The 57,550-nt window shown below is 65.5% G+C and carries 51 protein-coding genes and 1 pseudogene; 8 read left to right on the plus strand and 44 right to left on the minus strand.

What is annotated here, in order from left to right:
- Positions 1-348: 348 nt before the first annotated feature.
- Together JKL46_RS35370 and cobT are read right to left on the minus strand one after the other, a co-directional pair.
- Positions 349-861 carry a thermonuclease family protein gene (locus JKL46_RS35370; protein WP_201830281.1) on the minus strand — a complete coding sequence of 171 codons (513 nt, stop codon included), beginning with the start codon at positions 859-861 and terminating at the stop codon, positions 349-351.
- Positions 858-1,883: a nicotinate-nucleotide--dimethylbenzimidazole phosphoribosyltransferase gene (gene cobT / locus JKL46_RS04690; protein WP_201830282.1), complete on the minus strand. Its 1,026-nt coding sequence runs from the start codon at positions 1,881-1,883 to the stop codon at positions 858-860. Before cobT ends, JKL46_RS35370 begins: the two co-directional genes overlap by 4 nt.
- A 91-nt stretch (positions 1,884-1,974) precedes the next feature.
- Between cobT and cobS the strand changes: the two genes are divergently transcribed.
- The 3 genes from cobS to JKL46_RS04705 are packed head-to-tail and all read left to right on the plus strand — an operon-like array spanning position 1,975 to position 3,746.
- A complete protein-coding gene (cobS, locus tag JKL46_RS04695; RefSeq protein WP_201830284.1) occupies positions 1,975-2,811 on the plus strand; it encodes an adenosylcobinamide-GDP ribazoletransferase in 837 nt (278 codons plus the stop codon).
- 15 nt (positions 2,812-2,826) lie between these two features.
- Positions 2,827-3,042 (plus strand): DUF1289 domain-containing protein, encoded by a 216-nt coding sequence (locus JKL46_RS04700; RefSeq protein WP_201830286.1) that lies wholly within the window; start codon positions 2,827-2,829, stop codon positions 3,040-3,042.
- Positions 3,042-3,746, plus strand: coding sequence for a retropepsin-like aspartic protease family protein (locus JKL46_RS04705; RefSeq protein WP_201830288.1), 705 nt, complete (start codon positions 3,042-3,044; stop codon positions 3,744-3,746). The genes JKL46_RS04700 and JKL46_RS04705 overlap by 1 nt, the downstream gene beginning before the upstream one ends.
- A gap of 237 nt (positions 3,747-3,983) precedes the next feature.
- Here JKL46_RS04705 and dusA read toward each other — a convergent pair whose 3' ends face one another.
- From dusA to JKL46_RS04745, 8 genes are all read right to left on the minus strand, one after another.
- Positions 3,984-4,982, minus strand: a complete 999-nt coding sequence (gene dusA / locus JKL46_RS04710; protein WP_201830290.1) for a tRNA dihydrouridine(20/20a) synthase DusA — start codon at positions 4,980-4,982, stop codon at positions 3,984-3,986.
- A gap of 252 nt (positions 4,983-5,234) precedes the next feature.
- A complete protein-coding gene (gene ybaK, locus JKL46_RS04715; protein WP_201830293.1) occupies positions 5,235-5,705 on the minus strand; it encodes a Cys-tRNA(Pro) deacylase in 471 nt (156 codons plus the stop codon).
- A gap of 16 nt (positions 5,706-5,721) precedes the next feature.
- Positions 5,722-6,378 carry an urease accessory protein UreE gene (locus JKL46_RS04720; protein ID WP_201830294.1) on the minus strand — a complete coding sequence of 219 codons (657 nt, stop codon included), beginning with the start codon at positions 6,376-6,378 and terminating at the stop codon, positions 5,722-5,724.
- Between the two features lie 55 nt (positions 6,379-6,433).
- The gene (locus JKL46_RS04725) at positions 6,434-6,913 is read right to left on the minus strand and encodes a nucleoside deaminase (RefSeq protein ID WP_201830295.1); all 480 of its coding nucleotides are present in this window, start codon (positions 6,911-6,913) and stop codon (positions 6,434-6,436) included.
- Between the two features lie 213 nt (positions 6,914-7,126).
- A complete protein-coding gene (gene xdhC / locus JKL46_RS04730) occupies positions 7,127-8,056 on the minus strand; it encodes a xanthine dehydrogenase accessory protein XdhC (protein WP_201830297.1) in 930 nt (309 codons plus the stop codon).
- On the minus strand, positions 8,053-10,497 hold the full coding sequence (gene xdhB, locus JKL46_RS04735; RefSeq protein WP_246529156.1) for a xanthine dehydrogenase molybdopterin binding subunit: 2,445 nt from the start codon (positions 10,495-10,497) through the stop codon (positions 8,053-8,055). The genes xdhC and xdhB overlap by 4 nt, the downstream gene beginning before the upstream one ends.
- Before the next feature lie 4 nt (positions 10,498-10,501).
- Positions 10,502-11,983: a xanthine dehydrogenase small subunit gene (gene xdhA, locus JKL46_RS04740; protein WP_201830298.1), complete on the minus strand. Its 1,482-nt coding sequence runs from the start codon at positions 11,981-11,983 to the stop codon at positions 10,502-10,504.
- Positions 11,984-12,278: 295 nt separating this feature from the next.
- Positions 12,279-12,719, minus strand: coding sequence for a VOC family protein (locus JKL46_RS04745; protein WP_201830622.1), 441 nt, complete (start codon positions 12,717-12,719; stop codon positions 12,279-12,281).
- A 193-nt stretch (positions 12,720-12,912) separates the two neighbouring features.
- Between JKL46_RS04745 and pepN the strand changes: the two genes are divergently transcribed.
- The gene (gene pepN, locus JKL46_RS04750; protein WP_201830299.1) at positions 12,913-15,564 is read left to right on the plus strand and encodes an aminopeptidase N; all 2,652 of its coding nucleotides are present in this window, start codon (positions 12,913-12,915) and stop codon (positions 15,562-15,564) included.
- Between the two features lie 245 nt (positions 15,565-15,809).
- On the plus strand, positions 15,810-18,083 hold the full coding sequence (locus JKL46_RS04755) for a sensor histidine kinase (RefSeq protein WP_343074016.1): 2,274 nt from the start codon (positions 15,810-15,812) through the stop codon (positions 18,081-18,083).
- Positions 18,084-18,174: 91 nt separating this feature from the next.
- Here JKL46_RS04755 and JKL46_RS04760 read toward each other — a convergent pair whose 3' ends face one another.
- From JKL46_RS04760 to JKL46_RS04860, 21 genes are all read right to left on the minus strand, one after another.
- Entirely contained in the window at positions 18,175-19,236 is a 1,062-nt protein-coding gene (locus JKL46_RS04760; protein WP_201830302.1) for a calcium-binding protein, read from the minus strand.
- Positions 19,237-19,699: 463 nt separating this feature from the next.
- Positions 19,700-22,969 carry a calcium-binding protein gene (locus JKL46_RS04765; protein ID WP_201830303.1) on the minus strand — a complete coding sequence of 1,090 codons (3,270 nt, stop codon included), beginning with the start codon at positions 22,967-22,969 and terminating at the stop codon, positions 19,700-19,702.
- Between the two features lie 210 nt (positions 22,970-23,179).
- Positions 23,180-26,137, minus strand: coding sequence for a bifunctional [glutamine synthetase] adenylyltransferase/[glutamine synthetase]-adenylyl-L-tyrosine phosphorylase (locus tag JKL46_RS04770; protein ID WP_201830305.1), 2,958 nt, complete (start codon positions 26,135-26,137; stop codon positions 23,180-23,182).
- Positions 26,138-26,549: 412 nt separating this feature from the next.
- A complete protein-coding gene (locus tag JKL46_RS04775) occupies positions 26,550-27,974 on the minus strand; it encodes an ATP-binding protein (RefSeq protein WP_201830307.1) in 1,425 nt (474 codons plus the stop codon).
- Positions 27,975-28,140: 166 nt separating this feature from the next.
- The gene (locus JKL46_RS04780; protein WP_201830311.1) at positions 28,141-28,839 is read right to left on the minus strand and encodes a winged helix-turn-helix domain-containing protein; all 699 of its coding nucleotides are present in this window, start codon (positions 28,837-28,839) and stop codon (positions 28,141-28,143) included.
- Positions 28,840-28,975: 136 nt separating this feature from the next.
- Positions 28,976-30,187: a S1C family serine protease gene (locus JKL46_RS04785; RefSeq protein WP_201830315.1), complete on the minus strand. Its 1,212-nt coding sequence runs from the start codon at positions 30,185-30,187 to the stop codon at positions 28,976-28,978.
- Positions 30,188-30,329: 142 nt separating this feature from the next.
- A complete protein-coding gene (locus tag JKL46_RS04790) occupies positions 30,330-30,758 on the minus strand; it encodes a hypothetical protein (RefSeq protein WP_210381253.1) in 429 nt (142 codons plus the stop codon).
- Positions 30,759-30,916: 158 nt separating this feature from the next.
- A complete protein-coding gene (locus JKL46_RS04795; RefSeq protein WP_201830317.1) occupies positions 30,917-31,375 on the minus strand; it encodes a cytochrome c-type biogenesis protein in 459 nt (152 codons plus the stop codon).
- Between the two features lie 3 nt (positions 31,376-31,378).
- On the minus strand, positions 31,379-33,361 hold the full coding sequence (locus JKL46_RS04800; protein WP_201830318.1) for a heme lyase CcmF/NrfE family subunit: 1,983 nt from the start codon (positions 33,359-33,361) through the stop codon (positions 31,379-31,381).
- 29 nt (positions 33,362-33,390) lie between these two features.
- Complete coding sequence (gene ccmE / locus JKL46_RS04805) at positions 33,391-33,849, minus strand: cytochrome c maturation protein CcmE (protein WP_201830319.1); 459 nt, start codon at positions 33,847-33,849, stop codon at positions 33,391-33,393.
- Complete coding sequence (gene ccmI, locus JKL46_RS04810) at positions 33,846-34,937, minus strand: c-type cytochrome biogenesis protein CcmI (RefSeq protein ID WP_201830320.1); 1,092 nt, start codon at positions 34,935-34,937, stop codon at positions 33,846-33,848. Before ccmI ends, ccmE begins: the two co-directional genes overlap by 4 nt.
- 220 nt (positions 34,938-35,157) lie before the next feature.
- On the minus strand, positions 35,158-36,555 hold the full coding sequence (locus JKL46_RS04815) for an ATP-binding protein (protein WP_201830321.1): 1,398 nt from the start codon (positions 36,553-36,555) through the stop codon (positions 35,158-35,160).
- The gene (locus JKL46_RS04820; protein ID WP_201830322.1) at positions 36,552-37,223 is read right to left on the minus strand and encodes a response regulator; all 672 of its coding nucleotides are present in this window, start codon (positions 37,221-37,223) and stop codon (positions 36,552-36,554) included. Before JKL46_RS04820 ends, JKL46_RS04815 begins: the two co-directional genes overlap by 4 nt.
- Positions 37,224-37,237: 14 nt before the next feature.
- Positions 37,238-37,561: a PepSY domain-containing protein gene (locus JKL46_RS04825; RefSeq protein WP_201830324.1), complete on the minus strand. Its 324-nt coding sequence runs from the start codon at positions 37,559-37,561 to the stop codon at positions 37,238-37,240.
- Between the two features lie 82 nt (positions 37,562-37,643).
- Complete coding sequence (locus JKL46_RS04830) at positions 37,644-37,853, minus strand: hypothetical protein (RefSeq protein ID WP_201830326.1); 210 nt, start codon at positions 37,851-37,853, stop codon at positions 37,644-37,646.
- A 12-nt stretch (positions 37,854-37,865) separates the two neighbouring features.
- Positions 37,866-38,402 (minus strand): glycoside hydrolase family 108 protein, encoded by a 537-nt coding sequence (locus JKL46_RS04835; protein ID WP_201830327.1) that lies wholly within the window; start codon positions 38,400-38,402, stop codon positions 37,866-37,868.
- A gap of 9 nt (positions 38,403-38,411) precedes the next feature.
- A complete protein-coding gene (locus tag JKL46_RS04840) occupies positions 38,412-39,950 on the minus strand; it encodes a DUF2793 domain-containing protein (protein ID WP_201830328.1) in 1,539 nt (512 codons plus the stop codon).
- A gap of 87 nt (positions 39,951-40,037) precedes the next feature.
- Complete coding sequence (locus JKL46_RS04845; protein WP_201830332.1) at positions 40,038-43,898, minus strand: baseplate multidomain protein megatron; 3,861 nt, start codon at positions 43,896-43,898, stop codon at positions 40,038-40,040.
- Positions 43,898-44,326 (minus strand): NlpC/P60 family protein, encoded by a 429-nt coding sequence (locus JKL46_RS04850; protein WP_201830335.1) that lies wholly within the window; start codon positions 44,324-44,326, stop codon positions 43,898-43,900. The genes JKL46_RS04845 and JKL46_RS04850 overlap by 1 nt, the downstream gene beginning before the upstream one ends.
- 179 nt (positions 44,327-44,505) lie before the next feature.
- Positions 44,506-45,396, minus strand: a complete 891-nt coding sequence (locus tag JKL46_RS04855; RefSeq protein ID WP_201830337.1) for a DUF2163 domain-containing protein — start codon at positions 45,394-45,396, stop codon at positions 44,506-44,508.
- Positions 45,397-45,584: 188 nt separating this feature from the next.
- Positions 45,585-46,223, minus strand: a complete 639-nt coding sequence (locus JKL46_RS04860) for a DUF2460 domain-containing protein (protein WP_201830338.1) — start codon at positions 46,221-46,223, stop codon at positions 45,585-45,587.
- Between the two features lie 79 nt (positions 46,224-46,302).
- Between JKL46_RS04860 and JKL46_RS04865 the strand changes: the two genes are divergently transcribed.
- Entirely contained in the window at positions 46,303-46,545 is a 243-nt protein-coding gene (locus tag JKL46_RS04865) for an HP1242/YdcH family protein (RefSeq protein ID WP_201830340.1), read from the plus strand.
- A gap of 236 nt (positions 46,546-46,781) precedes the next feature.
- On the opposite strand, the gene JKL46_RS04870 is transcribed toward JKL46_RS04865, so the two are convergent.
- The 7 genes and pseudogenes from JKL46_RS04870 to JKL46_RS04900 all read right to left on the minus strand — a co-directional run bounded on the left by JKL46_RS04870 (position 46,782) and on the right by JKL46_RS04900 (position 50,732).
- The gene (locus JKL46_RS04870) at positions 46,782-47,459 is read right to left on the minus strand and encodes a phage tail tape measure protein (protein ID WP_210381254.1); all 678 of its coding nucleotides are present in this window, start codon (positions 47,457-47,459) and stop codon (positions 46,782-46,784) included.
- 441 nt (positions 47,460-47,900) lie between these two features.
- Positions 47,901-48,071, minus strand: a pseudogene (locus tag JKL46_RS04875) (phage tail assembly chaperone); the annotation flags it as partial.
- Between the two features lie 56 nt (positions 48,072-48,127).
- Entirely contained in the window at positions 48,128-48,460 is a 333-nt protein-coding gene (locus JKL46_RS04880) for a gene transfer agent family protein (protein WP_201830342.1), read from the minus strand.
- A gap of 161 nt (positions 48,461-48,621) precedes the next feature.
- Positions 48,622-49,032, minus strand: a complete 411-nt coding sequence (locus tag JKL46_RS04885; protein WP_201830344.1) for a phage major tail protein, TP901-1 family — start codon at positions 49,030-49,032, stop codon at positions 48,622-48,624.
- Between the two features lie 202 nt (positions 49,033-49,234).
- Positions 49,235-49,645, minus strand: coding sequence for a DUF3168 domain-containing protein (locus JKL46_RS04890; RefSeq protein WP_201830346.1), 411 nt, complete (start codon positions 49,643-49,645; stop codon positions 49,235-49,237).
- Positions 49,642-49,977, minus strand: coding sequence for a phage head closure protein (locus tag JKL46_RS04895; RefSeq protein ID WP_201830348.1), 336 nt, complete (start codon positions 49,975-49,977; stop codon positions 49,642-49,644). The genes JKL46_RS04890 and JKL46_RS04895 overlap by 4 nt, the downstream gene beginning before the upstream one ends.
- 188 nt (positions 49,978-50,165) lie before the next feature.
- Positions 50,166-50,732, minus strand: a complete 567-nt coding sequence (locus JKL46_RS04900; RefSeq protein ID WP_201830351.1) for a head-tail connector protein — start codon at positions 50,730-50,732, stop codon at positions 50,166-50,168.
- A gap of 24 nt (positions 50,733-50,756) precedes the next feature.
- On the opposite strand from JKL46_RS04900, the gene JKL46_RS04905 reads away from it, so the two are divergent.
- A complete protein-coding gene (locus tag JKL46_RS04905; protein ID WP_201830629.1) occupies positions 50,757-51,500 on the plus strand; it encodes a S1 family peptidase in 744 nt (247 codons plus the stop codon).
- A gap of 345 nt (positions 51,501-51,845) precedes the next feature.
- Complete coding sequence (locus tag JKL46_RS04910) at positions 51,846-52,643, plus strand: S1 family peptidase (protein WP_201830354.1); 798 nt, start codon at positions 51,846-51,848, stop codon at positions 52,641-52,643.
- Positions 52,644-52,876: 233 nt separating this feature from the next.
- On the opposite strand, the gene JKL46_RS04915 is transcribed toward JKL46_RS04910, so the two are convergent.
- The 6 genes from JKL46_RS04915 to JKL46_RS04940 form a co-directional block, all read right to left on the minus strand.
- Positions 52,877-54,115: a phage major capsid protein gene (locus JKL46_RS04915; RefSeq protein WP_201830356.1), complete on the minus strand. Its 1,239-nt coding sequence runs from the start codon at positions 54,113-54,115 to the stop codon at positions 52,877-52,879.
- A gap of 84 nt (positions 54,116-54,199) precedes the next feature.
- A complete protein-coding gene (locus tag JKL46_RS04920; RefSeq protein ID WP_201830358.1) occupies positions 54,200-54,403 on the minus strand; it encodes a hypothetical protein in 204 nt (67 codons plus the stop codon).
- Positions 54,404-54,511: 108 nt separating this feature from the next.
- Positions 54,512-55,045, minus strand: a complete 534-nt coding sequence (locus JKL46_RS04925) for an HK97 family phage prohead protease (RefSeq protein ID WP_201830360.1) — start codon at positions 55,043-55,045, stop codon at positions 54,512-54,514.
- On the minus strand, positions 55,042-55,191 hold the full coding sequence (locus JKL46_RS04930; protein ID WP_201830362.1) for a hypothetical protein: 150 nt from the start codon (positions 55,189-55,191) through the stop codon (positions 55,042-55,044). Before JKL46_RS04930 ends, JKL46_RS04925 begins: the two co-directional genes overlap by 4 nt.
- Positions 55,188-55,388 carry a hypothetical protein gene (locus JKL46_RS04935; protein ID WP_201830364.1) on the minus strand — a complete coding sequence of 67 codons (201 nt, stop codon included), beginning with the start codon at positions 55,386-55,388 and terminating at the stop codon, positions 55,188-55,190. Before JKL46_RS04935 ends, JKL46_RS04930 begins: the two co-directional genes overlap by 4 nt.
- A 471-nt stretch (positions 55,389-55,859) precedes the next feature.
- Positions 55,860-57,035, minus strand: coding sequence for a phage portal protein (locus JKL46_RS04940; RefSeq protein ID WP_201830366.1), 1,176 nt, complete (start codon positions 57,033-57,035; stop codon positions 55,860-55,862).
- Positions 57,036-57,550 lie beyond the last annotated feature (515 nt).

Genomic DNA, 57,550 nt, shown 5'->3' on the forward strand with positions numbered 1-57,550 from the left:
CCCCCCCCCCCCCCCCCCCCCGGGGCGCCCCCCCCCCCCCCCCCCGGGGGGGGGCCCCCCCCCCCCCCCCGGCCGCGCCGGCGGGCCCCTCACAGGTCTATCCGGAAAGCGCGTCCCCCCTCACCCTCGCTGCGCTCGACCTCTCCCCGCCGGGGAGAGGTGAATGCGGTGGCAGCGTCGGCGCTAAATCTCCATAGGCTATCGCCCACACCCCCACCTCCAACTCCTCCCCAGCGCAAGTCGGGTGTTCCCGACTTACGGCAGACCAAAGACAAGTCTCGGGCAAGCCCGAGGCTTGTGGGGGAGGAGAGAAAAGGCGCCCTATGAGCCAGCCTCTGAGGATTGATCTCAGCCCCGGTGCGAATGTTCCCGGCGCCAGTCCTGCGGGCGCTCGAATTCGCCCTCCCACAGGCCGACCGAGCGGCTGCGGGCGCGGATTTCCTCGGGGTCGTAGTCGCGCCCGTAGGACACGGCCCAGCCGTCCTCGACCATGCGCGCGCCGATGTCCTTAGCGTTCACGGAGCAGCGGGCCAGGATGCGCTGGTAGCGGTCGCGGCCTGCGGCGCGGCAGCGGACGATCTCGCCCGAGACGAGATCGATCAGCGCGCGGCGGGAGGCTTCGCCGCAGGCGTAAGCGCGGCCGGCGCGGGAGCATCTCTGCTCCATCTCGGGCGCATCGATGCCCTTGATGCGGATGCGCGCCTCGCCGATGCGGATCGTGTCCCCGTCCGTCACCTGGGCCCGGCCCTCGAGCGACCGGTCGGACGGCTTCAGCATGAGCCCTGCCCCGCCGGCGAGGCCGAGCGCGACGATGAGCGAGGTGATGCCGCTCGACCGGGAGCGGCGGGATAACCGCCTCACGACAGGCGCTCGGACACTCCCGCCTGACCGAAGGTGGCCATATCCCGATGGACCGCAGCCGCGGCCTTCACCAGACCTGCGGCCAGAGCCGCGCCCGATCCCTCGCCGAGCCGCATGCCGAGCGCGAGAAGCGGGATCTTGCCGAGGCGCCCTAGCACGTCCTGATGCGCTCCCTCGGCGCTGAGATGGCCCGCGATGCAGTGATCGATGGTGGATGGGTGGATGGCGTGGAGAATCGCGGCGGCGGCGGTCGCCACATAGCCGTCGAGCACCACCGGGATGTGCTGAAGGCGCGCGGCGAGGATCGCGCCGGCCATGGCGGCGATCTCGCGTCCGCCGAGGCGGCGCAGCACTTCGAGCGGGTCCTTCAGGTGGCCATCGTGATGGGCGATGGCCGCCTCGACCGCCGCCACCTTGCGCCGGAGGCCCTCGTCGTCGATGCCCGTGCCGCGCCCGACCCAGTGCTCCGCCGGCCCGCCGTAAAGCGCCGTGTAGATCGCCGCCGCGATCGTGGTGTTGCCGATCCCCATCTCTCCTATTGCGAGAAGATCCGTGCCGCCGGCAATCGCCTCCATGCCGAAGGCCATGGTGGCGACGCAGGCCTTCTCGTCCATGGCATCGGCCTCGGTGATGTCGCCGGTGGGCATGTCGATGGCGAGATCGAAGACCTTGAAGCCGAGGCCATAGGCGGCGCAGATCTGGTTGATGGCCGCTCCGCCGGCCGCGAAGTTCTCCAGCATCTGGCGGTTCACGTCCGAGGGGAAGGCCGAGACGCCCTTGGCCGTGACGCCATGGCTCGCCGCGAAGACGCAGACCAGCGGGCGGTCGACGCTGGGCGTGGACTTGGCCTGCCAGGCGGCAAGCCATTCAGCGATCCATTCCAGGCGGCCGAGGCTTCCGGCGGGCTTGGTGAGTTGCCGGTCGCGCATCCGCACGGCCTCGACGGCGGCCTCGTCCGGACCGGGCACGGTCGTGATCAGGCGGCGGATATCGTCGAAAGGCGAGGAAACGGCATCGGACATGGAGGGCTCCGGCCCAGGGGGCATTGTAGATGGGGCATTGCAGAACGCGACGAGGCGTGACCTATAACGACCCAAGCAGGCGGGGTGAAGCATGTCGGAGCAATTTGAGAGGGGCGAGGCCGTGGCGGCCGGCGGCTGGCAGGCGGTCGCGGGCGACCTAGCCCATTGCGTTCGCTTCTATTCCCGCCTTCCGGTGCCCGCTCTGCCATTCGAGCAGGACGCCCATGCGCTGCCGAGCTTTTCGCGCCTGGTGCGGGTCGTTCCGCTGGCGGGCCTCATCATCGGGCTCGTGCCGGCGGTAGCGATGACAGTCGCCCTCCTCCTCGATCTCGGTCCCTGGCTCGCAGCGACCCTTGCCGTCGCGGCCCTGGTGCTGGCGACCGGGGCCCTGCACGAGGACGGGCTCGCCGATACCGCCGACAGCATCGGCGGCACAACCCGCGACAAGCGCCTCGAAATCATGCGCGACAGCCGGATCGGCTCCTTCGGCGCCGCTGCCCTGTTTCTGGCTCTCGCCCTCAGAATCGGCGCGCTTGCGGAAATCCTCTCGCGCGCCGATGCGACGATGGCCTTCGCCGCGATCCTGATCACCGCCTCCCTGTCCCGCACCGCCGGCCTGATGCCTCTCGTCTTCCTACCCCCGGCAAGGCGGGACGGCCTGTCCCACGCGGTCGGGCAGCCGGCACGGGAGACATTCTGGCTCGCGGTCGGGATCGCGGGCGCCGTCGCCGTCATCCTGGGGGCGCTTGCCGGCCTGCCGCCTCTCGGGATCGCCCTGATGATCGTTCTGTCGGGCCTCTCGGGTCTCGCCCTCACCGGCTTTGCCACCCGCCATCTCGGTGGGCAGACGGGCGACATCGTCGGCGCCGCTCAGCAGGTTGCGGAAATCGCTGCGCTGATCGGCCTCTTGACCGTTCTCGCACCGTAACGACATGAAGGTGAAATGACCCGCGTCTCCAGCCCCTGCATCCGCGTCTGCACCCTCGATCCCGAGACGGGGCTCTGCGAAGGCTGCGGCCGCACCCGCGACGAGATCACCCGCTGGTATCGCATCACGGAAGAGGAGCGCCAGACCATCATGGCGGAGCTGCCGGAGCGCATGCGTCTCGCCTTCGCGCTCGAATCGCCGTTTGCACCCGAAACCGACAAGGCGGAGTGATGCCAGGCATTCGCGGCGCCGGTTTCCTGCTTCTCATCGCCTCCCTCGTGGTGGGGCTCTTCACCGACGATTCCATCGGCGCGTTCTCGGCCCTCGAGGTGTCAGGCCTCCTGGCGCTCGGCGGCCTTGCCCTGCTCATGGCTGCCTCGATCGTCGAGGGCTTCGTGCGCCACTGGACTTACGGCGTGCAGGCGATTGCGGTGAGCGGCGGCATCCTCGTCGCGCTCATCGTCACCTACGCTTCCCGCAGCGAGTTGCAGGCCGTGCTCGACCGCGCCATCGGCGACATCGCCATCGGCCGCACGATCATCACGCCCGAGGGCGAGGTGGTGGCCGCGCGGCGCACGGATGGAAGCTTCCTGGTGCGCGGCGAGGTCAACGGCCACGAGACCCGCTTCATCTTCGACACCGGCGCCAGCACCGTCGTCCTGCGCGCGGAAAACGCCGCAGAACTCGGCTTCAAGCCGGAGAACCTCGATTATTCGATCCCCGTCTCCACCGCCAACGGTGCGGCGATGGCCGCTCCCGTCATCGTCGAGCGCCTGACGATCGGGGCCATCACCGAGCGCAACGTGCGCGCGCTGATCGCGCGTTCGGGAGTGCTGCATGCGAACCTGCTCGGCATGAGCTTTCTGGAGCGGCTTGGATCGTATGAGGTGCGGGGCAACCGGTTGATCTTGCGGGGCAAGGAGAGCGACGGCTGACGTCGGTCATCCGGGATGGCGAAGCCGATCCGGGATCGGGTGCAGGATGTGGCGCGAGAGTCCCCTCCCTCCTTGTGGGCGAGGGCTAGGGAGGGGGGTGTGAGCGATAGCCCATCAAGGTGAGGCGCCAGTACCCCCTCTCCAACTCTCCCCCACAAGAGGGGAGAGGGTTCCAGCGCCTCGTTCTGAAAGCGATCCCGGATCCCCGCTTCGCGTCGTCTGGGATGACCGCGAATTTTATTCAGCGGCGTTCAGAGCAGGCTCGGTCGTCGCGCGGGAGACATGCGCCACCGCATCGCGCAAGGTCTGCAGGTTCGCGCCCGGCTTCACCGCCTCCGTCGCCAGATGCCGGCGATAGGCGCGCGCGCCGGGACGTCCCGTGAACAGGCCGAGCATGTGACGGGTGATGTTGTGCAGGCGCTCGCCCTTCGCAAGCCATTCCGCCACATAAGGCTCGTAGGCTTCCACCGCTTCGAAACCGTCGGCAACCGGCGCGGTCTCGCCGTAGATTTCGGGATCGACCGCAAGCAGAATCTCGGGGTCGTGATAGGCCACGCGGCCGAGCATCGCGCCGTCCACGTGCTTGAGGTGCTCGTGCACCTCGGTCATCGTCTTGATGCCGCCGTTGATGGCGATGGGAAGATCCGGACGCGCCTGCTTCAGCCGATAGACCCGGGGATAGTCGAGCGGTGGAATGTCCCGGTTTTCCTTCGGCGACAGGCCCTGGAGCCAGGCCTTGCGGGCATGGACCGTCAGCTCGTCGCAGCCGGCCGCCACCACGCAATCGGTCAGGCGGTTCAAGGCCTCTTCCGTATCCTGATCGTCGACGCCGATGCGGCACTTCACCGTCACCGGCAGGGAGACGGCCGCCTTCATCGCCGCCACGCACTCGCCGACCAGCACCGGCTCCTGCATCAGGCAGGCGCCGAAGCGGCCGTTCTGCACCCGGTCGGAGGGGCAGCCCACATTGAGGTTGATCTCGTCATAGCCGAAATCGGCACAGATCCGGGCGGCCTCGGCCAAGTCCTTCGGATCCGACCCGCCGAGCTGCACCGCCACGGGATGCTCCGGCCCGCTGAAGCCCAGAAGCCGCTCCCGCGGCCCATGAATGACCGCCCCCGTCGTGACCATCTCCGTATAAAGCCGCGCCCGGCGCGACAGGACGCGATGGAACGCCCGGCAATGCCGGTCGGTCCAGTCCATCATGGGGGCCACGGTGAGGAATTTTGGGGTCATTTTCGGCAAAAACAGAGGATTCCGCGAGTTGGGAGCGGCTCTTTCATATGGGGATGGCGGTTCCAAGGCAAATAGGCTTGCAGAGGAGCCAATTTCGACGCCCCAATGTCATTCCGGGGCCGCGCAGCGGAGCCCGGAATCCATAACCGCTGACAATGCAGAAAGAGGCACGAGACTGAACGCCTTTTCTGGCGCTGTCGTGTTTATGGATTCCGGGCGCGCCTGCGGCGCCCCGGAATGACAGTGTAGCGCCTAAACCACCCCCGCCACCTTCGCCTCCAGCACCTCGACCGCCGCCCGCGGGGCGAGCTTGACCTGCAATCCCCTCTGGCCGCCGTTGATGAACACTTCGGCGTGCTCGAAGGCCGATTGCTCCAGAACCGTCGGCACTCGCTTCTTCTGGCCGAAGGGGCTGATGCCGCCGACGTGGTAGCCGGTGATGCGCTCGGCCTCCGCCGGCTTCATCATCTGGGCCGCCTTGCCGCCGAGCGCTGCGGCGAGCTTCTTCAGGTTGACCTCCTGATCGGAGGGCAGGATCACGCAGGCGGGCCTGTTGTCCACCAGCACCATCAGGGTCTTGAGCACGCTCGCGGGATCGGCCCCCATGGCCTCGGCCGCTTGCAGGCCGATGCGTTCCGCGTTCGAGTCGTACTCGTAGGCGTGGATCGTGAAGGCGATTCCGGCCTGCTGCAGCGCCAGCGTCGCGCGGGTGGTCTTGGACATGGGTCTTCAGGCACGATCAGTGGTCGTGCTTGTGCCCGTGATGACCGCATCCGCAGCCTTCACCATGCTCATGATGGTGAGCGTGGTCGTGGTGGTGATGCTCGTGCTTGTGGCCATGATCATGATGCTCATGATCGTGGTCGCCATGGCCGTGCGAATGGCTGTGGGAATGCGCGTGGCTGTGGCTCTCGCTATGGCTGTGGCCATGGTGGTGGTGATGCCCGTGGTCGTGATCATGGTCGCAGACATGGGCGCTGCGCTCCGGCTTGAAGGGGCGCTCCACCGGCGTCGCCGTGCAGCCCTGGCCGCGCACCAGCTCCGCGATAGCCGGATCGTTCTCCACGTAGAGAGCGTCCGCCGTGACCTCGACGAGGCCGTGGCTGCTGCCGAGGTGCCAGGCGAGGCGCGTGAGGCGCAAGGGGTTCTCGGCCTTCACCTCGAGCAGCGGCTCGGCCGCCGCCTTCACCTGGACGAGCCGGCCGTCCTCGAGCCGCAGGGCATCGCCGTCGTTGATCGTGGTCTCCATGTCGAGGTCGAGATGGATCTCGGTTCCGCCCTCGGCCGTCAGCCTGCCATGTCGGCGGTTGCGGGCCTCGTGGTCGAGGGAGATCGTGTCGACGACGCGGTCGGCCTTCACGGCGGGCTTGCGGACGATGGTGGTGACGCGGGGCATGGGAGGATCTCGGTCTGTGATCGGGTGAGGCTCAGATAGGAAGCGCAGCCGGATATTAATAGGCGATCTTGTCCGGCTTGTCCGCCCAGGCGTCGAACACGGCCCTGGCCTCGAGGCTCGGCTGGTGGTCCATGGGGATCAGCCGCTCGGAAACCGGCTTGGGAATCTCGTCATAGATCAGGCTGTCGTCGAAGCCGATCTCGGCCGCATCCTGGCGGGTATTGGCATAGACGATGCGGCTGACCCGGGCCCAATAGGCGGAGGCGAGGCACATGGGGCACGGCTCGCAGCTGGTATAAAGGGTTGCGCCTTCCAGCGAGAAATCACCGACTGCCTCGCAGGCGCGGCGGATCGCGGTGACCTCCGCATGGGCCGTCGGATCGTTGGCCGAGGTGACCTGGTTCCAGCCCTCGGCCAGAACTCTTCCCTCGCGCACGACAACGGCGCCGAACGGGCCGCCGGCACCCTCGTCCATATGCTCGCGGGACAGCTCGATGGCGCGCGCGAGATGGCGCTGATCTTCAATCTTGCTCATGGGATTTATGTATCGGTTGAGGCGGCGGGACGCGAGCGATTTCCTCGCTCGCACCCGCTGTGTCATTCCCGGCCGGCGGCACCGGGGACGCCCCCACGACGTCATGGCCGCACTTGTTGCGGCCACCCACGTCTTGGAGCCACAGCGTCGCAATAGACGTGGGTCCCCGGGACAAGCCCGGGGATGACGTCGAGGGAAGGGATGACGTGCTGTTTAACTCGGCCCCACTCTCTCCCGAACCTGCAGCAGCTGCGCGGTCACGGAGGCAGCGATCACGGCCGGATCCTTGTCGACGATGCCGGGAAGGCCGATGGGGCAGACGAGCGAGCGGATCGTCTCCTCCGGCAAGCCGATCTCGCGGAAGCGCTTCTCGAAGCGCGCCCGCTTGGTGGCGCTGCCGATCAGGCCGACATAAGAGAAACCCCGCTGCAGGGCCGCCGCCGTGATCGCCATGTCGAGGGGGTGGTCGTGGGTCATGACGAGAATGAGGGAGGCGGGGTTCGCCTCGGCGATTTCGGCCTCCGGATCGCGCATGCGCACCGCCGTGGCGTTGGGCGGCATGTGGGACGGAAACGCATCCTCCCGGTCGTCGAGCCAGCGGACCGCAAACGGCAGCGGCGCGAGGGAGAGCACCAGGGCGCGGCCGACATGGCCGGCGCCGAAGATGAGAACCGGCGTGCGAATTTCGCCATGAACCTCACGCCAGCCGGTCCAAGAATCGTCGCCCACGGCTGAGGCGAATTCGCGCTTCACGCGGCCATCCTCCATCCGGCACTCGACCTCGAACCTCCCGCCGCCGGCTTCCGCTTCCACAAGCGGCGCGAGTTCCTCCAGATCGCTGCGGTCAAAAGTCTCGATCAGGATCTTGACCCGCCCGCCGCAGCACTGGCCGAGATCGGGCCCGAGCGCCTGATCGACGATCCGCGCGGACCTAAGCCCGGCAGCCAGCATCTCGCGGGCGATGTCGAGCATGCGGAATTCGAGCTGCCCGCCGCCGATCGTGCCGTGAAAGGCGCCGTCGGGGCGCACGACCATATGCGCGCCCGCCTCCCGGGGGGCGGAGCCTTTCACGTCATGCACGGTGATGAGGGCGGCGGCGCCGTGCCGCGCCACGAAATCGGAGAGCTGGCGCCAGACCCTCACCCCATCGGCCTCCCCCGCAGGCTCTCGCAGGCCCGCAGGATCGCCTCCGGCGTCGCGGGCGCATCGAGCGGCACGGGCTTTTCGGAATCGAGCGCGTGGACCGCGTCGGCGAGCGCGCAGAACACGCTGTTCGCCAGCATCAGCGGCGGCTCTCCCACCGCCTTGGAGCGGTAGACCGTCTCCTCGCGGTTGGCGTTGGGATAGAGCGCCACGTTGAAAGCGGCCGGCACATCGGAGGCGACCGGGATCTTGTAGGTCGAGGGCGCATGCGTGAGCAGATGCCCCTCCTTGCTGAAGACCAGCTCCTCGGTGGTCAGCCAGCCCATGCCCTGCACGAAGCCGCCCTCGATCTGCCCGATATCGATGGCGGGATTGAGCGAGCGCCCCACATCGTGCAGGATGTCGGCGCGCAGCAGGCGGTTCTCGCCGGTCAGCGTATCGACGATGACCTCGGAGCACGCCGCGCCGTAGGCAAAGTAGAAGAACGGCCGTCCCGTCGCCTTCGCGCGATCCCAGGTGATTTTCGGCGTCTTGTAATGGCCTGCCTCCGAGAGCTGCACGCGGGCGGCGATGCACTTCTTGGCGAGCTCGTCGAAGGCGAAACTTTGATTGCCGATGAAGACCCTGTCGTCGCGAAACTCGATCTGCTCCTCCGGAACGTCGTAGGCCTCGGAGGCGTAGGCGATCATGCGCCTCTTGATCGCGCCCGCCGCGATCTTCGCCGCCATGCCGTTGAGATCGGAGCCGGAGGACGCCGCCGTCGGCGAGGTGTTCGGCACCTTCGCCGTTGTGGTCGCGGTGATGCGCACGCGCTCCATGGCGATGCCGAATTCCTCCGCCACCACCTGCGCCACCTTGATGTAGAGCCCCTGCCCCATCTCCGTGCCGCCGTGGTTCAGATGCACGGAGCCGTCCTGGTACACATGCACCAATGCGCCGGCCTGGTTCATGTGGGTCAACGTGAAGCTGATGCCGAACTTCACCGGCGTCAGCGACAGACCGCGCTTCATGATCGGCGAGGAGGCGTTGAAGGCCGCGATCTCCGCGCGGCGGGCGCGATAGTTCGAGGTTTCTTCGAGTGTGCGCACGAGGTTGAGGAGCGTGTCCGTCTCCTCCACCTCCATGCCATAGGGCGTGAGATTTTCAGTCCCGCGATAGAAGTTGGCGTAACGCACGTCGAGAGGATCGCGCCCGGTCGCCCAGGCGATCCGATCCATCACATGCTCGATGGCGAGCATGCCCTGCGGACCGCCGAAACCGCGGAATGCGGTGTTCGAAACCGTGTTGGTCTTCAGCCGCTTCGAGGCGATGTGGACGGCAGGCATCCAATAGGCATTGTCGGCATGGAACATCGCCCGGTCGACCACGCCGCTGGAGAGATCCGCCGAATAGCCGCAGCGGGCGAGAAGATCGACCGCATATCCCTGGATGCGGCCCTCCCCGTCGACGCCCACCTTCCAGTCGCATCGGAAATCGTGGCGCTTGCCGGTGAGGATGAAGTCGTCGTCGCGGTCGAGGCGCAGCTTGCACGGGCGTCCCGTCACGCGCGCCGCGAGCGCTGCGGTTACGGCCCATTGCGTCGCCTGACTTTCCTTGCCGCCGAAGCCGCCGCCCATGCGGCGCGTCTCGCAGGTCACATAGGCGTCGGGGATGTCGAGCACGCGGGCAACCACATGCTGCACTTCCGTCGGATGCTGGGTCGAGGAATAGACATGAATGTCGTTGTCCTCGCCCGGGATCGCCAGCGCGATCTGGCCTTCGAGATAGAAATGCTCCTGTCCGCCGACGCGGAAATGGCCGTCGAGCTGCAGCGGCGCCTGCGCGATCGCCGCATCGGGATCGCCGCGGCCGTAAGAATAATCCGGCAGCACGGTTTCGCCGCGCTCCAGCGCATCCTCGACCGTGATGCTGGGCCGCTCGGCTTCGATCTCAACCACCGCCTTCTTGACGGCACGGCGCGCCGTGTCGCGATCCGTAGCGACGACGGCGAAGAGTGCCTGGCCCAAGAAGCTGATCTCGGTATCGACGAAGAGCGGATCGTCGCCGAAGGCGGGAGACACGTCGTTCTTGCCGGGGATGTCAGCAATCGTCAGCACGGCCACCACGCCGGGCACCGCGCGCACGGCTGAGACATCAAGCGAGACCAGGCGCCCGCGCGCCTTCGGCGACTGGCCGACGGCCACATGCAGCGTGCCCTCGGGCTCGCGAATGTCGTCGATATATTGCGCACTGCCCTGGACGTGCTTGATGCCGGAATCGTGCGGCAGGGACTGGCGGACGTGGCGCAGCGACTCGACCTGCTCTCCTCCCCCTTGTGGGGAGGAGGTGGAGGTGGGGGTGCCGGCGCTCCGTTCTGACGGTTTGGCGCTTACACCCCCCTCCCTACCCTCCCCCACAAGGGGGGAGGGAAATGGCGCTTGCATACTCGAACGCTCAGCCATAGCCCTACTCCGCCGCTTCCAACGACTCGCGCTGACCGACGATGCGCGTCGCGCGCGTCTCGCCCGATGCGGTTTCGCTCAAGGCCTTGAACACGAGATTGCGCGCGACCGTGGCGCGATAAGCTGCGGAGGAGCGGTGATCGTCGAGGGGCTGATAGTCGAGGGCTATCGCCGCCATGGCATCGCCCCAGGTCGAAGGCTCGTCGAGGGATAGGCCCGTCAACGCGTGATCGGTCGCGGTGGCACGCTTCGGCGTCGCCGCCATGCCGCCATAGGCGACGCGTGCTTCCGCGATGCGCCGTCCATCGAGGGTGAACTTGAATGCGCCCATCGCGGCCGAGATGTCCTCGTCGAACCGCTTCGAGATCTTGTAGGCACGAAAGATCTCGTTGCCTTTGAGCTTCGGCACCGTAATCCGCCGCACGAACTCGCCGGGCTGGCGATCCTGCTGCCGATAGGCGATGAAGAATTTTTCGAGCGGCATGGTGCGCGTGGCGTCGCCCTGCCGCAATTCGAGCTCCGATCCGAGCGCTATCAGCGCCGGAGCGAGATCGCCGATGGGCGAGCCGTTGGCGATGTTGCCGCCGACCGTGCCGGAAGCGCGCACCTGCGCCGAGCCGAAGCGGCGCATGAGTTCGCCGAGATCGGGATCGATCCGCGCCAACGGGGAATAGGCTTGCGTGTGGGTCACGGTTGCGCCGACGCCGAGAGCGTCGGATGATTCCTCGATAAAATCGAGCCCGGCGACGCGCCCAAGCCAGATGATCTTCTCGATCTCGGCCATGCCCTTGGTGATCCACAATCCCACATCGGTGCAGCCGGCGACGAGCGTGGCATCGGGATGTTTTGCGTAAAGTGCTGCCAGCGAGGCTTCGCTCGCCGGAGCGGCGAAGAAGCGGCTCTCGTTGCCGATGAAGACATCCTGTCCATCGGCAAGATCCATGAGACTCTGCACGGTCTGCGCGCCGATTTCAGAAAACGCATCCTCAGCGGGCCGGCTGCAGGCTTGAAGCGCAGCATCGACGATGGGGCGGTAGCCGGTGCAGCGGCAGAGATTGCCCGCGAGCGCATCGTTGACGGCGGCGCGGCTCGGAGGCTGGTCGCCTTCGTGGTAAAGGGTGAACAGGCTCATCACGATGCCGGGCGTGCAGAAGCCGCATTGCGAACCGTGGGTATTCACCATGGCGGCTTGAACGGGATGCAATTCGCCGTTGGCTGCGAGATCCTCGACCGTGACGAGTTCGGCTCCGTCGATCTGGCCGAGCAGCAGGATGCAGGCATTGAAGGGTTCGTAATGCACCCGGCCGCCGCGCACCCGGCCCAAAGCCACGGTGCAGGCGCCGCAATCGCCCTCGGCGCAACCTTCCTTGGTGCCGACGCGACGCTCCTGAAGCCTTAGGTAGTCCAGAAGCGTGGTGCGCGGATGAAAACCTGAAACCTCAAGGGCCCTGCCCTGCCGCCAGAAGCGGATTGTCTCTCGTACCACGATGATCCTCCGCCGGTTGTACCCGGCTGTCTTATGGTGGGCCGGGTAGAATGGCGGAGCAAGACCTTTTCGCCAAGGGTATCCGCGACCTGTTTTCCGAAGGGCGGGCTCGAAGCCGCTATATTCCTGAGCCTCATCCTGAGGAGGTCGCGCAGCGACCGTCTCGAAGGAGCGTCCAGAGAGCACTGGAACCTCCTTCGAGACGCCGCTTTCAGCGGCTCCTCAGGATGAGGATAGAATTCTAAGAATCAGCTTTTTCGGGCAGAGACAGTTCGGTTCCGGCTAAACCCTGAGCCTACCAGGTGCCGGTATTCGGCATGGAGGCCCACGGCTCCTGCACGGGCTTGGGCTCGCCGCGCTGCAGCAACTCGATGGAGACGTTGTCGGGGGTCTTCACGAAGGCCATGTTGCCGTCGCGGGGCGGACGGTTGATCGTCACGCCGGCATCCATCAGCCGCTGGCAGATCTCATAGATGTCGTCGACCCGGTAGGCGAGATGGCCGAAATTGCGGCCGCCGGCATATTCATTCTCGTCCCAGTTGTGGGTCAGCTCCAGCAGCGGGGCCTTGGACTCCTTGGCCCGCTCCACGTCGCCGGGAGCCGCCAGAAAGACAAGAGTATAACGGCCCTTCTCGTTGTCCGTGCGCCGGACCTCGACCAGCCCGAACTTGTTGCAGAAGAAATCGAGGGATGCTTCGAGGTTCGAAACGCGAACCATCGTATGTAGATATTCCATCATCGTCTCCCATGGGCTGGGCCTAGGTGTTGGCGTATTTCCCGCAGAGATCAAGGGGTACCTTTTTGTTGCAGGGAAAAAGCCTTGGATTTGGCCAAGATGGAATGACTGTTAACGTTTACAACCGCATTCAGATGGGCGGTCCCTTCCAGGCCGCAGGCTCGAACGCAACTAAGTTTCAAACGGATCTCCGATGCGCACCGACACAACTCCGCTTGTCCGCCTTGAGGATTACCGGCCGAGCGACTTTCTGATCGATCGCGTCGAGCTCGACGTCAAACTGCATCCGACCGGCACCCGTGTTACAGCGACGCTCTTCATGAAGCCCAACCCGGAAGGGCGCTCGGACGCGCCTCTCGTTCTGGATGGCGACGAGCTGAACTTCAAATCCGTTGCACTCAACGGAAATCCGTTGCCCCCGGACGAGTTCGAAGCCTCCCCGCATTCGCTGACGATTCCCCAGGCGCCGCGCCAGCCCTTCAGCCTGACCATCGAAACCGAGCTCAACCCGACCGCCAACACCAAGCTGATGGGCCTCTACCGGTCGAGCGGGAATTACTGTACGCAATGCGAGGCCGAAGGCTTCCGCCGCATCACCTATTTTCTCGACCGTCCGGACGTGATGAGCGTCTACACCACCCGCATCGAGGCCGATCGCAGCGAGGCTCCGGTCCTTCTCGGCAACGGCAACCTGGTCGAGAGCGGCACCATCGAGGGCTCGGACCGTCACTATGCCGTCTGGCACGACCCGCACCCCAAGCCCTCCTACCTGTTTGCCCTCGTAGGCGGCCGCCTCGGCCGCGTGGCCAAGGCCTTCACCACCGCGAGCGGCCGCCAGGTCGAGCTTGCCATCTATGTGGAGCCGGGCAAGGAGGATCGCGCGGATTATGCGCTCGATGCACTCGAGCGCTCCATGCGCTGGGACGAGGAGGTCTTCGGCTGCGAATACGATCTCGACGTGTTCAACATCGTCGCCGTGTCCGACTTCAACATGGGCGCGATGGAGAACAAGGGCCTCAACATCTTCAACGACAAATACGTCCTGGCCAGCCCCGAGACCGCGACCGACATGGACTATGCCCATATCGAGGCGATCATCGCCCACGAGTATTTCCACAACTGGTCCGGCAACCGCGTCACCTGCCGCGACTGGTTCCAACTCTGCCTCAAGGAGGGCCTGACGGTTTTCCGCGACCAGGAATTCTCGTCCGACGAGCGCTCCCGCCCGGTGCACCGCATCGCCGAGGTCAAGACCCTGCGCGCGCGGCAGTTCCTGGAAGACTCGAGTCCCCTGTCCCACCCGGTGCGCCCGACGCAGTATCGCGAGATCAACAACTTCTACACCGCCACCGTCTACGAGAAGGGCGCGGAGATCGTCCGGATGCTCAAGACGATCATCGGCGACGAGGATTTCCGGCGCGGCATGGACCTTTACTTCGAGCGCTGCGACGGCACCGCCGCCACGGTCGAGGATTTTCTCGGCGCCTTCGCCGATGTGACGGGCCGCGACCTGTCTCACTTTGCCCGCTGGTACGAGCAATCGGGTACGCCGCGGGTGAAGGTGACGGGCCACTACGACCCGGACGCGCAGACATACCGCCTCGATTTCGCGCAGAGCACCCCCCCGACGCCGGGCCAGATCAAGAAGGAGCCCATGGCGATCCCCGTCCTGCTGGCCCTGGTCTCGCGAGACGGCTCACCCATCGCTGGATCCTGCGACCGGGTCGACCCGCGCGGTGTCTTCCTTTTCGACAAGGCGGCCGACAGCATCACGTTTACCGGCGTGGCGTCCCTGCCCGTGCCCTCCCTGTTCCGCGGCTTCTCCGCCCCGGTGAAGGTCTCGCTCGATCTGCCGAGCGAGGAATTGCTCGTTCTGCTGCGGCACGACACGGATGCGTTCAACCGCTGGCAGGCGGCGCAGACGGTCGCGATGCGCCTGCTGGCGGCGCATGCCGCCGGGAAGCCGGTCGTGGATGCCGAGGTTGCCGCTTTCTCCTCGGCACTCTGCTCCTTCATGGACCGGGACGCCCTCGACGATCCCGCCTTCGCTGCCCTCGTGGTGACGCTGCCCAGCGAGGCGGACATCGCGCAGGAGATCGGGCAGGACGTGGATCCCGATGCGATCCACTGCGCGCGAACCGAGATGCGCCGCCGCATCGGGCAGGCCACGATGAAGCACCTGCTCCGCTTCTATGAATCGCTGGCCGCATCCGGCGGCTACAGCCCGGACGCCGCGAGCGCCGGGCGCCGGGCCCTGCGCAATGCCTGCCTCGATCTTATCGCAGCGGCTGATCCGGATACCGGCGCGGCCCTTGCCACGGCGCAGCTCGAAGCCGCCGGCAACATGACCGATCGCCTGGCTTCGCTGAGCGTTCTCACCACCCTGCCCGGCGCGTCGCGCGAAGCGGCCATCGCCGCCTTCGGCGACCGCTATCGCAACGAGCCTCTCGTGCTCGACAAGTGGTTCACCCTGCAGGCCGCGATCCCGGAGGACGGCACGCTCGAACGGGTGAAGGCGCTCATGGAGCATCCCGCCTTCTCGATCGCCAATCCCAACCGCGTGCGCGCGCTGATCGGCAGCTTCGCCATGCTGAACCAGGTCCAGTTCAACCGCGCCGATGGTGCAGGCTACAGGTTCCTCGCCTCCATCGTGCTGCGTGCGGACGAGCTCAATCCCCAGCTCGCCGCGCGGCTTCTGACCGCTTTCAGCACGTGGCGCATGATGAACGCGACCCGTCGCGCGCATGCCGAACAGGCCCTGCAATCCATCGCGCAAAAGCCCAACCTTTCCCGCGATGTAGGCGACATCGTGAGCCGTTCCCTCGAAACCGGCCAGTCGAAATAACCTCCTGATTTGAAGAGGTTATCCACCTATCCTAGATTTCCCCAAGGGAATGCCGGATGGGAAATTTTTTATTAACCTTCGGGTTCTACTAACTAGACAAATCACCCGCTCAAGATTCTATTGTTAGTGATTCGGAGAGATGCGGCACGTCCTCCGATGCAGGACGTAAATGGTTCCGGAGGAAGCATCGCATGGCGGGGGCGGTGACCGCATGCGTACCCGCACGCGCGGGTACGATTCTAGGGGTGACGCGTTCGGACGCGAACCCGACTTATCGGCGGCTCGAGCAATATGAGCCCCTGCTGCGGCTGGCCGTTCCGGCTCTCCTCATCCTCTTCCTCATCACCCTGGCCGGCAGCGCGTGGGTGCAGATCCGCGACGGGCGCAAGGACACGCTCTTCGACGCCATCAATGACATCGACATCATCGCCTCCCTCTCGGCGGCGAAACTCGGCCCGGTTCCCGCTCCTTCCGACCGTGCGCAGGCTGCCTTCCTGCTTGAGCGGCTTGCCAAGGACATGCCGCCGAGCGCTCTGACGCAGCGGCGCAGCCTGATGCTGGTCAGCGAGGCCGGAGCCGTTCTGGCCGTCTATCCGCCGGCGGAGAATGCGCCGGCGAAGCTCGCCGATATTCTGGGCGAGGCCCAGCCCCTGATGCTGTTCGCCGACCGCGCCGGCGTGATGACGATCAAGCTTCCCGGCGGCGGCGAAGGCATGGCGACCGTCCGTGCGCTTCATGCCTCCTCCGGCCAGATCGCGCTCGTTCAGCCGATGCCGCACATCCTGTCGGGCTGGTGGACGCGCACCATCGGCCATGTCTCGCTGCTCGGCGCGACCATCGTCGTGCTGCTCGGCATCGGCATCGCCTATGTGATGCAGGCAAACCGCGCCCGCGCCGCCGACGAGGTTTGCGAGAAGGTGCGCGACCGCATCGATTCCGCGCTCAATCGCGGACGCTGCGGCCTGTGGGATTGGGATATCGGCCGCGGGCGGATCTACTGGTCCGATTCCATGTACGAACTTCTAGGCTACGAACGTCAGGACGAGTTTCTCTCCTTCGGCGAAGTGAACACCATGATCCATCCCGAGGATCAGGATCTCTTCACGCTTGCCGAGCAGCTCGCCTCCGCCAGCACCTCCCTCGTCGATTACGAATTCCGCATCCGCAGCATCACGGGCGATTGGGTGTGGCTGCGCGCCCGCGCCGAGCTGATGAACGATCCGGATGATGCGGCAAGCCATCTGGTCGGCATCGCGGTGGACGTCACCGAGCAGCGTGGTCTCGAAGAGAAGACGGCCAAGGCCGATGCGCGCCTGCACGACGCCATCGAGGCGATCTCCGAGGCCTTCGTGCTCTGGGACGCCAACAACAACCTCGTGCTGTGCAACTCGAAATTCCAGAAGCTGCATGAGCTTCCCGCCGATACCCAGCTGCAGGGCAAATCCTATTCTGAAGTGATGGCCCTCGGCCGTCCGCCGGAGGTGCAGCACCAATTCCTTCGCCGCGAGCAGCAGGATGTCGGCGCGCGCACCTTCGAGGCCCGCCTGCAGGATGGCCGCTGGCTGCAGATCAACGAGCGCCGCACCAAGGACGGCGGCTACGTGTCGGTCGGCACGGACATCACCGCACTCAAGCGCCACGAGCACCGCCTCGTCGAATCCGAGAAGGAGCTCATCGCCACCGTTCTCGATCTCAAGCAGTCGCGCCAGAAGCTCGAGGCGCAGACGCACCAGCTTGCCGATCTCGCAGAGCGTTACCTCGACCAGAAGGCGCAGGCCGAGAGCGCCAACCGTGCCAAATCCGAATTCCTCGCCAATATGAGCCATGAGCTGCGCACGCCGCTCAACGCCATCATCGGCTTTGCCGAAGTGATGCAGAGTGGCATCTTCGGCTCGCTGGGCTCCGACAAGTACGAGGAATATTGCTCCGACATCCGCTCGAGCGGCGAATATCTCCTGTCGGTGATCAACGACATTCTCGACATGTCGCGCATCGAAGCCGGCCGCACATCGCTCACCAAGCAGCCGATGGAAGTGCATGCCTCGATCCAGCGCGCCCTCAAGCTGGTGGGCGAGCAGACGAAGGCGAAGAACCTCTCCGTCACCGTCGACGTGAACCCCGAGGACATCGTGGTGCCGGCAGACGAGCGCGCCCTGCATCAGATCCTCGTCAACCTGCTCCAGAACGCCACGAAGTTCACGAGCGAAGGCGGCTGCATCACGGTGCGCACGCGCCAGGCCGGCAACGCGGTCAACATCTACGTCGAGGACAACGGCATCGGCATTCCCGATCATGCCCTGCACAAGCTCGGCCAGCCCTTCGAGCAGGTGGAGACCGAGTTCTCGAAGAGCTACAAGGGTTCGGGCCTCGGCCTCGCCATCGCCCGCTCGCTCACCGAGCTGCACGGCGGCTCACTCCGCATCAAGAGCCAGGAAGGCATCGGCACCATCGTGCTCGTCCACCTGCCGCTCACCGAAGCCACGAATGCGGATATCGCGCTCGCGAGCGCGGCGGCGTAACGAAACGCTCACAGCCGCACATGAAAAAGGCCGGCGAAACCGCCGGCCTTTGTATGCGAGATCAGTCTTCCTCTTTTTGGGGAAAGCTAAATCAAGAGATGATCAGGAAGTCGTGCGCGTTCGGCGCATAGGTCGAAGTGATCGTCGCGAAATGGACCGCGGCTGCCTGACCCGTACCGTCCGGATCGTAGAGCAACTTTCCGGTCGCCCACTCGTAGACGATGCGATGCGAGGCATTGCTGACGCGATCATAGGCGAAGGCCTCCGAAAGCATCACATCCCCAAGCCCCTTATCCCAGCTCGTCGGTATATTTCCGAAGATCGATCGTGAAAGAACGATATAGTCGTCCGCCCCCGAAAAATCGGTGATGATGTCGATATTGCCGCTGCCGAGTCTCGTATCGAAAACGAACCTGTCACGCCCGTCGCTGCCTGAGAGAGTATCGGCGCCCAAGCCTCCAGCGATGGTATCATCGCCGGCATCACCCCAGAAGGCATTGGCTCCCGCATCGCCGACGAGAGTGTCGCTGAAGCGACTGCCGTCGAGAGCCTCGATCTCGACGAGGGTGTCGCCGAAAGCGCCGCCGGCATAGGCCTTGAATCCGTTGAGATAGACCTGAACCGCGCTCGTGGAATCCCAGTAACTTACGGTGTCGAAGCCGTCGCCGCCGTTCAGATGATCCCTGCCCTCGCCGCCGACGAGCTTATCGTTTCCTGCACCGCCGGCGAGGGTATCGTTCCCAAAAAGGCCGCTCAACAGATCGTCGCCGCTGTCGCCCCAGAAAGTGTTTGCAAGCGCATCGCCCTCGATGATGTCGGCATGGGCCGAGCCGTCGATGACTTCGATGTCGATGAACACGTCGCCTTTCGCATCGCCGGTATTGTCGGCCGGATGGCTCAGATAGACCTGGACGCCCGTGGAGGCTCCCCAATAGGTCACGGTGTCTCGACCCGATCCGCCGTTGAGGACATCGCCACCTGCGCCGCCATAGAGCTTGTCGTCACCGCCCCCGCCGAAGATGTAATCCAGGCCGTCGGTTCCGAGAAGAAACTCGAATAAGGCTGTTCCATAGACCTTATTGAAGGCCTTGTACTGATTGGTGTCGGTCCCACCGGCATCCGGATATTCGGTGCCTTGTTCGTGGTTCGCCATTGCACTCTCCTATCGATCCTCGGCCGAGCGCTGAGGATCGCAGGCGATCACATGCCTCGACCGTCAAGCACCGGATTCATCTCCTGCGCGATGTGGCCACAAGTGCGGCAACCTGCATACTCTCTATCGAGGGAGCTAACGCTATGAAAAGCATGGCACTTTTCTAGTCGTTGTTGAGTTTTGATGATGCCATGTGACTCTGAGTTGATCGGTCCGATGCAGCCGCAACGTCATCGATTTCGTATCGGAATGCGGAGTGTCGATGTTGCACGGTGAATTTGCCAAGTCGTGACGAGGGACGATCCGGGCACGAGCTCTTGGGCGGCAGCCGACATCGTCCTGAATTATCGAATAGAAGCTGCGCCCCCGAAGGCCTCTTCCGATCTTGCGGACAGCAGGCAACAACTCAAAAGCCGGCGCTTTAGACGCCGGCTTTCAACATTGTACTCGGATGTCCGTCGCGTCAGAGCGTGAAGAGCTGGAAGTGGCTAGCGGTGAGCGCCGTGCCGGCCGCCACCTTGGCGAACTGCACCTGCGCCTGACCGCCGACGCCGTCCACATCGAAGGAGAGCGCGCCGCTCGCCTGGTCGTAGATGATCCGCTGCGTCGACGTGCTCGCCGATGTGCCCACCTTGAACACGCTCGCCGACAGCGTGCCGTTCACCGGGCTGCCCCAGGCGTCATACGTCACCCGCGCAAAGCCGAACACGCTCGTCTCCAGTGCGATCCTGTCCTCCGCCGCGCTGAAGTCGGCCAGCGTGTCCACACCCGCCGTGTTCAACCGCGTGTCGAAGCGGAACACGTCCCGCCCGGCATTCCCGAGCAGCCAGTCATGGCCGCCGCCGCCGGAGATCGTGTCGGCGCCGTCGCCGCCCTCGATGTAGTCGTTGCCATAGGTCCAGGCATCGCCCTCGCCCAAAAGCAGATCGTTGCCGCCCAGGCCATAGAGCGTGTTGGCGCCGCCATCGCCGGTGAGCGTGTCGGCATGCTGCGAGCCCTCCAGGCCCTCGATGCCGTAGAACCGGTCGCCCGCCGCATCGCCCGCCGTGCCGTAGCCCGCCGCAAGACTTGCCACCACGCCCGAGGACGCGCCCCAATAGACAGCATGGTCGCGGCCCTCGCCGCCGACAAGCTGGTCGGCCCCGCCGCGGCCTTCGAGCCGGTCGTCGCCGCCGCCGCCATGGAAATCGTCCGAGCCGCCCGTGCCATAGAACTGGTCGGCATGAGAGGAGCCGATCAGGCCTTCGATCGAGACATAGACGTCGCCATAGGCCTCGCCGGTGTTGCGGACCGTGTTGAGCAGATCGACCAGCACGCCGGAGGCCGCATCGGCATAGACCGCGAAGTCGTAACCTGCCCCGCCGTCGAGCAGATCCGCCCCCTCGCCGCCGGAAAGCTGATCCTCACCATCGCCGCCCGAGAGGCTATCCGCACCGCCGAAGCCCTTCAGCGCATCGTGGCCAGCATCGCCCCAGAAGATATTGGCGACAGCATTGCCTTCGAGCTTGTCGTTGAAGGTCGAGCCGTCGATCACCTCGATGCCGGCATAGGAATCGCCGGCCGCATCGCCGGTGTTGAGCGCAGTGTTGTACAGATAGACGCCGACGCCCACAACCGCGCCGTAATAGCTCGCCGTGTCGCGGCCGTTACCGCCGTCGAGCCGGTCGGCACCTGAGCCGCCCTCGAGCTTGTCGTCGCCATCACCGCCGGAAAGGGTGTCGGCACCGGCACCGCCGTTCATGCGATCACTACCGTTGTCACCCCAGAAGATATTGGCGTCGCTGTCGCCTTCCAGCACGTCGTCAAACCGCGTGCCGTCGATCACCTCGATGTTGACGTACACGTCACCCTTCGCCGCGCCGAGGTTCTTCGACGTGTCCCAAAGATAGACTTGCACCCCGGTCAGGCGATTGGAATAGGTGACCGTATCAAAGTCAGCGCCACCGTTCAGCACATCGGCATACGCTCCACTGTAGAGCCGATCATTGCCCGAACCACCCAACAGAGTATTTTCACCGTCGCCGCCGTCGAGCACATCCGCGCCGTCATTGCCTTCAAGCTTATTGCTCAAGCCGTTGCCAATAATTATGTCTGCAAACGTCGAACCGATCACGCCCTCGATCAACGTGTAGCGATCGCCGAACGCCTCACCCGTATTCTGCGAAGCATCCGCCAGGTTGACAGTCACGCTGCCCATCGCGTCGGCATAGGTGACTTGATCAAAACCTGATCCGCCGTCGAGAACGTCGGCTCCAAGGCTGCCGCGCAGCACGTCGTCGCCATTGAAGCCCATCAGCACGTCGTCACCGAGCAGCCCGATCAGGGTGTTATTTCCGGCATTCCCCATCAGGTGGTCCGCATAGAGCGAGCCGACGATGCCCTCCACCGCCTTGTAATCATCACCCTGTGCCTCGCCCGTATTCTGTGACGGGTCCAGCAGGCTTACCTTCAAGCCACGGGTGGAATGCTCATAGCTGACAAGATCAAAGCCGGTACCACCATCGAGATGATCCGCTCCCGCGCCGCCGATCAGAGTGTCGTGGTCGGACCCGCCGAGAAGAATGTCGTTGTCGGCCTGACCTTTGAGGGAATCGGCTCCACTGCCGCCGGAAACGAGGCCCGCCGCGTAGATGACATCGTTAGATGCAGTGCCGACTGTCATCGCCAACCGATGCTGCTCATCTCCGATCGTGACCTCGGTCACGCCCATCTTGGGAGCATCGCCGCCCTTGTCGTTCGTGAACTGCTCCCATGTATCCTTGATCGTATCATTCAGCCAATCAACCGCCCGTTCGGCTCCGCTAGGCGGAGGATTGGTCCGGCCGCTAAGATCCGATTCAATCCGGGTGCTGGATCTGTGTGTTGTGACCCCGCCTACAGGGTGGGTCACCGTCCTGATTTCTTCGACTTCGGTAACGGATCCTGAACTAAACCAATTATCCGTTGTTGTTGATGTACGCCGAATGTCGACCGTAGAACCATGTTCCAAGTGCTCGACCGAGTGAAAACTCCTGTCACTGGCGTCATAATGACTTCTGTATACTAGATCTCCATTCTGATTATATCTTTCTAGGTCTTTTGAATCATTATCATAGCGGGTTTCGACGTTTCTCCCCTCATAATGAAAATCAACGGTCCTTATCGAATCCAATCCGCGGGTGATTTGAATCCAATGTCCGTCGTCTTCATCACGAAAAAGACGGTCCGATGTTCCATCGGTTCGCCGGATGTCTGCGCTGATGAGCCTGCCCCGGTCATCATTCACAAAGGTCGCCCTTGAATGCTGATCCTTCAGCTCTGTTGTTGTCTCCCTTGAGTCGACATCGTATAGGACATATTGCTCACTCTTGTCCGGAAATATGGTGTGACATGTCCAGCCATCCGGCGATTTCACCGCTACTGTTTTCGCTCCATTGCTATAAGTCGTCGTGGTCGTAATGATGTTGAGAGCGCTGCTATTGCCATAGGTTTCGGTAGTCGTAACGCTGGATACGACCCTCGCAGTGACGGGAAGCGGATCCTGCCCATCGCCCGCCCCCCCACCATTCGGATTTGGCGACGTATTGCCTGGGATATTCCCTGAGGCGGAACCGCCAACGGTCACGGACGTGCCGACCTGGCTGGCCGTTCCAGGGGTCACGACGGTGCCACCGTTGCCGATGTAGCAAAAGGAAATGGCTTTGCCTTTGGATTCCCACCAATCAAGCCAGGCCTTCAGCGATTCCATTGCCATGTCACTGCCCCCAATCTGGTCGTCTTACGACCGACGTTTGGGGCATTCGAAGCAAATTTTCCGGGGACCGATAACTCTCGCGACAGAGAGGTCTTTAGGATTTTTTAATACCTAAGCGCCTCATAAGCATACGAAAAGTTTTACGTTCCCATAGGAATCGCAACTCACGATTATTATTGCCGGAGCGGCATGCGGATGTGGGCGTCAGGCTTAAACTGTACGATCCCGTTGCATCAAAATGGCGCTGACCTTGCGATACATCTCCCCGAGATGCTCCAGCAGCACCTTCGCGCTCGGCAGTCCCGCCACCGTCGCGAGTCGCTTGAGGATCACGGGCAGGACGGTCGCTGCATCGAACTTGCCTTCGATGGTCAGGCGCTGCCATTGGAAGATGTCGTTGAAGAGGCGGTGCGCGTCGATGAGTGTCCTTGCGTCATCAGCAGAGAGCAGGCCCGCGACTTGCGCTTCCGCGAAGGTGGCTTCCGTCGAGAGGCCTGCGAGCGTCCGATGCCGGTGGGCATGAGCCAGCACCAGCCCTTGCGCCAAAAAGTCGAGATCGGTGAGGCCGCCGCGTGCGAGCTTCATGTCCCAAGGGTCGTCATCGCCCTTCTCCTGCGCGATCAGCTCGCGCATGGCGCGCACGTCCTTGAACACTTTTTTCCGATCGCGTTTGGCGGTGAGGATGTCCTTGATCGCGTGGGAAACTTCTGCACCGAATGCCTCGTCGCCCGCAAGCACACGCGCGCGGGTGAGCGCCATGTGCTCCCAGAGTTCGGCCTCGTTCTTCTGGTAGTTGAGGAAGCCCTGGAACTGCGAAGCGACCGGACCCTTGCCGCCCTGCGGGCGCAGACGCAGATCGACCTCGTAGAGCAGGCCGCGGCGCGTCGGCACCGTGAGCGCCGAGACGAGCCGCTGGGTGAGACGCGTGTAATAGACCACCGCGTCGAGCTTCTTCGGTCCATTGCTCTCGCGCGCGTTCTCGTCGAAATCGTAGATCACCACGAGGTCAAGATCGGAGCCTGCGGTCAGCTCGCGGCTGCCGAGGCGGCCGAGTCCGAGGATCGCGATCTTCGCGCCCGGCACAGCGCCGTGTTCGGCCTCGAAGGCGCGGCGAACCTCCTCGAATGATGTGCGGATGACCGCGCGTGCGATGGCGGCATAGGCTTCGCCGGCCTGCGCCGGCGAGAGCACAGCGGAGAGCAGCCGCGCGCCGGTGACGAAGCGCATCTGGCGCGCCGCATCGCGAACGCGGTCCAAAAAATCCTCGAAGTCGCGCGGCGGGCCGATGAGCTGCCGTACCTGACTCTCGATGGTTTCATCATCGGTGGTGGGGGTTCCGAACGCGGGATCGATGAGCGCATCGAGCACGTGCGGCGATTGCGCCACCGTATCGGCGAGGCGCGGCGCGGTGCCCAATAGATCGGCGAAGAGAAGCCGCAGGCGGTCATGCGATTGCAGGATGGTGAGCAGTTCGACCGCGGCCGGCATGCGGCCGAAGGCGCGGTCGAGCGCCGCAAGAGCGCCATCCGGATCGGCGGTGCCGCCGAGTGCCGAGAGCAGCGCCGGCGTGAGCTCGGTGAGCACCTCGCGGGCCCGCGCGCTCTGGATCGCGGGGCGGCGGCCGAAATGCCAGCCACGCACGGTCTCCGCCACGCGCTCGGGCTCGTGGAAGCCGAGGCGCTGGAGCGTTGCGAGCGTCTCGGGATCATCCGTGGTGCCGGTGAAGACGAGGCTTCCGACGTCGGTGGCGAGCTCAGGCCCTTCCTCGAAGAGCAGCGCGTAGTGACCCTGCACGATCTTCGCCTGATCGGTGAGTGCCTTAGCGAAAGCTTTCACCGTCGGATAGCCGCAGAATTTGGCGAAGCGCTTCAGCTGCTCGTCGTCGGCCGGAAGGCGCTGCGTCTGCTCGTCCGCCACCATCTGCAGGCGGTGCTCGATGGTACGCAGAAAGCGATACGCCTCGGAGAGTTCGTCGCGCGCCTTCGCCGTGATCCAGCCTTCGTCATGAAGGGCCTTCAGCATGTCGAGCGTACGCCGTCCGCGCAGGGCGGGACGGCGGCCACCGAAGACGAGCTGCTGCGTCTGCACGAAGAACTCGATCTCGCGGATGCCGCCGCGTCCGAGCTTGATGTCGTGTCCGGCGACAGCGATCTGATCGTGTCCGCGCACGGCATGGATCTGCCGCTTCATGGCATGCACGTCGGCGATGGAGGCGAAGTCGAAATATTTGCGCCAGATGAAGGGGCGCAGCTCGTTCAGGAAGGTCTCGCCGAGCTTGAGATCGCCGGCGACGGGGCGTGCCTTGATGAGCGCCGCGCGTTCCCAGTTCTGGCCGACGGTCTCGTAATAGACGTAAGCGGAGGCGAGCGAGACGGCGGTCGGCGTCGAGCCGGGATCGGGACGCAGGCGGTAATCGACGCGATGCACATAGCCGTCGGCGGTGCGCTCCTGCAGGAGCTTGGCGAGCTGCTGCGCAAGGCGCGTATAGATCGTCGCCGCCTCGGATGGATCGCGCAGCACCTTGGTTTCCGGATCGAAGAAAATGACGAGGTCGATATCGCTCGAGTAGTTGAGTTCCCCTGCCCCGTGCTTGCCGAGCGCGAGCACGGTGAAACCGGAACCGTCGCCCGGCTTATCCGGATCCTGCAGATTGACCCGGCCGAGATCGGCCATCTCGGTGAGGACGAGATTGACGCCGCCGGCAACGGAGGCGTCGGCGAAATCGGAGAGCGCCTGCGTGACCTGTTCCGTGCTCCAGAGGCCGCCGATATCGGCAAGAGCCACAAGCAGCGCATGGGCGTTGCGGTTCTGCCGAAAGGCTCGCACGGCCTCGTTGCGCGTCATCGCGCCGGAGCGCAGCTCGCGGAAGAGATCGGCCTGGTTCTCGACGATGGCGCGATGCGCCTCCTCCGGTGCCGTGAACGCAAGTCTCGCCATGCGGGCAGGATCGTTGACGATGAGCTGCCAGAGAAAGGGCGAATGATCGGAAAGGCCGAGGAGAAGATCGCGGAACTTGCCGTCGTCAATAGGCTCCAGGAGGGCCGCGGCCTCCGGCTCGTCGCGGACGCGGTCTATGAAATCCTTCAGCTGCGCCTTCGCGCGCTTCTGATCGGCCACGAGCGGCGCCTTGGTCAGGCGGCTGAGGAGGGAGGTCTTCGAATCCGGCACGGGCGTCTCTCGGTCTTCCTGCGACGGTCCCGAGTGTTCACGCCGCGACGCCGGAGGCAACCGAAAAATGCCACCGCGGTCGCGTCTTGAGAGATTGGTGGATGGCGGGTAGAGCGCGATTTCCCTCCCCCTTGCGGGGAGGGATTGTGGGTGGGGGTGGAGCAATGGCCTGTGAGTGGATGGCGCGGGTTCACCTCTCCTTGTGGGAGAGGTCGCGCCGGAGGCGCGGGTGAGGGGTTGCGCCCTCCCCGGATGGAACTGTGCCCCCTCACCCTCGCTGCGCTCGACCTCTCCCCAGCCCAAGTCGGGTGTTCCCGACTTGGGCTTGCCAACACGGATCTCGGAAAGATCCGAGATCCGGGGAGAGGTGGACGCGGCTGTGACCCTTAGCGCCAGAATCTGATCATGGGGCTCAAGCTGCCGATTGCAGCGCCGGGGACTGCGGCAGTTCCATGGCCTTCAGAGGCAGGGCGAGGACGACGCGCAATCCTGGCCCGTTGTCCTCCAGCCGAAGCGTGCCGCCATGAAGCCTTGCAACGGCGGCGGCGAGGCTCAGGCCCAGACCGAATCCGGGCCGGGAGCGCGCCATTTCCAGGCGAACGAAGCGCTCCAGCACCCGCGACCGCTCGCCCTCGGGAATACCCGGCCCGCGATCCGCCACGACGATCTGCACCTCTCCGTCGGTCCGATGGGCCGAAACGCTTACCGTCTTGGCGGGGGTCTCGGCGGACGCGCCGTATTTCAGCGCGTTGTCGAGCAGGTTCGCCATGGCCTGCCCCAGAAGCTCTCGGCTGCCGTGGATCGGCAGGCCGTCCTCGACGGAGATCTCGAGCGACACGCCGGCGTCTTCGGCGAGCGCATCGTAGAGTTCGGCGACGTCGCGCACCGCCTCGGCCACGTCGAAATCGGACAAGCCTTCGCGCGCGTTGCCGGCCTCCAGCCGCGCGATCATGAGCAGCGCGTTGAAGATGCGGATGAGGTTGTCGCTTTCCTCGATGGTGGCTTCGAGCGCGGATTTGAGCTCGTCGGGCGTGCTCGCCGTGCGCAGGGCCTCGTCGGCCTTGTTGCGCAGGCGCGTCAGGGGCGTCTTGAGATCGTGGGCGATGTTGTCGGACACCTCCTGCATGCCGCGCATCAATTCGCCGATGCGGTCGAGCATGTCGTTGAGGTTCTGCGCGAGGCGGTCGAGCTCGTCGCCGGTCCCTGCGATCTTGAGCCGTCCCCCAAGGTCGCCCGTCATGATGTGGCGGGTGATCTCGGTCATGTCGTCGACGCGCTTCAGCACGCGTCGCGTGATGAACCAGCCGCCGACGCAGCCGAGCACGACGATGAAGAGCAGCGAATAGCCGAAGGCGCGGTAGATCACCTCCTGCAGGCGCCGGCGCTCCTCGATGTCGCGTCCGACGAGAAGCCTGAAGCCGCCGGGGAGAAGATAGACGCGCACGATGGCGACGTCGGGCCGCGTCTCGGTCTCGTCGGTGCGGTTGTAGAGCGTCTCGAACTGGCCGGTCTGGCCGATGACGCCGGGAGGCAGCGCGCCGATATTGCCGGCAACCCGCTCTCCTGCTTCGGTGGTGACGAGATAGAGCATGGCGCCCGGCGCGCGGGAGCGTCGCTCGACGATGTTCACGAGGCGCCGCAATCCGCCGAACCGGTATTGCTCGGACAGGCTGTTGATCTCGGTCTCGATGGTGGAAATGAACTGATCGGTCAGAAGCCGCTGGGCATTCCAGGCGACGTAGCCGAGCCCGACGAAGGCGAAGATGGTGAAGATCAGCAGATAGGCGAAGGACAGCTTGAAGGCAGTCGTGCGGAAGAGCTTGCCGAGCGCGGTCACGATCCGCCTCCGTCACCTCTCCCCGGCGGGGAGAGGTCGAGCGCAGCGAGGGTGAGGGGGAGAGCGCTTTCCGGATAGACCTGTAACCCCTCACCCGCCGCGCTGACGCGCGTCGACCTCTCCCTCAAGGAGAGGTATGGGCCGAAGCAGAGGAGTAACGGCAATTTCACTCCTCGTCCCCCTCGGCGCCCACGCGCACCATGTAGCCGGCGCCGCGGATGGTGTGGATGAGCGGCTTGTCGAAGCCCTTGTCGATCTTGGCGCGCAGCCGCGAAACATGGACGTCGATCACGTTGGTCTGAGGGTCGAAATGATAGTCCCACACATGCTCCAGCAGCATGGTGCGGGTCACCACCTGGTTGGCGTTCTTCATGAGATATTCGAGCAGACGGAACTCGCGCGGCTGCAGCACGATCTCGTGGCCGGAGCGAGTGACCCGGTGCGACAGGCGGTCGAGTTCAAGATCGGCGATGCGGTAGAGCGTGGGCTCGGAATTCGGCGCGGCGGCGCGGCGGCGCGAGAGAACCTCGACGCGGGCGAGAAGCTCGGAGAAGGCGTATGGCTTGGGGAGATAATCGTCACCGCCCGCGCGCAGGCCCTTCACCCGGTCGTCGACCTGGCCGAGGGCGGAGAGGATGAGCACGGGCGTCTCGACCTTCTGCTCGCGTAAGGAACGGATCAGAGAGAGGCCATCGAGCTTCGGCAGCATGCGGTCGACCACGAGCACGTCGTAGTCGCCGGCCTCGGCCATGGCGTAGCCATCGAGGCCGTCGGCGGCGTGGTCCGCCACGTAGCCCGCTTCGCGAAACGCCTTGACGAGGTAGGAGGCTGCCTCCCGGTCGTCCTCGATGATGAGAATCCGCATGAGCCTGCACACATGAAAAAAGCCCGCCGGCGATCCGGCCCTGGAGGGGAGAGGCCGAACCGCCGTGGGCAGAAGACACCAGGAGTTGGGGGCAATCAACAGGAAAGCCTGGCGTCTATGCAGTTATCGGAAGGGTTTATGCGCCCTTCGGCTGGCTCCCGACCTCGAGGGTCACGGTCCGCTCCTTGCCCTCGCGCCACAGGGTGAGCGACACGGACTTGCCCGGAGCGATGTTGGCGACCTTGCGGGAAAGGTCCTTGGCCTCCTTGATCGGCTGGCCGTCGGCGGCGATGATCGTGTCGCCCGTCCGGACACCGGCCTTGGCGGCGGGGCTGTCCTTCATGGCTTCCGCGACGAGCACGCCCTTCGGCTCCTTCAGGCCGATGGCCTCGGCGATCTCCTTGGTCACGGGCTGCATCTGCACGCCGATGTAACCGCGGGTCACCGTGCCCTTATCCTTCAGGGAAGCCACAACGCTCTCGACCGTGCTCGCCGGGATGGCAAACGCAATACCCACATTGCCGCCCGACGGCGAGAAGATCGCGGTGTTCACGCCCACGACCTCACCGGAGAGGTTGAAGGTCGGGCCGCCCGAGTTGCCCTTGTTCACCGAAGCGTCGATCTGGATGTAGTCATCATACGGACCGCTGCCGATGTCGCGGTGCTGGGCCGAGACGATGCCGGCAGTGACCGTGCCGCCGAGACCGAAGGGATTGCCGATCGCCATCACCCAGTCGCCGATCCGGGCCTTCTGGCTGGCGAGGCGAACGTAGGGAAAGTCCTTGCCCTCGACCTTCAGCAGGGCGAGATCGGTCTTCGCGTCGGTGCCGATGACCTTCGCGTCGAGGGTCTTGCCGTCGTCCATGGTGATCTGCACCTCGGAGGCGTTGTCGACCACGTGGTTGTTGGTCACCACATAGCCGTCGTCCGAGACGAAGAAGCCGGAGCCGAGAGCCTGGCCGAACTGACGCGGACGCTCCTGGCGCGGGCCGCGGTCGCCGCGGCCGGGCATCTGGTCGCGGAACTGGCGGAAGAAGCGCTCCATCGGGTGGCCCGGGGGCAGATCGGGCATCGAGAACTGCTGGCCGTCCTCGTCATCGTCGCGGTCGGCGACGTTCTGCACCTTGACCTTCACGGCGACGACCGCAGGCTTCACCTGGTCGATCACGTCGGCGAAGGAGGGAACGTTCTGCACCGGCTGCGAGATGGAGCGCAGCTCGGCATGGGCGGGGCTGGGCGCAACCAGACCGCTCTCGACGGCGCCGCCCGCGATCAGGGCGGCCACGGCCGCGGCGCCGAGCCATTTGGCGGTGCGCTTGCGGGGGGAAGTGGAAACGTTGTCCGACATGGTTTGTCTCTCTCTCCTGAAGAACCTTGGGAAGAACCGTCGCCGGTTCGTCATGAGAGCAAGATGGGACTTGGCGCCTTACGGTACCCTCACCCGAAGATGAATTGTTTGTAAGGTTTCAAGGCTGCCGGCTGCGCCTGCCTTATCTGCTCCGGCGCGAGGAGATCCGGGTCTTTTTGCCCTTGGCGGTTTTCGCCTTGACGACCTTCGGCGACGCGGCCTTCGGCTTTCTCGTCGCAGCACCGGCAACGCGGCGCGGGTCCTTGACGGGAGAGAGAGCAGCCGTTGCGCGCGTTGCATCCGTCGCATCGTCGAGCACCCGCTTCGGCGGCGCTGGATGCGCGTTATGCGCCACGACGGAGCGTTCGAGACATTGGCTCACATAAGCCGCACGCCGTTCGACGATGCGCCGGTAGCCGTCGACCTCGACCTTTCGCTTCGGGACGATGCGTGATCGTGCCTCCGCACGGCAGGCCTCGCGCTTGGCGACGAGGTTTTCGCCCGTTTGCGCGGCGACAGGAAGCGTGAGGAGAAGCAGGCAGAATGCAGAGGCCGCAGCTTTCACGACCATGCCTTTCGGGGGGAAATTCAGGAGAGATGGAAGGCCGATATCAGTCGCGCTTAAGCTTGGCACCGCGACAAAATGGCATGTCCCCACAAAGACAATGTGACGGTTAATCGCGAGGAATCCGAGCCTATGAATGCAGTTTTTTCCTGCAGCCGTCGAAATCAAACCTGATCGCGCTTGAGCAATTCCGCCAGCTTCTTCTCCTCGTCCGCATCGAGCACCGCGGTAGCGTTCTGCGGGCGGCGTCGCAGGGCGGCATAGGCGCCGATGCCGCCGAGGATCAGGACGAGAGCGGGCGTCAGCCAGAGCAGCAGCGTATGCGCGCCGAAGGTGGGCTTGAGCAGCACGAACTCGCCGTAGCGCTGAACGAGGAAGGTATGAACCTGCTCATCCGTGTCGCCGGCGACAAGGCGCTCTCGCACCAGGATCCGCAGGTCCTTGGCGAGCTGCGCATCGGAATCGTCGATGGACTGGTTCTGGCATACGAGGCAGCGCAGGCCCGCCGAGATCTCGCGGGCGCGCTTCTCGAGCGTCTGGTCCTTCAGCACCTCGTCGGGCTGAACGGCGAAGGCGGAGCCACCGAGCACGAGCGCGGCGACGAGAGCGAGCACGAAGCGCATCGTCTACTCCGCCGGCACCGCTGACGGCGGCACGGCCTTCGCGCGCGCCGGCGCAGCGATGCGCAGCCGCCGGTCGGTCAGGGAAAGCCCGCCGCCCGCCGCCATCACGAGGGAGCCGATCCAGATCAGCAGAACGAGAGGCTTGTAGTAGAGCCGCATGCCGATCGAACCATCCGCCTGCACCTCGCCGATGCTGGCATAGACCTGGCCGAGGCCGACGGTCATGATACCCGCCTCCGTCGTCGGCATGCCGCGGGTCACGTAGAGCCGCTTCATGGTCTCGATGGTGCCGAGTTCGCGGCCGGAGCCGAAGACCGTCAGGATCGCGACATCGTCCCGGTAATTGGCCTCGACGCGCGGGATGACCCGCTCGAGCCGAACCTCGTAGTCGCCGGCGCTCAAGCGTTCGCCGGGTCGCACGCTGCCGATGGTTTCCACGCCCCATGCGGTGGCGGCGATGCCGATGACCGTGAGACCGACGCCCGCATGCGCAATGGCGGCTCCCCAGGTCGAGCGCGGCAGCCCTCGCGCCTTGCGCCACGCGACGGAGAGAGGCGTGCCCCTGGACCACGAGCGCGTGACGATCTCGTTGAGGGATCCGAGAACGAGATAGATTCCGAGGCCGATGCCGAGCGGCGCCGCCACCGGCCCGCCATGCTGGAACGCCAGCATCGCCAGACTCGCCAGGATCGCCACTCCGAACACGGCGTAGAGACGCTGCGCCGTACCGAGGAAGTTGCCGCGCTTCCAGGCGAGCGTCTGCCCGAGCGGCAGCAGCAGCAGGAGCGGAACGATCAGCGGCAGGAAGGTGAAGTTGAAGAACGGCGCGCCGACGGAGATCTTCTCGCCCGTCAGAACCTCGAGCGCCAGCGGATAGAGCGTGCCGATGAACACGGTGGCGCAGGCGGTGGCGAGGAAGAGATTGTTCAGAACGAGCGCGCCCTCGCGCGAGACCGGCGCGAACAGGCCGCCCTGCTTGAGCATCGGCGCGCGCCAGGCAAACAGCGTGAGCGAGCCGCCGATGAACAGGATGAGGATGCCGAGGATGAAGGTGCCGCGCTCAGGGTCCACCGCGAAGGAATGCACCGAGGTGAGCACGCCCGAGCGCACGAGGAAAGTGCCCAGCAGCGAGAGCGAGAAAGTGAGAATGGCGAGAAGGATCGTCCAGACCTTCAGCGCATCGCGCTTCTCCATCACAACGGTCGAGTGCACGAGCGCGGTGCCGGCAAGCCACGGCATGAGCGAGGCGTTCTCGACCGGATCCCAGAACCACCAGCCGCCCCAGCCGAGTTCGTAATAGGCCCAGTAGGAGCCCATGGCGATTCCGAGGGTCAGGAAGGCCCAGGCGCCGAGCGTCCACGGGCGCACGATCCGCGCCCAGACCGCATCGATGCGCCCGTCGATCAGGGCCGCGCAGGCGAAGGCGAAGGAGATCGAGAAACCGACATAGCCGATATAGAGAAGCGGCGGATGGATCGCGAGGCCGGGATCCTGCAGCAGCGGATTGAGATCCTGCCCCTCCATCGGCGCCGGGAGGACGCGCGTGAAAGGATTGGACGTGGTGAGGATGAAAAGCAGGAAGGCGATGGTGATGGCGGCCTGTACGGCGAGCGTGTTCGCCTGCAGCCGCATCGGAACGCTGTCGCGGGCCAGCGCCACCACGCCGCCGAACAGGGCGAGGATCAGCACCCACAGCAGCATGGAACCCTCATGGTTCCCCCAGACGCCGGAGATCTTGTAGATCAGCGGTTTCGCCGAATGCGAGTTCTGGACGACGTTGAGAACCGAGAAGTCGGAATTGAGATAGGCGAAAGTCAGCGCCACGAACGAGAAGGCGATGCAGGCGAGCACGGCGAGCGCGCCTGCCGGCGCAACGGCCATCAGCACCGGGTCGTTTGCGCGCGCCCCCCAGAGCGGCACGATGAACTGGATCAGCGACAGGCCCAGTGCAAGCGCGAGTGCGAAATGTCCGGCCTCGACCAACACGAGGGCTCTCCCTTGCTGCCTGCGTTTCTTTACTGCGTCTTGGGCGCGGCGTTGGCCTCGCCCATCCAGTGACCCTGCTTCTTCAACGTATCCGCCACCTCGCGGGGCATGTAGTTCTCGTCATGCTTGGCGAGGACGGAATCGGCGCGGAAGACGCGCGGGCTCTCGAGCACGCCCTCGGCCACGATCCCCTGCCCTTCGCGGAAGAGATCGGGCAGCAGGCCCTTGTAGCTCACCTGGATCGCGGCCTGCGCGTCCATGACCTCGAAGGTGATCTGCTGGTCGGAGCCGCGCTGCACGGAGCCTTCCTTTACAAGCCCGCCGAGGCGGATGCGGGTGCCTGGCTGCACGTTCTTGGCCTGGATGTCCGCCGGCGAGTTGAAGAACACGATCGTGTCGTTCATCGCGTAGAGCACGAGCCCAAGCGCGACCGCCAGGACACATCCTGCGACACCGATCAGGCTCAGGCGGCGTTGCTTTCTCGTCATGGCTGCGCGTCGGTCAGTTTCAGTTCCTGCGCCATCGTGTCGATGGTTTTCAATCCCGCAGCATCCTGCGCCAGGGCCGCCCTGGCGCGATGGGCTGCGGCGACCGCTTTATCACGCTGGCCGAGAACCGCATAGGAGCGCATCAGTCGCGCCCATTCCTCGGCGCTGCCTCCCTGGGCTTCAAGGCGGCTTGCGAGACCGGCCACCATGCCGGCGATCGCCTCCGGCCCGATCCCGGACGTCGCACCCTGCCCGGCTTCCGCAGGCGGCGCACCGAGCGCGACGAGCTCCTGCTTCACTGCGTCGACCCAAGGGGCGTCGGCCGGAGATGCCGACAGGAGTTCCGTATAGGCAGCCTTTGCCTTCTCGACCTGCCCGTCCTGGGCGGCGGCGCGGGCGAGATAGAAGCGCGCCTTCGGGGAGCCTGGATCGAGCTTGACCGCCTGCTCGAAAGCCCCTTGGGCCTCTGCCGAGACAAGCCCGTCCTTGGTCATCACCAGCACTTCGCCGTAATTCGCGAAACGGTTCGCATCCGGTTCCTGATAGCGGATCGCGGCCTCGAGGGCCTTCACGGCATCGTCGATCCGGCCCATGCGCAGATAAACCGGGGCGATGACTTCCCAGCCACGCCCGTCCTGCGGATTCTTCGCGAGATGTGTCTCGATCTGCGCCACGGCCGTCATGAGATCGATATTGTCCGCCTGCTGCGCGGGCGCAGCCGGGCTCGGCAATTGCGGAGAGCCGTAGATCTCGTAGGTGGCGAGCGCGAGAATGGGGATGATCGACAGGACAAGGGTCGAGGCGGCGCGCCGGCGGCGCAGGGCGGGTTCGCCGACGGCGGCAAATCCTTCGCCGCGCCCGCCCGTCGACCGCAGGAGGCGCCGGCCGGCCTCGGCCTTGGCGGCCTCAGCCTCGCTCGGCATCAGCACGCCGCGCTCGCGGTCGCGCTCGATCTCGGCAACCTGCTCCCGATAGAACTGCGTATCCGGATCCGTCTGCGCCGCGACGGCGCGATGGCGCGACAGCGGCCAAAGCACCGCCATCACGGCTGCCGCCGTCATTGCCAGGAGGATGAACCAGATCACCATAAAATCCTAAATATCGCGTCCCACCGTGAAGCACGACGGTGGCACGGTGTCACGCGTAAATGTCCTTAGAGGCCGGCTCATGATGCGCGCGCAACCCTCCTCCCCCACAAGCCTCGGGCCTGCCCGAGCCTTGTCTTTGATCTACCGCAAGTCGGGAACACCCGACTTGCGCCGGAGAGGGAAATGGCCTGTGCACATCTCAATGAATCATGAGCGGGACTTAAGGCACGCCCCTGTCCCCGGGGAGTTCGAGGATGGCCCGCAGGCCGCCCATGGGGGAGGCGTCGAGCCGCAGGGAGCCGCGATAGAGCGCGGCGAGATCGCTGACGATGGAGAGCCCCAAGCCCGAACCGGGCTTCGTCTCGTCGAGGCGGCGGCCGCGCTTGAGCACTTCCTTTCGCGCCTCTTCCGGCAGGCCCGGGCCGTCATCGTCGATGAGCAGGCGGAAGCGCGAGCGCTCGTCCTCGCGGACGATCTCGACATCCACCACCACCTTGCCGGCCGCCCATTTGGCGGCGTTGTCGATGAGATTGCCGGCCATCTCCTCGAGGTCCTGCCTCTCGCCGCGGAAGCGCAGATCCGGCGGGATCGCGAGCTCGACCGCGAGATCCTTGTCGCGATAGATCTTGGCAAAGGTGCGGGCGAGCCCTGCAATGACGGGCTCCGCCTCGGTGAGCGTCCCGAGCGTTCCCGCAAGCGCCGCGACGCGCGCCCGGTCGAGATAGTAGTTCACCTGATCGCGCATGGTGGTCGCCTGCTCGCGGACCCGGTTGGCGACCTCCTCCGGCGCGTTCTCGGCCTCGTTCATGATGATGCTGAGCGGCGTCTTGAGGGCATGGGCGAGATTGCCCACCTGCGTGCGGGCGCGCTCCAGGATCTCGCGGTTGGTGTCGAGCAGAAGGTTCAGCTCGCTCGCGAGAGGCGAGATGTCGCGCGGATATTCGCCGGCGATCCGCTCCGCCTCGCCGCGGCGGATGGCGCCGAGCGCGCTGCGCAGGTTGGCGAGCGGACGCAGGCCGAAACGGATCTGCAACAGTGTCGTGAAGCCGAGCGCCATGCCAAGCAGCGCGAAGGTGACGGTGAGTGCGAAAATGAAATCTCTCACGGCCACGTCGATCTCGTCGGCGGGGCCGGCGACGCGGATGATGTAACGTCCGTCCTCGCCGAGATCGATGTCGCGCTCGATGATGCGCAGGGAGCGGTCGTCAGGCGCCTTGCCGTAGCCGCGGCGGATCTGGCCGAAGCGGTCGTCGCCGGAGGAGAGATTCGGCAGCTGCCCGCCAAACAGCGACTTCGAGGATCGGATCTCGCCGAGCGCCGCATTGGGCCGCGCCACCTGCCAGTACCATCCCGACAGCGGCAGCTCGAATCGCGGATCGCCGATGGGGCCGAGATCGCGGTCGGGGTCGCCCGGACCGACGAGATTGGACGCGAGCGTGTTGGCATAGACGAGGAGGCGCTGATCGAAGGCGCGCTCCGTGTTGTCGCGGTAGAGCGTCGAGAGGATGAGCCCCGCGATCAGCAGGATCACGAAGCTCCAGAAGACGGAGGAGACAGCCAGTCGGACCGCGATGGGCCGGCTGGCGAAACGGCGCACGAACGAGGCGAGGCCGCTCACGTCTTGGTCTGACCCGCGTCGAGGAGATACCCCAATCCCCGAACGGTCTGGATGATGTCGACGCCGAGCTTCTTGCGCAGGCGGCCGATGAACACCTCGATGGTGTTCGAATCCCGGTCGAAATCCTGGTCGTAGAGATGCTCGGTCAATTCACCCCGCGACACGATGCGGCCGGTATGGTGCATGAGGTACGACAGAAGCCGGTACTCGTGCGAGGTGAGCTTCACGGGATTGCCGTCCACCGAGACCCGGCCGGAGCGCGTGTCGAGCTTCACCGGGCCGCAGGCGATCTCGCTCGTGGCATGGCCCGTCGAGCGGCGCAGAAGGGCGCGCACGCGGGCGAGGAGCTCTTCCATGTGGAAAGGCTTCGTTACGTAATCGTCCGCACCCGCATCGAAGCCCTGGACCTTGTCGCTCCAGCGGTCGCGCGCAGTGAGGATGATGACCGGCGTCTTGTGTCCCTCGCGGCGCCAGGCGGTCAGCACGGAGACGCCGTCCACCTTCGGCAGGCCCAGGTCGAGGATGATGGCGTCATAGGGCTCGGTTTCGCCGAGGAACTGCCCTTCCTCGCCGTCCATGGCCGTATCCACCGCGTAGCCGGCCTGTTCGAGGGCCGTCACGATCTGCTTATTGAGGGTTCTGTCATCCTCGACGACGAGTAGGCGCACGGTTCGAGCTTTCCTTACTGGACCGACTTCACACGGCCGGAGGAGCCGTCGATCATCACCTGTACGATGCGACCGTCCTTTTGCAGGACCATGATCACATAGACAAGGGCATCGCTATTGCGGCACAGGCTGGCCCTGACGACATCGGCGCCGGGAACCTGCCGCCGCGCCGTCATGACGGCAGCGGCCGGGGCGACGACGCCTTTCGCAGCCACCGTTTCCTGCATTTCGCGGGGCGGCAGGCAATTCTTGAGGGCCGCCGACGCGCTCTGCGCCTGCGCCGCACCCATCATTCCCAAGAGCCCCAGGAGCCCTATCACCAGCCAAACCAGACGCATGAAAAAACCATGCCTTTGCCGCAATGAACGAATTCTGAATGCCGTCCCTGAACGGAAGCGCTCCAACCCTCTGAAAATGCTTCTAATTCAGAATCTGTTTCGTGGCCAGGATTCTGAACACGGTCGAGGCGATGAAACTGCCTGCGGCAAGGAGCTGAACGACGGCTTCCTCGACGGCGCCCGTGGTCAGCGCGGAACCGTCGAAGCCGAAGAGGCCGAGGACCAGGGCGGCAAGCCCGATCAGGTTGGCCCAGACGGTGCGGCTCGCGAGAATTGTCTTGGTATCCAGCATGGGAAATATCCTTCAGTCGATGGATGACAGGGATGCGAGCCGGAGAGCCTCCCGCTCGGTGACGAAAACACGCCTCTCCCAACCGCGTCCGAAGACGGGCCAGGCGGCAAGGTGGCGGAGAAAGCGAAGTCGCATGCGCGTCAGGCGGGCTATCGTCTGCGGCTCATCGGCCTCTCGAGCGGCGGCGAGCGTTACCGGCCCGACGATGCCGTCGGCTTCGATGCCGAGCACGGCCTGCAGCATTCTCACGGCCCGCAGCGGGCCGGAATGAACCGCGAGATCGAAGACGGTGAGAGCGAGCGCCGGCGGCAGCTCCTCCGCACGCAGGGCATCCCAATAGAGACGCCTGTAGATGGCGACAGCCTCCCCGCGGGTCAGCCTGCGGACGTCGTCGAGGGAGACGGGATGTCCCCTCGCCCGTTCGAGGGTTGCGCGGGTGATGCCGAAATTGGTCGCTCCGCCCGGATCGCTCGCATGCTGCACGAAGCCGCCCTCATGCTCCAGCACGAGGTTCACGGCCTGTTCGAATGACGGCGTAAAAGGCCTCATGTGCGATCCTCACGGTTCCGCCTGCAGGGCGATGAAGGCCTGGCTGCCGAGATGAAGATATCCCACGGCTCCGGCGACGCCGGTGAACGATGTTCCAGCCTGAAACCTCAAAACCAGGCCGGAGGCGCCGGGCGAGGTCAAAGTCGTCACCGTCAATGCGCCGGAGAGCGAAGACCAGTTCGCCGCGCTGTTGTTGTAGAAGCCGACCTGGTTGCCGGTCGGCGAGTTGTTCAACCAAGTGAAACCGCTGGTGACGAGCACCGGATCGGCTCTCATCGGCACCGGAAGAGTGACCGGAAGGTCGATTATGTTGCTTGCCGAGCGCTGCCCTAGCGTCAGAAGGACCGCTGTCGTCCCGCCGCTGACGGGCAGCCGCTGGAAGGTGCGCCGGCAGCGGAACTCCTCGATCTCGATCGGCGTCCCCGCCCAGATGGTCGCGTGGGATCCGAGCTCCAGCTTCAGGCGCCTGAACAGACATGTTTCGGCGGAATGCAGGCGCACCAGAACGTTGCCGGTCTCGGAGGCATCGAGCGTCACGCTCGCCGCGCGTCGGCCGGAGCCGGCCGGGATCGTCGCAGCCTTCGTGCCGATGAGAACCGACAGGGGTGCGGACGGATTCTCCACGGACAAGGTCAGCGGAGCGCCGGCGAAACTCGCCATCCCGAGCTCCGCCGCGGCATGGGCGACATCGACGACCTGCTCGACGGCACCGGAGAGGCTGATCGTGCCGTCGGTCGCACGGCCGAGCGAGCAGCCGACGGGCCCTGCGCGCCAGCGGTCGAAGGCGTAGCTGCCCGCCGCGAGAGCGCCGCCTGCGAACCGGCGCTGGTTCACGACGAACCCTGCATTCACGAGAAGGTTTGGCCGCGGCACATCGGCAACGCCGCAGGGAAAGGACACGACACCGCTGGCGCGATCGATGCGGAGCGCATCGCGCCATTCGCTGCCATCGGGCGAAACGCGGATTGCGAAATCGTCGCTGCCGATCAGGCCGGTCTCCGCACGGCCGCTGAAGCCGCGCTGGTAGAGCTGCGAGAGCACATCCGCCTCGGTGGATTTGTTGAGCACGAAGCGCAGATCGCCGGTCCCGCCCTCTGCCTCCGGCAATGCCGCGAACAGGGCCGCATTGAGTTTTGCCGAAAAACGGTTCATGCCGTCGGCAATCGTGCCGAGGCCGAGCCGCTGCAGGTTGTGGATCTCCTCCGGCAAAGCGCCGGAGACCTCCCATTCCGCACCATCGAAAAGGACGAGCAGATCCTCGGCTTCGACATAGGCGAGCCATCCGGCACGCGGCGTGAGAAAGCGCCAGGCGCCGAGATCGAACAGCGCAATGTCGCCCGCCCGGCCGACGAAGGCGCCCGTTGCCCCGGGACCGACGAGATAGCGGTCGCCTTCAGCGGGCGAAGCCGGCGGCGCATTGCGGCCGCGCTCCTTCACGGCAAGCTGCACGAGGGCATCGAGGGATGCGAGCGCTTCGTTGTGGGTGACATGCTTTTGCGCCTGCGCCGCAGCGATGAGCGGCAGGGCGAGATGGGGTGTCGACGGCATCGGAAGATTCTCTCCGGAAAGGACATGCAAAATCGGTGGCGACAACACCCTCACGTCATCACCTCCCCGGCCATGACGTGGTGATTGTCAGCGGACGGGAACGGTAACGAGCCGCTCGAAGCCGCGCCCGGCAACGGCGCTCATCTGCACGACGCGCAGGGCGAGCGCGGATTGCGGCGCGCCGAAATCGGCAATTTCCTGCGCACCGGCATAAAGGACTGAAGGCTGCACGCTTGCGAGCGTCCTGCGCACGGCCCCGGCATCGAGAATGTCGATCTCGTAGCGCTCCGCGTCTTCGGCAAGCGGGACATCGATCGCATCCCACCCATCGCCGTCACGACGGGTGCGGCGCATCCATGCGATGCGGATCCCAGATGCTTCGCGCCTTGCGGCGACATGCACGGGAGCGAAGGGCCGGAGCGTCTCACGCGGCACGGTCGCGACGATCTCGGTCACGGACGCATCCCCATGGTCGCGGCCCGAAGGGCCGATCCGGTAGCGCCAGGTCTGGCCGAGATCCTGCAGGTTCGCGGTAAGAGGAGCAACCGCTTCGTCCAGCTTCACGATCAGCGATCCCTCCGGGACCGCGCGCGCGGCCTCGGCTTCGGAGCCGGCAAGGCCGCGCAGGAAATGCGAGAGACGATAGCTGCGCTCGCCGATCAGCTCGGCCCGCGCGGCGGACAGGATTTCCCAGCGACCGCCGGCACCCTGCAGCGCGAACATGTTTCTCCCCGAAAGAGCCGCTTCGTCGTCGACGGAGCTGAGCGCGCCGGAAGACAACGCGACATCGAGAACCGCGTGCGGATCCCAGCGCCAGAGCGGTCCCGGCATGAGCGCCGACGTCGTCCGCCCGACCAATGCAGGCAGGTCGAGGATGCGATAGGGCGCATAGCTCGCGCCATTGCCAGAGCGCCAGATCGTCACGGCACCGGGCCAGGGATCAGCAGCCACCGCGATATATTGCAGGGCGGCCGGCTCGCCGAAGGCCACCGGCAGATCGAGCACGATCGCCAGCGGCTTGCCGGGGACCGGCGGGGGGCGCCTCGCCGGACGCGGGATCGCGGAGCCCGGCCGCTCGAACACGGCGGGCTCGACCGCACGCGTGCTGAGCTTGCGCGTCGGCCCGTCAGTGATGCGCGTGATGCGGTGCAGCTTCTCGCCCGCGTCTGTCGGCACCGCGATGATGTCGCCCGGTTCGAGATCGATGCGCCGCGGCGACAATTCGAACTCGGCGCCTTCGCGGCCGGCCCAGAGATCCTGCAGCCATGTATCCGCCAGGCGCTGCGCCTCGGCGCGCCGGGTGACGACGGCGCTGTCCGCCCTTGCCTCCCGCCGGCTCGCACCGGACAGGCGCCGCGAGGCCACCGCCGCGCGGCGGTAATCCGTATCGCTCTCGGTGAAGCCGACCTCCAACTGCTGCGGCAGCTCGGTCTCCTGCGCGCGGGTGAGCTTGAGCGAAGGCTCCTTGTCGCCGAGCACGAGATCGTCCCTTGCCAGCTGCACCGCGGCGCGTCCGCCGCGCCCCTGCCATGCGATGCCGCCGCCACGTGCGACCGCATCGATGCCGAACAGGCGCAGCAGCGGCTCCAATGCGCCGCGCACCGACATCGGCCTGTCGATCACATAGCCATCGACGAAACCGTCGACGGGGATGGGGCCGGGATCGGCGAAACCGTAATCGCGCAGGATGCGCGCGATCAGCCGGTCGAGCGTCGCGCCCTCGATGCGCCCCGTGATCCAGTGGCCGGTCTCCCAATTGACGCTGTCCGACCAGACGATGTCGAAATCGGGAAAGGCCGGAAAGGGCCGCGCATCCCAGGCCCAGACGAAGACATTGTCCGGGTCCACCATGCGCCCGCTATAGGCGGTCGATGCCGGATTGTACTCTGCCGAAAATCCGCGCTGGGCCGGATCGAAGCGTGAAAGAATCGCTTCCAGGCCGCGCGCCTGGATGAGATCGTCGCGCACGCCGCGAGAGAACGGCGGAAAGGCCGATTCCGAGGACTTCGGATCGGGAAAGACGTTCGGCCCGTTCGGGCCCTTGTCGACGGCGGGAATGCCGATCTCGGTCAGCCAGATCGGCTTCGACTGCGCACGCCAGGAGGTCGCGCCGATCTCGACGCCGTCCACGCGCTCGATGTGCCGGTTCGACCACCAGGAGACGAGATCCTTCTGCCGGAAGACCCACGGCTTGCCATAGGCGCCGTCCGCGATCGGCCGGCGCGTCTGCGCGTTGCGCTCGGTCGCGTTGGCATAGTACCAGTCGAAGGCCTCGCCGCTGCCGAGCCGCGCGCGCAGGTAATCGACGTCGTTGATGCTCCGGGCCGCGGCGAGATCCGCATGGTTCGGAGAATCGCGCCAGTCCGAGATCGGCGGATAATAATCGATCCCGACCGCATCGATATCGTCATCGGCAAAGAGCGAATCGAGGGGAAAGCGTACCTCGCTGCCGCCGTCGAGAACATGCGCGCCGTATTCCGTCCAGTCGGCGGCGTAGACGATCTTGGTCGACGCGCGCAGGATGTCGCGCACCTCCGCGGCCAGTGCTCTCAGCCGCGCAACCGCCGGATAGACACCGGATGCGGACCGCACGCGCGTGAGGCCGACGAGTTCGCTGCCGAGAATGAAGCCTTGAACGCCGCCGGCCTCCTCCGCGAGACCAGCATAATGCAGCACCATGCGGTTGAAGCCGGCGCTGCGCGTGAACCAGCGCTCGACCTGCGTTGCCGCCGCTGCCGTGCCGTCGGGAGACCCCGCCCTGCCCGGTGCCGGATCGCAGGTGATGCGCCCGCGCCAGGGATAGGGCGGCTGGCCCGTTCCGCCGTAAGGGTCCGGCAGGGAGTTGCCGGAGGGAACGTCCATCATCACGAAGGGATAGAGCACGACGTCGAGATCGCGCTCCTTCAGATCCCTGATCAGGCGAATGACGGATTCATCGGAGGGGGTGCCGCCATAGGCGGGAGAGCCATCGGCAAGCGACACCGCCTTCGCGGCTTGGCGCGTCACCCCGGCCACGGACCAGGTGACCTCGTCGGTGTTCTTGGTCTTCACGTCGACGCGCGGCTCGACGAGACATGAGCCGGCGCGCAGGTCGTCGCCGAACCAGCTCACCACGAGCGACACGCGCTTCAGGTTCGGGCACAGGGCCTGCAGCGCATCGAGGGAGGCCGTCACGTCGCTTTCGCGCTGCCATTGATGGCGGTTCTCGGGCCGCGTCTTGCCGAGATCCAGAACCTGCATCACCGGCTTGGTATCATAGCCGAACTCGCTCGCGCCCGGGATGAGGCACACTGCGCGCACCATGCGGTTGAGCCCGTCGACGGGACGGATCACCTCGAAGGAGAATTGCGGCACGCGGTTGCCGAAATCGGCGAGCGGCAGGCGCTCGAACACCACATAGGCGAGCCCACGATAGGCGGGCGCATGTTGCGCGCCCTCCTTCGCCACGATCAGCGGATCGGCGCTTTGCGTCTCGCTGCCCGCATGCAGGCGCATGGTGATGGTGCTGAGATCGAGCTCGCGTCCGTCGGCCCAGACGCGCCGGATGAAGGCGATGCGTCCCTCGCACAGGCCGACTGCAAGATTGGCGAAATAGGAATAGGTGGTGGTGACGGTCTTCGGCCCGCCGCCCATGCCCTTGCCGCCCTGGTTGGAGCGATCCTTGCTCGTGTTCACCGCCTCCTCGAGGCGTGTCGCCCAAATGAGCTGGCCGCCGATGCGGGCGCGTCCATAGACGCGCGGGATCGGCGCGCCCTCGGTGGAGGTGAGCCCGTCGATATCCTTCAGGCGCGGGCCTTCCACGTGCTTCGTGGTGTCGCCGGCAAAGAGCGCGTTGTCGATGGCAGCGCCAGCGAGCGCACCGAGCGCCCGGCCCGCCATGGCGCCGACCGGCCCGCCGATCATGCCGCCGACGACGGAACCGACTGTTTGCAGAACGATGGTGGCCATCAGGGTTTGTCCGGAAAACGAAAGGCGTGGGAAAGATGACGCCGCCACCAGGGACGAAACGCGACTTCGGCAACCGCGGCGCCGTCATGGGCGTGGATCATGGTGTCGGACGAGGTCGCGATGGCGCAGTGCTTGGCGGGCATCGTCTCGCGCCAGCGGAAGAGCAGCACGTCGCCGGGCTGGAAATGCGCCGGCTCGATCTCGACGAGATGTTTTTGCGCGGCGGCGACGAGCGTGTCGGCACCCGCCTCTGCCCAATCCGGCGAGTAAGGCGGCGGCAATTCAGGCTCCGCGCCCATCACGCCGCGCCAGATTCCGCGCAGCAGCCCGAGGCAATCGCAGCCGATGCCTTTCAGCGAGGCCTGATGACGATAGGGCGTGCCGATCCAGGAGCGGGCTTCGGCGATGATGAGATCGGATTGGGGCATGATGGTGATTGAATACATAGCGGGAAACGCGGCGGGCCCTCTCCCCCCTTGTGGGGGAGAGTTGGAGAGGGGGGGTGTGAGCGCTAATCTATGAAGGTTGGGCGCCAGCACCCCCCTCCCTAGCCCTCCCCCACAAGGGGGGAGGGAATTGCGTTGCGCGTGCAGGACACGAAGCGCCATCACCTGAAAAAGCTCCCGCCATCGAGCCCCGGCTCGCCCTGCTGCGGCATGCGGATGATGAAGTCGTTGCCGGGCATGTGCGGGAAGCCGCGGAAATTCACCGCGTTGCCGAACTTCTTCCGGCAGGTGCCATGGGTCTTGTCGCAGCCCGCCGTGACGCGGAACGTGTCGCCGGCCTTGATCGCTTGCGGCGCGCGCTGCCACAGATCGAACTCGTCCGTTCCGCTGACCGCGCGATGAACCTTGATCTCGACCGAGATGCCGGCATTGTCGCCGCTGAGCCAGGTGAGCTTGCCGGCATTGCACCACCCGTCCGAAAAGCCTATGCCGGAAGCGGCGATGGTGAGCGCACCGTCTGTGTTCGTCACCGTACCCGTATCGGAATAGCTCGACGAGGCAAGGTTGATGCCGCAGCGCTCGTCACCGAGATCGGCCGAGCAGGTGGCGCGGAAGAGCCGCCCGCGCTCCTCGTCGAAGCGATGCATGAGCCCGCGCACCTCCGCGACGAAGCTGCCGTCCGCGCGCCTGATCTCGCCGATGGAGCCGATGTCGAGCAGAATGCGCTCCTCCACGTTGCTCCAGTTCACGAGCCAGGTTTCCACGCTCGCATCGTCATAAAGACCTGAGGCAATATCGTCCTCGGTGATGCCGGCGGATACCAGCGCGCCGGCCACCTCGCCGCCGCCGACGGCGAACCCGAGCTCGGCGCTCGCCTCCGCCGCCTCGAGCCCTGAGCGCGCCGCATAGAGGGTACCGCTGATGACGAGATCGCGGTCGTGATCGGTGAAGCCGAAGGTGACGCCATCACGCCGGATCAGCCTCCAGCAATGGCAAAGCGTCGTCGTTCCGTCGGCAAGATGAGCGGCGAGGTTTTGGGGAATGGTGCGCATGATTGGACTCGAAATGTGCCGGCGATGTCCGCAGGCTGACCCTTCACGTCATGGCCGTCCCCGGACTTGATCCGGGGATCAGTCCCGGCCACCCACGTCTTGGGATCCACAGCGTTGCAAAGGCGTGGGTCCCCGGATCAAGTCCGGGGATGACGTGCGAGGGTGGGGTTAGGGACTACGCGAGAACGTCAAGGAACGATCTCGATCAGCGGGATCTGCGGGATTCCGCCGGCTTCGAAGGTGGAGAGGTCGATGTCGAGCTCGTCCGTGTCGAAGCGGACCGGCACGTCGAAGGCGAAGCCCGCGGTGATGATGTTGCCCGCGGGCGGCGCGACGACGAAGGTCACGAGGCCGGTTGCGGGGTCGCAGTTGAACTGTGTGCCCACCGCCTGCTCGACGCCGTTGACGGCAACGCGCACCGTGCCGCCTACAGGCTTGGCGATGGGCCGGCTGTACGGCGCGAAGGACGAGCCGTAGCTCTTCACAAGCAAAAAATTCCGCTCCACGCCGTTGCCGGTGCCGATGCGCTGGTCGAGCGGCGTCGGCTCCCGCGAGGGCGGGCCGGAGCGCCAATCGGTGCGGTCGCGGAAGCGGAAGCCGTAGAGCCTGCCTCGCCGCTCTTCGAAGAAGGCGATGACGCCGTGCAGCGCATCCAGCGTGCGGATGCCGAGGCCCGCATCGTAGCGGCGGCGCGAACCGGCCCAGCGGCTGTTGCGATGCTCGCGGCCGGAAGCGAGCGTGACGATATCGGTCCGCCGCACCGGCCCGCCCCGGCTGCCGAGGCTGACATCGAGCGGAAAGCGGACCTCGTGGAAATCGGAGGCCATGATGGATCCATGTTCTTGAAACGAAAGAATGGGGGTGGCGTTGACCCCGAAGCGGCCCCTATCAAGGAGACGGCAGGCGATGAGCAATGCTCCCAACGACCTCGCGGAAGACTTTCCCGACAAGCGCGACCGGATTCACCAGCTCAAGACCAGCGACAACCGCTTCGCGCGGCTCTACGACGAGTACAACGAGCTGAACCGCACCATCCACCGGGTCGAAACGCGGGTCGAGCCTCAGACCGACGAGGCCGAGGAAGAGCTCAAGCGTCGCCGCCTGCAGATCAAGGACGAGATCATGGCGATGCTCGACCGCGTCGGTTGAGCAAAATGCCCTGAAAACACCTAGGACCTGATCCTGAGAGGCTGGCTCATAAATCACTCACCTCATCCTGAGGAGCGGCGCAGCTGCGTCTCGAAGGAGGATCCAGTGATCTCTGGAAACGCCCTCGTCCTTCGAGACACCGCCTGCGGCGGCCCTCAGGATGAGGGCTTAGGGGGCAAAATTCTTTTCGAGCCAGCCTCTCAAGATAAGGTTGTGGTTCGTTATCGGTGCAGCTCTTACATCCCACGCTGGCCGCGTGCCACGGCCCTCGCCAAGGCGGCGGAAACCTGCGCCTCGGATCTACGGAAACTGTCCGCATCCGGCGTGGTGACGTTGACGGTCACGGAGACCGGCCGTCCTCCTCCCCCGGTGCGAACTCCGAGCCGCCCGTCCGGCCCGCGCGCCAGCGGCATCACCGCCTCGGCGCCCTGCTCGCCCATGAGGCCGAGCCCGCGCCCGAGCGGAAAATAGGTCGGCGCGCCGACAACTCCGCCCTTGGCGAACGGCATCAGCATGCCGCGCGAGATCACGCCTCCTTTCGCGAGCGCCGGGCCGCCGGCGCCGAAAAGCGAGCCGAGGATCGAGCCCAAGCCCTTGACGAGACCGCCCATGAGGCCGCCGCCGTCGAGCGGCAGCGATCCCTGGAGAGATCCCGTCATCATCCCCTTCACGCTCTGGCTCAAGGCGAGCTGAAGCGGCGCCAGGGCCAGGCGCAACCCTGTTTCCACAAGAGACTGGCGCACGGATTTTAGAACGTTATCAAATTTCTTGCCTTCCGCGACATTCTTCGCGAAAGCAATGGACAGGGATTCGCCGAACTTTTCGGAGAGGGCTGTGAGGGTGTTGAGCTGGCGTTTCCGGTCTTCTATCTCTTCGTCGCCGACTTTGGCGGCAGGCTTTGTTGGGTCAGCCAAGATTTCCACTCCATCAATGAGGTTGATTCTCGCTATTCTCTTAGTGGCTCTGCAATCTGCCTGCGTCAGCACTCCTCCGACCACGATGATATTTAAAAAGCCCGGACTGAGCTCGACCGAGTGGAGCCGCATTGAAAAAGAATGCGCCTACGAAGCAGGGAAGGCGACAGCCTCAGCCGAGCCTATGCCGTCCACCACATATACACGGAGACAGATCTACATCATGTGCGCCGAATTGAAGGGCGCGACATTCGTCGGGAGAGTGACAATGTCGGACGAACAGTGGGAGCGACTTTCGATCCCATGCCGCAAGGAAGCAAACGACGCAGTCGCTAAACGACCACCCTCCCGCGAGCGGGACGAGTTGAAGGAAGATCTGGAAGTTGAATGTCTCCGGCGCAACGGGGTGACCTTCAGTCAACATCTTTATCCTTGATTCTTTCACTGATCCGGAAACGCTTCCATCAACCGCCTGAGATCGCTGCTCAGCGCAGGCTCCATCCTTCGCCCGCCCGGCAATCCCTCCCAGGCCGCGATCAGCTCGCGCGGGGTCGCGCGCCAGAAGGTCTCAGGACTCCACCGCAGGATGCTCAAGGCCAGCGCCAGCGCGTCGTCCCAGGGGAAGGCATAGGGCTCGGATCGCGCATCCCCCGGCTCCGGACGATGCGCTAGAGAGGGTTCGGCGTTCCATCGCCTCCGCCGAAGGTCGTGACGAGAAGGTCCGCGAGCGCCGCCGCCACGGGCTCGAGGCCGTCGTGCAGCGGCAGGTTCGCCACCTCCGCATCGCTCATCGCATGTCCGCCGCCGCGCAGGGCGACGCGGAGCAGCGTGAGCAGGTCGCGGCTCGACAGGCGCCCCGTGCCGAAGCGCTCGCCGAGCGCCGCGAGATCCTGCACGCCGAAGGCGTCCTCCAGTTCCGCAAGCGCTCCCAAGGTGAGGCAGAGCGTGTAGCGCACCTCGCCGAGCTGCAGCGCCACCTCGCCGCGTCGTCTGTTGGGCATATGTTTTTCTTTCCGATTGAAGAAATCCCTTTCCGTCCTGGCCGGACTTGATCCGGCCACCCACGTCTTCGGAACAACTGCGCTGCAAAAGACGTGGATCCCCGGGACAAGCCCGGGGATGACGGAGGAAAGGGATTTAGGCGACAGGGTTAGCGCCTCGATCACATCGCCACGAACGCGAGCGCGCCTGCCGATTCGAACGCCATCTCGAAAGTGACCTCGCCGGCATGGTCGCCGCTATATTCGAGGCTCGTGATCTGGAACGGGCCTTCGATGTGGCCGAAATCGGGAATGACGATCTGGTAGGTGAGAATGTCGCCGTCGAAGAAGACCTGGCGCATGCGCGCGTCGGAAGCCTCGTCCTTGAACACGCCGGAGCCGGCGATCGAGGCGCGACGCACGCCAGTGCCGGCGAGAAGCTCGCGCCAGCGCCCGGCGGATTCAGCGTGGGTGACGTCGACGGTTTCGGCGTTGAACGCGATCTGGCGCGTGCGCAGGCCCGCCACGGTGACGAAGCCGTTGCCGCCGTCGCCGATCCTGATGAGCAGGTCCTTGCCCTTCTGTGCAGGCATGGGATGTCCTTATGATGAGTGGGGGAAAGAAGGTCCCCACTGTCATTCCGGGGCCGCGCAGCGGAGCCCGGAATCCATAAACTCGACGCCTCGAAAGCGAGCGCTTCGCATTGCGTCAAATTGTGTAATGTCAGTGGTTATGGATTCCGGGCTCGGCTCTGCGAGCCGCCCCGGAATGACAGTGTGTTAAAGTGTCTCGGTGTCACACAACCTCAGTCACCGCACGCAGGCTCACCGTGGCTCGTGTGAGCTGCGTGTCCTTGTCGCGCACGGAGGAAAGCGCCGTGACGCGCAGGTTGACGAGGCGATGGCCGTCGAGAGTGAGCGCCGCCTCGTCGAGGATGGCGGCGAAACGTTCGGCGGCGACAAGCGCCGTTCGCGCTCCGCCACGTTCGGACCAAACGACGATGCTCAAGCTCTGCTCGTGGCCGCGGTCGAGATCGGTCGACCAGTCGCTCGCGCTCACGTCGCCGAAGAGCGCATAGACCGGCTCGGCGGCGCGCGGCGGCTCGTCGTAGAGACGTAAACTGCCGCCCATCAGCGAACGCAGCTCCGCATCAGTGGATGCCACGTCGAGGATCGCGCGGCGCAGGGCCAGGATCGGGCTCGTCATGCCCGCATCTCCTCGACGAGGCAGACGAGATCGCGCTTCGATCCGTCGGGATCGGCGGCGGCGCGGATGGCGAAGCGGCGCAGTCCCGAGGTCAGGCGCATGGCGCCTGTCACACCCTCGCGATAGCGCAGGGTGATCCGGTGCGTGAGGCTCTGCTCGGGCCGGTCGGCGCGCACGCGCTCCGTGCCGGAGAGCATCTCGATGGCGCCCCAGAGCTGCGGCCCCGGCGCATAGGTGCGGATGATTCCGCCAAACCCGTCGGGGTGATCGAGCGGCAATTCGAGCACGAACCGGCGCGCCCTCGCACCGATGGAAAGAGATTTGGTTTTCATGGGAATATCTATGGAAAGGAGGTCAGTTTCCCATTGTCATTCCGGGGCGAGCGTAGCGAGAGCCCGGAATCCATAAACGCGACGTCTCAAGAAAGGGCGATCAGCGTTGCATCTCTTCCTTCACCGATTGTGGCTATGGATCCCGGGCTCCGCTGCGCGGCCCCGGGATGACAGTGGAACAGCGATCGTCAAAGCCGCGCCCGCTGAAACGGCGCGACCAGGGCGAAGGCTTCGGGCGGCAGGATCTGCTCGCCCGCCACGTCGCCGCGGTTCTCGAACCAATGGGCGACGAGGATGCGGATCGCGAGCCGCAGGGTCGCGGGCACTGCCTCGGCCGTCGTGCCGTAGCCCGCACGCAGCGCGATGGAGATGCCGTTGCGCGCTCGGCCCGGCTGCACCGGATCGAGCATCGCGACGCGCGGCGGATCGCTCATGAGATCGGTATCGTACGCACCGGCCGGCAGATCCGCCGCCGTGCCGGCGGCATCCGTCACCGCGATGCGCTCCACCGCGATCAGCGGCGAGAGCGGCAGCAGAACCGTGCCGCCGGCGGGCCAGGTGTCGAGCACCACGCGCCATTGCTGCTCGATCAGGATTTTTCGCGAGGCCGCCTCGACGGTCAGGCGCGCCGCCTTGACGAGGCCCGCGATCAGCTCATCCTGCGTGCCGTCGTCATCGTCGAGGCGAAGATAGGTTTTCATCTCGCCGAGCGTTACGGGCTCGACGGCGGGGCCGGCGATGAATATGGGAATCATCTTGAACGGGAATCCTTCGAAGTGATGAAACGTCTGGTCAGGCTCTGTCTTGTTGCCCTCGCCCTCGGCGCGCCTGGGGCGAACGCCATCGTCGGCGGTGGGGAGGACGATGGCCCCCTCGCCCGCTCGAGCGTGATGGTGCTGAGCTCGAACGGCGGCGTCTGCACCGCCGTGGTGCTGGCGAAGGACGTCGTCCTCACCGCCGCCCATTGCGTCACGGGCGCCGCCGAGCACCGGGTGCACTTTCGCGACGAGGCCGGCCAGCCGGAGCTGATCGTGCCTGCCGCCAAGGCCGTGCATCCCGGCTACAACGCCAAGGCCATCGAGACCCGGCAGCGCTCCGTCGATCTCGCCCTGGTGCGCATTCCGGAGTCCCTGCCCGCCCGGTTCGAGCGCGCGACGCTGAGCGCCGTCAAGGTCGCCGAGAACACGCCGGTGACCGTCGGCGGCTACGGGCTCTCCCGCGAGGGCGACGCCAAGACCTCCGGCACCTTCCGCACCGCGTCGCTCACCGCGGTCGAGCCCTACGGCCCGAGCCGCATCCTGCTCTGGGCGGAGGGCTCCGGCACCGCGAGCGCCTGCCAGGGCGATTCCGGCGGGCCGATGGCCTCAGGGGCCGCGGTCGCCGCGATCACGAGCTGGTCGTCGCCATCCAAGGGCCGCGGCTGCGGAGGCGTGACCCAGGGCATCCTGGTCGGCCCGCAGCGGGACTGGATCGACCGCATCCTGAAGGGCTGGAACCGCTCGGCCTCGTGGAGCGGGGGGTAGCGCGTCGTGTTTCCTCAACCATCGAGCAGCGACGAAGCCGACAATTGGATCCCCATCCCTCGCTTCGCTCGCCGGGGCTGAAACCCTCACCGTCATCCCCGGGCTTGTCCCGGGGACCAACGTCTTTGCAACGTCGCGCTTCCAAGACGTGGGTGGCCGCAACAAGTGCGGCCATGACGTGTAGGGTGCCATTCCTGGCGAGTGAGGGATCTATCGCCTCGAATGCGCCAACGCGCCACCATCATGCCTTCGTAGCGCCGTTAGAAATTCATAAGGCATAGGAACTATCCTGACGACTTGGCCTTGCCTAAACGTCCCGATTATCCCTCACGGCATCGGAATCCCATGCGCGCCCTGCCCGTCCTCGCCCTTGCCGTCTCTACGCTTTTCGCTCAGCCGGCCTCAGCGGTCCTGCAGGGTGCTCCCTCGCGCGACCCGAACGGCTTGCGACGCTCGGTCGTCTCCATCGAGAACTCCCTCGGCGAGCTCTGCTCGGGCGTGATCGTCGGGCCGGACCTGGTGCTCACCGCCGCCCATTGCGTGACGGATCGCGCCGCCTATCGCGTCGGCGCCCTCAACCGGGCCTTCCGGCCGCAGCGCTTCAACGTCGCCGCGCTCGCCATCCATCCCACCTTCGTGCCCGGCACGACGCCGCGCACGCAGCCCGGGATCGATCTCGCCATCGTGAAGCTCGATCGGCCGCTGGGGCCGGAATTCCTGCCCCTCGATCCATCCCAGGCGGGCCGGATCGATGTCGGCGACAACGTGACGATCGCCGGTTTCGGCGTATTGGACGAGCGCGCACGGCGCACGGCGCGCACCCTCCGCCAGACCAACCTGATCTCGCTCGGCCCCATCGAGGTCGCCAACCGGGTGCTGATCGTGGCCGACCGCAACCGGCTCGCGGAGACCACCGGCGCCGGCGCCTGCCGCGGCGATTCCGGCGGGCCGATCCTTGCTGCAACCTCGGCGGGCTACCGGCTCTACGGCATCACCAGCTGGTCGAGCGGGGCTTTGCGCAGCCCGCGCCCCAGCGCCTGCGGCGGCCTCACCGCCGTCACGCCCATCGCCGAGCATCTCGGCTGGATCACGTCGAGCATGCGCAGCCTTGCTTCGGCGAACGGGGCCTGGGCGGGGAATTAGGGGTCGTCGTCCCGTAACCTCCACGTCATGGCCGCACTTGTTGCGGCCACCTACGTCTTTGCACCGCGGCGGTTCCCAAGACGTGGGTCCCCGGGACAAGCCCGGGGATGACGGCGAGAGTGTCATTCCCGGCCGGAGATGGCATAGCCATCGGAGGGGAAGGGAATCCATCACGCCGAGCCTGATCGTGGATCCCCTTCCCTCGCTGCGCTCGCCGGGGATGACAGAAAGGGTTACGCCGCGAACTTCAACAGCTTGATCGCCGCGTAATCCTGCACGCCGCCGCCGACGCGCTTGGTGGTGTAGAACAGCACGTAGGGCTTGGCGGAATACGGATCGCGCAGCACGCGCATGCCGGCACGGTCGACGATGAGATAGCCGCGCTTGAAGTCGCCGAAGGCGACGGCACAGGCATTGGCCGCGATGTCCGGCATGTCCTCGGCCTCCACGACCGGGAAGCCCATCAGCGTCGCGGCTTGGCCGAGGCTTGCCGGCGGTGCCCAGAGATACTGGCCGTTGTCGTCCTTGAAGCGACGGATCGCGCTCTGCGTCTTGCGGTTCATGACGAAGGAGGCGTTCTGGCGATAGCCGGCCTTGAGGGTGTAGATCAGGTCGACGAGCACGTCGGAGGGATTGTCGGCCGGGAAGGTCGCGCCGCCGGTATTGACCGTGCCGAGCCGGCCCCATTCCCAGATCTCCTCCTCCACCTGCTCCACATCGAGAAAGCCCTTCGGCTTGTTGACGCCGTCGCCCTTCACGAAGGCGGTGCTCTCCTGCTCGGCGAAGGCGGATTCGACCTCCTCGGCGATCCAGCTTTCGATGTCGACCACCGCGTCGTCGAGGAGCGTCTGGGTCGCTGCCGGCATGGCGTAGAGTTCCATGGCCGGGAAGCTCATCTCGGCGAGCGTCGGGCTTGCAGTCTGCGGCCGCGCCGCCGTCTCGCCGACCCAGCCGCTGGCAGGGCCCGTGGTCGAGAAGGCGCGCTTGTACTGGCCGCCGGAAATCACCCGCACGGACGAGATGGCACGGATCGGCGACACGCCGGAGAGGCGGCGCAGCACATCGCGCTCGACGTTGTCGGGCACGAGATAGCCGCCGTCGGGGCCGGAGCCGGCGGAGAGCGCCTTCTCCTCAAGCCGCTTCAGGCCGGCGGCCTCGCCGGTGCGGATATAGGAATGGAACGCCGCCTTGTGCTCTCCTTTGGCAGGATCGCGCTCCGCATCCGTGCCGCGTCCGAGGGGCGGACGCGAGCGCTCCAGGGAGAGACGGTCGATGCGCCGCTTGGCGTCGTCGAGGGCCGTATCGATGCGGGCGAGCTTCTCCTCGTTCACCACGTCACCGGTGAGCCTCGTCTCGATCTGCGAGAGACGCGTGTCGTTGGTTTCCTTGAAGGCCTCGAAGGCACGGGCGAAATCCTCGAACGCCGAGGCGACGTCGTCGGATGCGGATTTGGTGTCTAAAATCTGGATCATCACAATCAATCGGTTTGAATAAAGACTTCAACGAAAAAGGCCCGCCGGAGGGCGGGCCCGTTTATTTCCCGGTGAGGGGAATACTTACATGCGCCGTGCCGTGTTGCGCGCCGACCGCGCGACCGTCGGTCCGGTCACCGCACCGACCGCACCGCCGGCGACCGCGCCGACAGGTCCTGCCACCGACCCGACGCCCGCGCCGACCGCAGCGCCGCCGACCCGTTCCTCCGTGGTGGTGCAGGCCGCAGCCGCAAGGCCGAGGAGCGCGACGAAAGCGAGCTTCTTCATGACAATCTCCCTAAACGCGCGGAGACGAGACACCTTCCTCATCGGAAAGGGCCCGCAGCTTTCCGCGTCCATGCGGGCGATTTTCTAACGCGCTCCCACGGACTAGGTTCAGGAAAATAGTCGAACCGCCGCCTTGCGGATGCTGGCGGCGAGCTTGGGCGCTTCCTTCACGCTCTCCACCCGCGCATCGGGCAGCATCGGGAAGGTCACGACGGAGATCTCCCACAGGTCGAGTTTTTCCAGGCGCCGCAGGCCGGTGGGCCGCTCCGCCCTCGCGCGCTCGACCCGGAAGCCGATGGAGAGCCCGTCGACCGCGCCGTCGCGCATCAGCGCGTGAATCTCCCGCGCGCGCTCCACGGCGAGGTTGAGCTTGCCGCGCACACGCAGGCCCCGCCGGTCCTCCTCGATGAGGATCCAGCGCCCGATGGGCTGCGCCGGATCGTGCTGCCAGAGCAGGCGCACGTCGCGCACGCCGCGCTTCTTCAGGCTGTCCACGAAAGCGCCGGGCATCACCACGTCCTTGCCGAGATCGGCGAGGCCGAACAGGCTGGCATAGCCTTCGAAGACACCGCCCGCATCGACCGCGCTCAGAGGCTCGGCGAGGAACTTGCGCTCGTAGATCGTCGCGAGACGCGGTTTCATCGCAGGGCTCCACGCGCTGTTCTCGGCGGTTTCGCATCGAGCTTTTCGAGCTGGCGCACGAAATCGCGGAACACCAGGGCCGCGCGGTGCTGCCCCTCCCGCGCGACCTTCGGTCGGCGTGGGGTGTGGGGCGTGGAACGGATCATGGGGAATCTCCGGAATGGCGGCGGTTGAAGAGGGACAGCTCGCGCACGAACGCATCGAACCGGCGGTTGGCCGCGAACAGGTCGCGCAGAGTCATGGCAAGCAAGGTGGAGGCCCCGCTCGCCCAGACGAACAGGGCGAGATGGGCAAGATCCCCGCGCCGGATGACGGCCTCGGTGATCTGATCGAACATGTTCATGATTTGTTCTCGCGAAAGAACTCCGTTGAGTGTTGTTGAGAAGCGTGTCGGCTTCCCTGAAGGCTATGCGCGAGGGCTGCGCAGGCACCCCAAGCCCGTCGTCATCCCGGACGAAGGGCAGCGAAGATCCGGGATCGTGCACAGGATGAGGCGCTGGAACCCTCTCCCCCCTTGTGAGGGAGAGTTGGAGAGGGGGGTGCTGGCGCCTGACCTTCATAGGCCTTCGCTCACACACCCCTCCCTAGCCCTCCCCCACAAGGAGGGAGGGGACATCCGCGCCACCCTCGTCCAACGATCCCGGATCTCGCTTCGCTCGTCCGGGACGACACCCTCTCACGTCATGGCTGGGCTTGTCCCGGCCATCCGATGCAGTGACGCGCGAGGCGTCAAAAAATCGAGATCACCGGCACTGATCCCCGGAACAAGTCCGGGGAGGTGATGACGGCGAGGATGGGATGATCGCCATCGCTTTCACCTCTGCCCGCCCTTCCCGCCCGCAGCGCGCCCGTAGCCCACGGCCTCGCGCTTCTCATCATCCGACAGGAACGCCGCCGCAGACACGCGCCGCCAGAGGCTTTCGCGTTCGTCCGCCAACGCCTCGATGGCGTCGAGATCGGGATCGAGCGTGAGCCTTTCGCCGAAAGCGGGCGCGAGCCAATGGGCCAGCGCCTCCGCAGTGCGCTTCACGAGCGGGATGATCGTCTGGCGGTAGAAGGCGCGGTTCGCTTCGGCGTAATTCGCATGCGTGCTGTCGCCGGGAAGGCCGAGCAGCAGCGGCGGCACGCCGAAGGCGAGCGCGATTTCGCGCGCGGCGGCGGCCTTGGCCTCGACGAAATCCATGTCCTTCGGCGAGAGCGAGAGCGGCCGCCAGTCGAGGCCACCCTCGAGGAGGAGCGGACGGCCGGCATTGGCAGCGCCCTGATAATTCGCTTCGAGTTCGACTTTCAGCCGGTCGAACTGCGCATCGGTGAGGCTTGCGCCGCCGACGACGAGCGCGCCGGAGGGACGCGCGGCGTTGTCGAGCAGCGCCTTGTTCCATGCGCCGGCCGCGTTGTGGATGTCGAGCGCGGTCGCCGCCGCTTCCATCGGCGAAAGGCCGTAATGATCGTCGGCCGGATGGAAGGGCGTCAGATGAAGGATCGGCGCCGATGGTTCGTCCTCGCGGATCGCGAAGCGCACGGTCTGCGTGCCGACCGCATATTCATAAGCCGCGGGCCAGCCGTCGGCATCGGGCACGACGCGCATGCGGTCGGGGCGCAGCGCATGGAGTTCATGCGGCACGCCGTCGATGCTCACCGCCTCCACATAGGCGTTGCCCGACACCATGAGATGGCCATAGAGGCTCTCGAGAAAACGCTGCCCGCCCTCGCGCGCATTCGGCCTGGCGAGAAGCGCGAGAAGCGCGTGCTCGGACAGCTCCCGGCCTCCGGCCTTGAGCACGAGCGGCAGCGCCGCCGCAGCCTCGCTCACCAGCCGCACGGCGCGGTGCACGACGGCATTCTTCTGAAAACCTTCGCGGGAGAGTGCCGCATAATCGCGCGGCGTCCACACGGCGCGCCCGGCGATGTAAAGCGCGATGGCGCTCTGCGTACGCGAGGCCTTGGCTTCAGGCGGCGCCTGCAGCCAGCGGGTCAATCGGTTGAGCATGAAGAGACTCCTGCCCTTTCGGGCATGAGGGGTTTGAGAGAGTGGAGTGATGACACCTCCCGCGTCATGGCCGCACTTGTTGCGGCCACCCACGCCTTGGGAACCGCAGCGCCACAAAGACGTGGGTCCCCGGAACAAGTCCGGGGATGACGACGGAGAGGATGACACTTTCTGCAATCGCAAACAGCAGAGCTGCCTCGCGCCGATTCAGATTGGCGACAACTTCCGCAGGCGGTGATGAAGATCGAGGCAGTTTCGGCCGTTTCGTCATTGGGACGTCACATGCCTTAGGGTAATCTCTAGGTGTTGCGGGGGCATACCCGACGACATTCACGCGCCAGCCGAGCTGGTTCTACCCCTCGGCTGGCGCGACCATTCAGTTTCTCGGGCTCTGTCGTCCTTTCCTATGGGGACGGCATGAGGCAGTTGGCGGGGCGGATCGGCACGGATGGACTGCCATCCGCCCCAGCCCTGCAGCGGAAACACCCTCACTTCACGCAATTTCTCAAGCATTT

Origin of the sequence: Microvirga zambiensis WSM3693, assembly GCF_016735695.1 — a bacterium.
Taxonomy (GTDB): Bacteria; Pseudomonadota; Alphaproteobacteria; order Rhizobiales; family Beijerinckiaceae; genus Microvirga; species Microvirga zambiensis.

Excerpts from the sequence above, each read along its gene's own strand:
- JKL46_RS04795 (WP_201830317.1), bottom strand. The coding sequence starts at position 31,375 with ATGCGCTTCGTGCTCGCTCTCGTCGCCGCGCTCGTGCTCGGTGGCTCC.
- xdhB (WP_246529156.1), bottom strand. The coding sequence starts at position 10,497 with ATGGCTGAGCGTTCGAGTATGCAAGCGCCATTTCCCTCCCCCCTTGTG.
- JKL46_RS04910 (WP_201830354.1), top strand. The coding sequence starts at position 51,846 with ATGCGCGCCCTGCCCGTCCTCGCCCTTGCCGTCTCTACGCTTTTCGCT.
- JKL46_RS04915 (WP_201830356.1), bottom strand. The coding sequence starts at position 54,115 with ATGATCCAGATTTTAGACACCAAATCCGCATCCGACGACGTCGCCTCG.
- JKL46_RS04705 (WP_201830288.1), top strand. The coding sequence starts at position 3,042 with ATGCCAGGCATTCGCGGCGCCGGTTTCCTGCTTCTCATCGCCTCCCTC.
- JKL46_RS04725 (WP_201830295.1), bottom strand. The coding sequence starts at position 6,913 with ATGAGCAAGATTGAAGATCAGCGCCATCTCGCGCGCGCCATCGAGCTG.
- JKL46_RS04765 (WP_201830303.1), bottom strand. The coding sequence starts at position 22,969 with ATGGCAATGGAATCGCTGAAGGCCTGGCTTGATTGGTGGGAATCCAAA.
- JKL46_RS04835 (WP_201830327.1), bottom strand. The coding sequence starts at position 38,402 with ATGAGGCCTTTTACGCCGTCATTCGAACAGGCCGTGAACCTCGTGCTG.
- JKL46_RS04830 (WP_201830326.1), bottom strand. The coding sequence starts at position 37,853 with ATGCTGGATACCAAGACAATTCTCGCGAGCCGCACCGTCTGGGCCAAC.
- JKL46_RS04925 (WP_201830360.1), bottom strand. The coding sequence starts at position 55,045 with ATGAAACCGCGTCTCGCGACGATCTACGAGCGCAAGTTCCTCGCCGAG.
- cobT (WP_201830282.1), bottom strand. The coding sequence starts at position 1,883 with ATGTCCGATGCCGTTTCCTCGCCTTTCGACGATATCCGCCGCCTGATC.
- JKL46_RS04920 (WP_201830358.1), bottom strand. The coding sequence starts at position 54,403 with ATGAAGAAGCTCGCTTTCGTCGCGCTCCTCGGCCTTGCGGCTGCGGCC.
- JKL46_RS04825 (WP_201830324.1), bottom strand. The coding sequence starts at position 37,561 with ATGCGTCTGGTTTGGCTGGTGATAGGGCTCCTGGGGCTCTTGGGAATG.
- cobS (WP_201830284.1), top strand. The coding sequence starts at position 1,975 with ATGTCGGAGCAATTTGAGAGGGGCGAGGCCGTGGCGGCCGGCGGCTGG.
- JKL46_RS04700 (WP_201830286.1), top strand. The coding sequence starts at position 2,827 with ATGACCCGCGTCTCCAGCCCCTGCATCCGCGTCTGCACCCTCGATCCC.
- JKL46_RS04865 (WP_201830340.1), top strand. The coding sequence starts at position 46,303 with ATGAGCAATGCTCCCAACGACCTCGCGGAAGACTTTCCCGACAAGCGC.
- ccmE (WP_201830319.1), bottom strand. The coding sequence starts at position 33,849 with ATGACGAGAAAGCAACGCCGCCTGAGCCTGATCGGTGTCGCAGGATGT.
- JKL46_RS04900 (WP_201830351.1), bottom strand. The coding sequence starts at position 50,732 with ATGATTCCCATATTCATCGCCGGCCCCGCCGTCGAGCCCGTAACGCTC.
- JKL46_RS04885 (WP_201830344.1), bottom strand. The coding sequence starts at position 49,032 with ATGCCTGCACAGAAGGGCAAGGACCTGCTCATCAGGATCGGCGACGGC.
- JKL46_RS04935 (WP_201830364.1), bottom strand. The coding sequence starts at position 55,388 with ATGAACATGTTCGATCAGATCACCGAGGCCGTCATCCGGCGCGGGGAT.
- JKL46_RS04845 (WP_201830332.1), bottom strand. The coding sequence starts at position 43,898 with ATGGCCACCATCGTTCTGCAAACAGTCGGTTCCGTCGTCGGCGGCATG.
- JKL46_RS04760 (WP_201830302.1), bottom strand. The coding sequence starts at position 19,236 with ATGGCGAACCACGAACAAGGCACCGAATATCCGGATGCCGGTGGGACC.
- pepN (WP_201830299.1), top strand. The coding sequence starts at position 12,913 with ATGCGCACCGACACAACTCCGCTTGTCCGCCTTGAGGATTACCGGCCG.
- JKL46_RS04850 (WP_201830335.1), bottom strand. The coding sequence starts at position 44,326 with ATGCCCCAATCCGATCTCATCATCGCCGAAGCCCGCTCCTGGATCGGC.
- dusA (WP_201830290.1), bottom strand. The coding sequence starts at position 4,982 with ATGACCCCAAAATTCCTCACCGTGGCCCCCATGATGGACTGGACCGAC.
- JKL46_RS04890 (WP_201830346.1), bottom strand. The coding sequence starts at position 49,645 with ATGACGAGCCCGATCCTGGCCCTGCGCCGCGCGATCCTCGACGTGGCA.
- ybaK (WP_201830293.1), bottom strand. The coding sequence starts at position 5,705 with ATGTCCAAGACCACCCGCGCGACGCTGGCGCTGCAGCAGGCCGGAATC.
- JKL46_RS04930 (WP_201830362.1), bottom strand. The coding sequence starts at position 55,191 with ATGATCCGTTCCACGCCCCACACCCCACGCCGACCGAAGGTCGCGCGG.
- JKL46_RS04940 (WP_201830366.1), bottom strand. The coding sequence starts at position 57,035 with ATGCTCAACCGATTGACCCGCTGGCTGCAGGCGCCGCCTGAAGCCAAG.
- JKL46_RS04905 (WP_201830629.1), top strand. The coding sequence starts at position 50,757 with ATGAAACGTCTGGTCAGGCTCTGTCTTGTTGCCCTCGCCCTCGGCGCG.
- JKL46_RS04780 (WP_201830311.1), bottom strand. The coding sequence starts at position 28,839 with ATGCGGATTCTCATCATCGAGGACGACCGGGAGGCAGCCTCCTACCTC.
- JKL46_RS04855 (WP_201830337.1), bottom strand. The coding sequence starts at position 45,396 with ATGCGCACCATTCCCCAAAACCTCGCCGCTCATCTTGCCGACGGAACG.
- JKL46_RS04860 (WP_201830338.1), bottom strand. The coding sequence starts at position 46,223 with ATGGCCTCCGATTTCCACGAGGTCCGCTTTCCGCTCGATGTCAGCCTC.
- JKL46_RS04840 (WP_201830328.1), bottom strand. The coding sequence starts at position 39,950 with ATGCCGTCGACACCCCATCTCGCCCTGCCGCTCATCGCTGCGGCGCAG.
- ccmI (WP_201830320.1), bottom strand. The coding sequence starts at position 34,937 with ATGGTGATCTGGTTCATCCTCCTGGCAATGACGGCGGCAGCCGTGATG.
- JKL46_RS04880 (WP_201830342.1), bottom strand. The coding sequence starts at position 48,460 with ATGCCCAACAGACGACGCGGCGAGGTGGCGCTGCAGCTCGGCGAGGTG.
- JKL46_RS04720 (WP_201830294.1), bottom strand. The coding sequence starts at position 6,378 with ATGCCCCGCGTCACCACCATCGTCCGCAAGCCCGCCGTGAAGGCCGAC.
- JKL46_RS04745 (WP_201830622.1), bottom strand. The coding sequence starts at position 12,719 with ATGGAATATCTACATACGATGGTTCGCGTTTCGAACCTCGAAGCATCC.
- JKL46_RS04895 (WP_201830348.1), bottom strand. The coding sequence starts at position 49,977 with ATGAAAACCAAATCTCTTTCCATCGGTGCGAGGGCGCGCCGGTTCGTG.
- JKL46_RS04790 (WP_210381253.1), bottom strand. The coding sequence starts at position 30,758 with ATGGTCGTGAAAGCTGCGGCCTCTGCATTCTGCCTGCTTCTCCTCACG.
- JKL46_RS04785 (WP_201830315.1), bottom strand. The coding sequence starts at position 30,187 with ATGTCGGACAACGTTTCCACTTCCCCCCGCAAGCGCACCGCCAAATGG.